Origin of the sequence: Caballeronia jiangsuensis, assembly GCF_046030135.1 — a bacterium.
Classification (GTDB): domain Bacteria; phylum Pseudomonadota; class Gammaproteobacteria; order Burkholderiales; family Burkholderiaceae; genus Caballeronia; species Caballeronia jiangsuensis.
In genome coordinates, this window is sequence record NZ_JAQQDB010000052.1 from 1 (window position 1) to 52,958 (window position 52,958).

The following is a 52,958-nucleotide window of genomic DNA, read 5'->3' on the forward strand; positions in this document are numbered from 1 at the left end:
CTGGGGGGGCGGCCCCCCCCACCCCCCCCCCCCCCCCCCCCACGGCGGCAAGCTCATCGCGATGCACGGCCTCGCCGACGAAGTCATCAGCCCGAACCAGACGATCGCGTTCTATCGCGGGCTCATCGATCGATATGGAAAGGACACCGTCGAATCGTTCATGCGGCTCTACATGGTGCCGGGTTTTCAGCATGGCAACGGCGTGTTCATTCCCGCGTGGGACGAACTCGGCGCGCTCGACGAATGGGTAAGCCGCGGCGTCGCGCCGGAAACGCTCGTCGGCAGCGATATCGCGCCCGCCACCAACGGACGCACGCGACCCATCTGCCGTTATCCGGACTACCCGCGTTATCTCGGCAAGGGCAGCATCAACGTCGCCGCGAACTTTCGCTGCGTCGAGCCTTGAGCGGTCGCATCATCAAAGCGCGTTCACGTGCCGATCCGCGATGCGCGGCCAGCGCTTCGCAAGCCAGCGCGACAGGAACCCGCGCGCAGCCACGCGATACGACGTGAGCGATACCTCGAAAGCCTGATCGCTCTCCGACATGAGCCATACGCGCTCGCCGCGCGACAGGCGCACGACATCGCCGGGCTTCATCCAGTAGTCGTACGGATCGCGATGACGCGTGAGCCAGAGCGAACACGCGGATGCGCCGCTGATGCGCAACTCGGCATCGCGCGTGAGCCGCCACGACACCACCTGATGCGGATGCACTTCGACATGGACCACGACGCGCGCGCCCGATGCAGCGAGGCGACCCGACGCCACGCCGTGACCGACGCCATGACACGCGAAAACCTGCGATACCTCTTCCATCTCTGCTCTCCATGATGTGAGCCGAAGACGGAACCTTGCACGCAAAAACAAGAAGGCCCCGTCTTGCGGCGGGGCCTTCGGAATCTGTTTGCTTGCTGTCTCGCTAGCGCACACGCTGTCCCGATGACCCGCCACGGATGGCGTTCACTCGGTTTTTAATCGCGGCGATGGAGAGAATGAGGGCTGCGTGCATGTGTCGCAGTATCGTGTGGCGCAATGGGGCTTGTCAATATCGAGATAAGCACGCGATGCGAAGACGCTGTCCGACAGACCCTTGCCGACGCGCGCGTGACGGTTTAACTTGAACGCCATCAAAACCTTTCGGAGACTCGTCGTGGCTTATCTGCTACTCGTGATGGAACCCGTCGAACAGCGCGGTCAGCGCACGGAGGAAGAGGGGCGTGAGGCGTACCGGCAGATGGCTGAGTTCGCCGATACGCTGAAGACGCGCGGCGTGCTGCGCGCGGTGGAATCGCTGACATCGATGAAGGATGCGGCGCGCGTGACGAGCGCTCAAGGCGATACCCGCGTGATCGACGGACCGTTCGCCGAAGCCAAGGAAATGATCGGCGGCTTTTTCCTGATCGATTGCGAAACACACGCGCAAGCCGTGGCGATTGCTGCCGAATGCCCCGCGGCGAAGTGGTGCACCATCGAAGTCCGCAAGGTCGGACCTTGCTATGCGTGAGGTTCGTGTCGATTTTCACGCGCGCGGATCGTCGTGCATGTATCACGCGTAACGATTCACCCTGGAGACCTCCGCCATGCACAAGCAGATCTTCGTGAACCTTCCGGTTCGCGATCTCAAGCGCTCGATGACCTTCTTCAAGGAGTTGGGCCTGAATTTCGACCCGGCATTCACGAACGACGACGCCGCGTGCCTCGTCATCGGCGAAAACATCTACGCGATGCTGCTCGTCGAAAAATTCTTTCAGACCTTCACGGAGAAGCCGATCGCCGACGCCCACGCGAGCACCGAGACGCTCGTGTGCCTGTCTTGCGAGAGCAGGGCGGAAGTCGACGAACTGGTCGCGAAGGCCGTCGCGGCGGGCGGGCGCGCGCCGCGCGAGCCGCAGGATCACGGCTTCATGTACGGCCACGGCTTCGAGGATCTCGACGGCCATATCTGGGAACTCGTGCACATGAATCCGGAAGCGGCGTGAGCGGGCGCGGGAACGCGCAGGGCGCGGCGGACGATGCGGCCCGGCGCGCCATCGACGCGGTGTGGCGCATCGAGTCCGCGAAGGTGATTGCGAGCGTGGCGCGCGTGGTGCGCGATGTCGCGCTCGCCGAGGAACTGGCGCAGGACGCGTTCGTCGCCGCGCTGGAGCACTGGAGCCAACCGGGCGTGGGCGTGCCCGAAAAGCCGGGAGCGTGGCTCATGACGACAGCGAAGAACAAGGCGCTCGACCGTCTGCGGCAGCACGCGCTGCACGCGCGCAAGCACGAGGAGTACGGACGTGATCTCGACGCGCAGGAAGCGCACATCACGCCCGATTTCGTCGATGCGCTCGACGCCGCGCGTGAAGACGACATCGGCGACGATTTGCTGCGGCTCATTTTCACGGCCTGTCATCCGGTGCTGTCCGTCGATGCGCGCGCCGCGCTGACGCTGCGCCTGATCGGCGGACTCACGACCGACGAGATCGCGCGCGCGTTTCTCGTGCCGGAGCCGACGATCGCGCAGCGCATCGTGCGGGCGAAGCGCACGTTGTCGGCGGCCCGCGTGCCCTTCGAGGTGCCCAAGGCCGACGCGCGCGTTGCGCGGCTCGGCTCTGTGCTCCAGGTCATCTATCTGATTTTCAACGAAGGCTATTCGGCGACCGCCGGCGACGACTGGATGCGTCCGGGACTGTGCGAAGACGCGCTCAGGCTCGGGCGCATCCTCGCCGAACTGACGCCGGACGAGAGCGAGGTGCACGGGCTCGTCGCGCTGATGGAGATTCAGGCGTCGAGAACGAAGGCGCGTGTCGATCGCGAAGGCCGGCCGGTGCTCTTGCCGGATCAGGACCGCAGCCGCTGGGATCCGCTTCTGATCCGGCGCGGGCTCACGGCGCTGAAACGCTCGGAAGCGCTCGGCGGTGCGCGCGGCGTCTACGCGCTGCAGGCGGCGCTCGCGGCATGCCACGCGCGCGCGCCGACCGCCGCGGATACCGACTGGCCGATGATCGTCGCGCTCTACGATGCGCTGATGCAGACCGCGCCGACGCCGGTGGTCGAACTGAATCGCGCGGTCGCGGTGAGCATGGCGTATGGGCCGGACGCGGCGCTGCCGATCGTCGATGCGCTTTCCGGAACGCCCGCGCTCAAGAACTATCACTGGCTGCCGAGTGTGCGCGCCGATTTGCTGGCGAAGCTCGGGCGCAAGGACGAGGCACGCGCGGAGTTCGAGCGCGCCGCGGCGCTGACGAAGAATGCTCGGGAGCGGGAGTTTTTGTTGGAGCGGGCTGGGGAGATGGGGTGATGGGTGGGTCGGTTGGAGGATCGGTTTGGGTGCATTGCTGATTTAACATAAGATAAATTATCAACTTTTTTCGTGTTACGGCTAAGTTGTAATGTCGGGTTTGAGCTCATTAGAAATGTCCGGTTTTGCCCCTTGAAGGCGCACGCTGAGCGCAAGCGTCTTCAAGGGGCTCCACCATGAACGAGCGTGGTTTTATCACGGCGACTATGCACGGACTCGAACGCATCAAGGTGATCAAGGCTCCGGTCGATCGGCAGAGGTCCAGCTGACTGATTCAGCCCCTAGAAATTGCAACCTTTCGCGGAGCGCTGGATGCTGTTTTCCGTGACACAAGAGAACCATACCGCCGAGCTTCCTCGCGTCTTCATCTGTAAGTGGCTCACGACTATCATCGGGCGCGCTGGGTGGAATGTTCATCACGAGCGCGTTGTCGATCGCAGCCTGTACGCGCGAACGCGGAACAATGCAGAACCTCACTTGGCCCGTGTCGCTGTCGTAAAAGCTCACGAATGCCACTTCACCTTTAACCATCAAAATCCCCTGCAAATCTGGTATCTGGATACTGCTGGCCCGGATCGCCTGTGTTGGGCCTCTTCGAAGCTCGCGATGCAAGATCGAAAGCGCCGCCAACTCGAGCAATCTCGACATACTCGAGCGGCGCGCCATCGCCAAGCGGTTCGCCGCGTCGAACCTCTCGCAACAAAAAAAAGGAGGTCATTCTCGCTGTACCAACCCGTCGGGTTCGACAGTAAGCGTGTCGAATTCCACTGCGATCGCGAAACCAGCTGTCGGATAAAGGATGACCGTATTGTCGGCAACCCGTGAGCCCTTCAGCGAGTTCTTGAACAGCTTCGCGGCCAGGCGTTCTGTCTCGGTATCAGGTTGCACAGGTTCAAGCGACAGCACGATGTTGACGGTGCCACCCCCATCGATGCCCAAGCGCGTCATGCCGTGGAACGTGACGACCACACGGCGATTGACAAGCCTCAAGGTCAGAACAAGCGTGTCAGGACAGTCCGCATCTTCATCGCTGTGCAGCGCGATGGCGTCTACGTGCCAATCATGAAAGAAATCGAACGATTCAAGCGATTTTCGAATGTTGGTCAAAGGATGCCTCACCGGGGAAAGATGGATACGGGCCAGCCTTGATCGCGCTTGAGGCCATCCCAGTTATGCGCATGCGGATTAGGTTGCCCGTGATGCGAGTCGAAGTCGATGTCTACGGCCGCCGATCCATCACCTCCGAACATTCGCCACTGCTTCTTTTCATTTGGGCCGCTGTCGATCCATGAGAAGGGGTCGCCGTTCATTTGGCTCATGCCCGCGAGATCGAAGCACTCGTCCCCGATCTTCGACTCGTATTCGAACGGCGACGCATCGCCGAGCGGCGTGCCGACATCACCGAACCTCATTGCCAATGGATTGGCGCTAACAGAACCGCATTTCAGCGCGGTGGCGATCCTGCCGTCCGGCAGCACATCGCCGGGATTTGCCCTGAAAATCGCCGGCCCATCGTCAGCCGAGAGTTTCGCCCACGATGGAGCAGCCCGCTCGAAATAGCTCCTCGCTGCTGCCTGACGAACCCTGCCGAAAAGCTGCGATGGAGTCACCGTCGCATAGCGGGGCCGGACACTCTGCGCCGAACTGCCTCCGCCGCCTGATTGCTGTCGTGAAGTCGACACGACCACAATGTCGCCGCGGGCCACCGCGTCCTTCAGTTGACTCAGGACCGCTGAAGGAGCCGCTGCCGCCTACCCGGTTTAAGAGCTGACGCACATCATCGGCGTCCCGACTGGAAAGGTCATTCGATGATGCATCTTCAATCGCGCGACGCCCTTCGATATCGCTGACAGTCCGAGCCCCGTTACGGGAATACAATGTGCACTCAGTGATTCCGATCGATATTCGACATACCATTACGTGTCTCGCCCGCTCGCCAGGATACTTAGGAGAAGAGAATATCGGAGGTCAGCGCTCTCCCGAACGAATTAGCGCTTCTTTCACACTTCCTTTTGATAAATGCCCTCCTTTCCGACGCCTATAATCGAATCAAACTCGCCGCGATAATTTCGAATATTGTCGATTTATTAAAACATTGATCAATATTCTGAAATTTTTGTGAGAACAGCACGATCCCCACGCGACCACACATTCGAGCGCGCAATAATCCGGCACCTTTGAATCGACGCTTCTCCCATGATCGACCAATACGACGCGCAGCTTTCCGCCAGACTCTACGCGGGCGAGATCGACGAATGCTTTCGCTTCCTCGACGAACGCGCCACGGAGGATCAACACCTTGCGGAATACTGGCATTGGCGAGCGGTCACGCATTTGCGGGGCGGCGAGTTCAAAGAGGCGCTCGAGATCTGCTGCCGGCTCACGCGCGAATCGGACCGCTTCGCATATCAGATGCATTGTCTGAGCGACGTATGCGCTCATCTCGGCCTCAAGGAAGTCGCGCTCGCCATGATCGAGTACTACGCGCACAAGGCTTCCACAGTGCCGATCGGCGCGTTCTTGTGGCGCGTCTACGGCTGGCACTATCTCGGCGAAGACGAGCGCGTCCTCCAGTTGAGCGCGGAAGGCGTCGCCGAGCATTCGGCATACGTGCTCGGCCATCATCAGGGGCGCAGCGCGATGCGTCTGAACGGCATCGCCAGCGGCGTCGAATTGATGCACCGATACTGGTCGTCGCGGGAGTCGCGGCGCGTGCTGTTTCCGCATGTCGATGTCGAGCACTATTGGTGCGGGGAGCGCGTGTTGCCCGCGCATATGACGCTGACATCGATCGCGTCGGGCCACGGAGACCAGGTCAACTGGGTGCGCTACGCCGCGGCGCTTCAGGCGCTGGGCGTGCAGATCGCGTACGCCGACGGCTCCGATCTCAACTATCGCCTCGCGATGCCCGCGGACGAACAGCAAAGAGACGCCGAGGCCATGCGCGCCGCGGGCTTCGTCGTGGCGCCCGATGGCGCGCTGTGGACCGATCCCTTCGCCCTCTTCACTTCGCTCTTTCCGGTGCTCGGCTACGCGCCCTCGACGCGCTACATCGAGCCGGCCGATGCCGATCTCGCCGATGCCTTCGTCGATGAAATTCGCCGGCGCGCGGGCGGACGACGCTGCGTCGGCATCTTCTGGTCGTCGTGCGAATCGTCGAACAATTTCGCCAATCGCAGTCTCACCCTGCCCCATCTCGCGCCGCTCTTCGACGGCACGAACGACATTCACTGGGTCATCATGCAGCGCGGCTTCGAGCGCAAGCGCTGGCTGAACGACCCGCGCGCGAACGATCCCGAACGCTTCACGACGCTGCCCGACATGACGCTCGCGCAGAGCGTCGCCATCATCGACAGACTCGACGCGTTCGTCGGCAACGACGGCGGCTTGTCTCACATCGCGGGTGCGCTCGGCAAGCGCTGCTATCTGTTCCTCAATCAGGTGGCCGAATGGCGCTACGAGCGCGATCCGCATCGCACGCCGTGGTATCCGACGATGCAACTCGTACGCGCCCGCCGACTCGGCGATTGGGCCGATGTCGTGCGCAAGCTGCAACAGCACCTCGCCTCGGACATGCGCTGAAGATCCGACACACAGAGGCGCTATGCAAAGCGCGCCGCGAGCGTCTGCGGAATCGCGCTGCGCCGCGTGAGCGCGCAAGTCGGCATGTCGTGGCCCGGGCCGCGCACGTAACTTTCCAGTTGATCGATGGCGAACTGCTGTTCTTCGATCAGATGTCGCACCATATCGCCGATCGAAATCATGCCGACGAGCCTTCCGCCCTCGATCACCGGCAGATGACGGATGCGTTGCTGCGTCATCAGGGTCATGCATTCGTCGGCGCTCGTTCTGAGGCTTACGGCCATCACGGGCGCGGTCATGATTTCGCATACCGTCGTCGTCCGTGAGGCCTTGTCCTGCATGATCACCTTGCGCGCATAGTCGCGCTCGGTGACGATGCCGCACACCGCGTCTCCCACCATGACGACGAGCGCGCCCACTTCCGCCTTCGACATCAGCGCGACCGCTTCGTACACGCTCGCTTCCGCGTCGATGGTATGAATCGTCGTGTCGCTTTTCGCCTTCAGCACTTGCTTGACCGTTGCCATTTGCCGTTCTCCGTTGCTGTTGTCCGTCGCTTTTGAAAAGCCTGCCGATGCGCCCGCCCCTTTCACCTTCAATCGAAATCGAAGAGATCGCCGAGAAACGATTTCTTGCGACGCGCGTGCTCGCGTTTGCCGCGCTGATCGCCGTAGTGGTAACCGTCGTGGCGAGGCGTGCGGTGCTCGCGATCGTGGCCGCGCTCGTGCCATTCGTCGCGTCCGCCCGCCTGTGCTTCGGCAAGCGACACCTGCGACGCGCGCCGGATGATCTGATCGAGCTCGCCGCGATCGAGCCACACGCCGCGGCATTGCGGGCAATAGTCGATCTCGATGCCCTCGCGCACGGTCATCAGCAGTTCTGTGTCGGGACACACGGGGCATTTCATGTCGATTCCTTTCTGATTGCTTTCAATGAGAGACAATCTAACGGAAGGATCGCGATGGAAAAATGCGAGATTTTGAGCGCTTCGGTTCGGGAAAACCGAAGTAAGCGGCGGCATCAGTGCGTAAAAACGAACGAGCGTTTGCGCGGCAGCGAGGCAAACGCTCAGGCGGCATCCGGCGACACACACTTGCGATCCATCTCAAAACCCCGCAAGCTCTCGGTTTGAGGCGGCGCGCGTGGCGTGCGCCGCAACCGCACACCAAAGGCCCCACGATGCCCGATAAATCGATGAGCGAAGAACGCGGCGGCGCCGAAACGCCCGATCTCCTGTACCTGCTTCAAGGCGCCGACGATTTCAACCGTCACGTGTTTCCCGACAGCGAAGCGCTGTTCAAGAGCCTCGCGCGCCAGCAGGCGCCGCACACACTATTCATCACTTGCGCCGATTCCCGCGTTTCGCCGGAAATGATCACGCAGACGCGCCCCGGCGAGCTCTTCGTGTGCCGCAACATCGGCAATATCGTGCCGGCTTACGGCGAGATGCTCGGCGGCGTGTCGGCGGTCGTCGAATATGCGGTGCTCGCGCTCAACGTGCGACAGATCGTGATTTGCGGGCATTCGGACTGCGGCGCGATGAAGGGTCTCGCGTCGGGCGCGACCATCGCCGATGAAATGCCTACCGTGCATGCATGGCTGCGCAATGCCGAAGCGGCGCGCAGCGTGGTGATGGCGCGAAAGCTGGAAGAAGAGCGCATCGTCCAGGCGATGGTCGAGGAAAACATCCGCCTGCAACTGACGCATCTGCGCACGCATCCGGCGGTCGCCGGGAGGCTCGCGCTCAACAAGCTGCAGGTGCAGGGCTGGGTGTACGACATCGGACGCGGCAAGGTGTCGATCTACGACGAAGCCGACAGCAAGTTCGAGTCTCTCGAAGAAGCGCGCCTGCGCATGCTGCGCAAGGCGCGCTGATTTCACGACGCCGCGCGCATGACACGCGCGGCACGTCGTCGTCTTACTGCACGCCCTTCTTCGCGGCGAGTTCCTGCGCCATCTTCAGGTGCTGCTGAATCGTCGGCAGCGCCTTTTGCGCGGCCTGCTTGAGCTTGGCGTTCTGGCCTTCCGTCGCTTCCTTCTGGAATACCTGCACGGCCTCTTCATGCCCCTGCACGCCCAGCTTCTGGATGTACGCGGTATCGAAGTCCTTGCCGTGCAGCGCCTTGAGCGAATCGAGCGCCGACGTGTCCGAGTTGCTCATCGGCACCGTGACGCCGTGCGGCGCGGCCATCTTCAATTGCATCGCGAGTTTGGTGTGATCGACCATCATGTGATGCGCGAAGCTTTTCACATCCTTGTCCTGCGATTGCTTCGTGGCGAGCTTGGCGGCGTCGATTTCGGTCGATCCCGCCGACGATGCCGCCTGCACGAAAGCCTTGTCGACGGGCGGCAGATCGTTGGCCATGGTCGAGCTGGCCGCTTCGGTTTGTGCGAGCGCGCCGAGCGGCAGCGTCGCGATGAGCGCCGCGGCGAGCGCCGTGCGCAGCTTTGCATTGCGATTCATGAGAATGACCTCCTGAGCGATGGATCCCGCTTCCATTGCAGCAATGGCGGTGCCACGGCGCATCGCGGCGCGAACCGAAACCCTTGCTAAACTGAGCGCATCAGCGATCTTTCTTCGAGTGGAAACGTCATGCCTGTCTACGATTACGATTGCGCGGATTGCGGCGCATTCGAAGCCGTCCGCCGCATCGCCGAACGTGACGAACCCGCGGCGTGTCCGCAATGCGGCGCGACGGCCGCGCGCGTGACGATCGGCGCACCGAGCGTGGGCGGCGCGAGCGCATCCGGCGACGGCGCGGCCGAAGCCGGCAGCTACGGCATGTCTCATCGGGGCGGTTGCCTCTGCTGCCGCTAGGCTCCTTTACGCCGCACGCCCGGGCACGGCCATTGCAAAGTCACCGTCTCGAACGTCTCGCGCATCGCGGGCGTATCATGCAAGACGACGGTGTGCGGCGCGCAAGGCCGCGCGCAGTCGAGGGCATCGCCATCGCGGGCCGCGCAGTTTCGCTTCCCGCGATGATCGCGCTTAACGTGTTCCGATCGGATAACAGGAGGTGATAAGGATGACGATAGAGTTCAGCGGGCGGCGTCATGTCGTGGCGGCAGCGCGTGTCGCTTTCGAGGCCAGGGTGGACGGCCGCGAAGTGTGGTGCAGCGTCTCCCTCGATGCGCTCAACGATCACTTCGGCAACAGCGGGACGTCGTCGCACGATCTCCTCTCCGCGTTCGAAGGAGGACGCGTGCAAATAGAAGACGCGGCCCGGCGTACGCTGGAGCGCAACCACGGCCAGTCGGTCGAGCTGGAAACCAGCGATTTCAAGGCTTCCCGGGCGGTCTGAGACAGCGCGGCGGGCGGCGGCTCATCGGCTGGCCGCCTGCGTCACTGTGCATAGAAACATTTCAATACATCGAACATCCACCACACCGGACACGGCGTTCTGCAAAAGCCGTCATAGCCGGCTGCGTGGAGCGTGTCGCGCGGGTCGCGTCCGGCATCGGCGGCAAGCGCGATGAACATCTCCACTTCGCCTTCCAGCCGATCCAGCATCAGCGTATCGCGCAGCGTGCGCGCGAGCGCATGATCGTGAAGTTCGCCGATGAGCGTATCGACGAACAGCACTTGCGGCCGCCATTTGCGCAGAAACTGCAGGACACCGAGCGCGTCGCCGATCTGCACGGCCTCGAAGCCGCGCATCGCGAGCAGAAGCGCGAAAGAATCGCCGACGTTCGATTCCGAATGCACGATCAACACACGTCGTGGACCCGCGAGCGCCATGGTCAGCGGATTGAATATTTCGCACCGCTCGTTGCAAAGATCGTACGATCGTTCTTCCATGTCGGCCCGGCACGGCGAGGAGCCGTGTCGGTACCTTTGATACAGCAAGGTTGAGGCCCGCCTGACGTCTGCTTACACGCGGTTACGTCGGCCGCCGGTTCTTCAGCGCGCGGCCAGCAGTCCAACGATCAGGCCGCCGACCGCCGCCAGCGCGATCGACTTCCAGGGGTTGTCGTGCACGTAGTCATCGGTGCCTTCCCTCGCCTGCCGATATCGCGTCGCGACGACATCCTGCGCCCCCGTCAGCATGTCGCGCGCGCGCCGCGGCGCCGGCCGCGACGGATGGTACTGGCTGCCCTGCCCTACGGACGTCGTGGCGGCCGGTTGCGCGAGCACCGACGGACTGTCGCCGCCTTCAAGCACGCTGCCGTGCACGTGATACGGCGCATACATCGCCGGCCTGTGCGCCGCGCCCGGCGTGAGCGGCGTCACGCTCGCGGCCTGCCCGTGCGCCATGCCCGGCGCGAGGGCCGCTTCCATCGCGCTCGTCACCGTGCGGCGCGCGAGCGGCGGATCGTCCGTTTGCATCGATTGAATCGTGGATGCGCTGCCGTTTGCATTGTCCATGGCTTTTCTCCAGTTGACCGCGTCCATCGCGCTGCAAAACCTTCATCCATCTTCCAATGATGCAAGAGTCGCACCGAATCCACGCGCCGGCAACCCGCGCGCCGGCGGCCCGGCACGCCCCGCCGCCCATGACAATTTTTCTCACAAAGCGGTGAGAATTGCTCGTTTGTCCGCGCGTGCGCACACGCTTACGATCCTTGGCGTAGAGCGAAGCCGGGCGAGCGTCCCGAAAGAAGCGGCGAGCACGAGCCGCGCCGATAACGCTGCATCTTTCGTTTCACGCCGGGCCGAAACGTCGGCCTGCCGCACGCCGATACGATGGCTTCGCCCTCCTACTCCTTCTGCGAAGCCCGCCATGAATCCCGTCAATCTCGCTCAACTGTTCATCCTCGCCGCGTTGTGGGGCGGCTCGTTCCTGTTCATCCGCGTCGGCGTGACCGATCTCGGCGTCGCGCCGCTGATGGCGTTGCGCGTGGGCATCGGCGCGCTGTTCCTGCTTCTGATGCTCGCATTGCGCGGCAAGGCGCGACAGGCGTTCTCGACGATGCGCGAGCGCGCGTGGCCGCTCATCGTCGTGGGCGTGCTCAACTCCGCCGCGCCGTTCTGTCTTTTCGCGTATGCGGAGCTGACGTTGTCGGCGGGCGTGACGTCCGTCATCAACGCGACGACGCCGCTCTGGGGCGCGCTCGTTGCGTACCTGTGGCTCAGCGACCGGTTGACCGGCATGCGCGTTGCCGGACTCGCGATCGGTTTCGCCGGGGTGCTCGCGCTCGTCTGGAACCAGATGTTCATGCACGATGCGAGCGCCGTTCCCGTCTCGCCGATGACCACTGCCCTCGCAGCGCTGGCCGCGCTCGCCGCATCCGCCAGTTACGGCGTCGCCGCGAGCTATACGAAGAAGCATCTGATGGGCGTCGATTCGCTGACGGTCGCCGCCGGCACGATGAGCGCCGCGACGCTCGTGCTCCTGCCGTTCGCGCTCTTCTTCTGGCCCTCGGGCGTAGTATCGCCGCACGCATGGGGCGCGGTGCTCGGACTGGGCGTCGCGTGCACCGGCGTGGCCTACATGATGTTCTTCCATCTCATCGCGGTGGTCGGCCCTGCCCGCGCGATCACGGTGACCTTTCTGATTCCGATCTTCGGGATTCTGTGGGGTGCGCTGTTTCTCGCGGAACGTGTATCGGTGGGGATGGCGGTGGCTTGCGCGATCGTGCTCGTCGGCACCGCGCTCGCGACAGGCGTCGTCAAGCGCGTGCCGTTGTTCAGCGCGCGCCGGACGCAGTGCGCGAAGGAAAGCAAAGCCTGAGCGGTTCAGCGCCAGTGACGCGCGAGCGGGCCGTCTTCTCCGGCGACCGGATCGCTTTTCGGGAACGGAAGCGCTTCCATCGCGATACGCTCTGCTTCGCTGATCGCGTCGCGGCGGATATCCCATTGCTGACCGGGCGGATACGCGCCGATGACCTGGAAGCGGCGGCCTGCCGTCAGCAGGCAATGGCCGGTGCCGGCGGGCAGAATGAGGACATCGCCCGCGCTGACTGCGATCACACGGCCGTGCGGGCCGCCGAGGATCAGCTCGGCATCGCCGGAAGCGATGCCGAGCGCCTCATGCGCGGTCGAGTGGAAATGGTGATAGTCGAAGACGCCGTCGCGCCATTGCGGCGGCCAGCCGTTTTGCGCGAACAGCACTTCGAAACGCGCGGCGCAGTCGGAGGCTTTGGGATCGATCGCGCCGCGCCACACGAGCACCGGCAAGCGTGAATTGTTCGGCACCCAGCCATTCGGCGGCAGCATGAAGTGCTCGCAGCGCGCGCTATGCGCCTGAAGCGTTACGGTTTGCTCAGCCATGTTGCGCTTATCTCCTGAAGAGTCGGAGAAAGCGCAGCAACGGCCGTTCCACTTCGTTTCAAGCTGGCCTCAACGTCCGTGCCAGTGCCCGCCGCCTCCGGAAAAGCCGATACCGAGCGACACCGACGGCGCCGCGTAATACCCCGGCCCATACGCATACCCATAGGCAGGTGCGTAGCCGTATGCAGGCGCGGGCGCGTAGCCATAAGGCGGCGCATACACGCAGCCGCCGAGACCGGCCGCCAGCACCAGCGCGACGGGCACGATCAGCGCCCTGATTCGAGTTCGAGATGAAGTTTTCATGATGATGCCCCGCTCCCGTTCGTTCTCCGCTTACCAGTGGCGATAGCCGTAGGCGCCGTGATGCGCGTACCAGTCGCGGCGTCCCCAGTAGCGGTAACCGTCCCAGTACCTGTCGCCATGCCAGCCGACGACGATGGCGGGCGCGGGCGCGACGACGACCGGCGCCGGCTGATACACGACCGGCGGAGGTGGCGGAGGCGCTTCATAGACGGGCGCAGGCGCGACATAAACCGGCGCGGCATAAACCGGCGCCACCGGCACGCCGAGATTGACGCCGACGCTCACGCCCGCCATCGCGGCTTCGCAAGCGAGGCCCGCCGACAACGCAATTCCAATCCCGACCAAGCCCTTGATGTTCATTTCGTCCTCTTCAGATAAAGCCATCGCCAAGACTGCGATGCGCTCCTGAACTCGCATGCAGCCATGAATCCATCGTAGCCGCGCCGCTTGCCCGCTGAGTTACAAGCGCTGTAACAGATGTGAATCCTGAAACGGATGTGCTTATATCGAGCCGGCACCCATCGTCCGCGCCGGTTGCGCGCTCTTGCGCCGCCGTGGGATAGTTCCGGCTTCGTCAAACGGATGCCGGGCCGATGGACTTACTGCGGAGCATGAGAATTTTTGCGCGCGTGGCGGAGGCGGCGAGCTTCACTGTCGCGGCGCAGCAAATGGACATTACGACCGCGCAGGCATCGCGCGCGGTCACCGAACTCGAAACGCACTTGCGCACGCGTCTTCTGAACCGCACGACGCGGCGCGTGGCGCTCACCGATGCCGGCAACCGCTATCTCACCCGCTGCAAGGAAGTGCTCGAACTCGTCGATCTCTCCGAGGCCGAAGCGGGTGACGCGCAGGTTTCGCCGAGCGGCGTGCTGCGCATGCACGCGCCGATCACCTTCGGCCAGCACTACGTCGTGCCCGCGCTCACGCGTTATCTGGAGGAACATCCACAGGTGCGCGTCGAGCTGACGCTCTCGCAACATGTGCCCGACATGCTCGACGAAGGCTTCGATGTCTTTCTGCAAGTCACCACGTCCACCCTGCCCGACTCCGCGCTCGTTTCCACGAAAATCTGCTCGATGCCGAGCGTGCTATGCGCATCGCCCGGCTATCTGAAGCGCGCGGGCGCGCCGCAGCGCATCGAAGACCTGACGAATCACGCGTGCCTGCAACTCGTGACGACCTTCTTCCCGGTCGACCGATGGGTCTTCGAAGGCCCGCGCGGCAAGCACGAAGTGGAACTGGAACCCGGTCGCCTGCGCGTCAATTCCGCCGATGCGCTCGCCGTCGCCTTGTCGAACGGACTCGGCATCGCTCCATTGCCGATGCTCGCGGCGCTCCCGTGGCTGCAAAACGGCGCGCTCGTGCGCGTGTTGCCCGACTGGGAACTACAGAGCATGACGATCTACGCGATGTATGCATCCCGTCAGTATCTCGATGCGAAGATCCGTACCTGGGTCGCGTTTCTGCGTGAATTCGTCGAAGGCACGCTCGCGAACGAGCCGGTCTGAACGTCATATAAATACATCGTATTCCTAAGACAAATGAAGTGATCAGGTACGTAATCGAACGCACACAGCCAACGCCCGCGCACATTCTCTAAACGCGTAGTTGCATGCATGATTCGGAACACTAAACTGCTTGATGGTGCGCCTGCATTTCGTGACGACGATGCAGCGCAACAGAAAGGAGTCTGCCGACATGATCAAGGCTCTGCGCGCAAGCACCGCGTCCCCCGCGCTGCGTTTTTGCTCCGCCACGCTACTGAGCGCGGCCTTCGCGTATGCGCACGCGGAGCTGACCGGCGCGCGCGTCGTCGGGGGTTCGGGCTCCGTGACGAGCGCGGGTCCGAATACGACCATTCAGCAGAACAGCGGCCGCCTCGCGATCGACTGGAATTCGTTCAGCACGCGCCCCGGCGAATCGGTCACGTTCAATCAGCCGGGCGCGAATGCGATCGCGCTCAACCGCGTCGTCGGGCCGCGCCCTTCGGCGCTGTTCGGCAGGCTCGACGCTAACGGGCAGGTGTTCATCGTCAATCCGAACGGCGTGATCTTCGGGCCGGGCGCACAGGTGAACGTCGGAGGATTGCTCGCTTCGTCGCTCGATCTGTCGACGAATGACTTCATGAGCGGCCATTACACGTTCGCCGGCGGCGAGCGTCATCATCACCATCGCGGCGGCGGCGCGGTCGTCAATCTCGGCACGATCGAAAGCGCGCCCGGCGGCTATGTCGCGTTGATCGGCACGCGCGCGATCAACGCCGGCACGATCGATTCGCCCGGCGGCTTCGCGGCGCTCGCGGCGGGCGAACGCATCGCCGTCACGCTCGGCGACCACAGCATGATCGGCTTGTCGGTGGAGCGCGGCGCGCTCAATGCGCTCGCGGCCAATCACGGGCTGATTCAGGCCGATGGCGGTCAGGCGTGGCTCGCCGCGAGCGCCGAGGACGCGCTTTTCAACAACGTCGTGAACAACACGGGCATCATCCGCGCGCGCAGCGCCGTGAACCAGAACGGCGTGATCCGGCTCGTCGCGGATACGGGCGTCGTGCAGGTCGGCGGCACGCTCGACGCATCGGCGCCCAATGGCGGCAACGGCGGCATCATCGAGACGGCGGGCACGCAGGTGCGCGTCGCGCCCGACGCGCAGGTCACGACGGCGGCGGCATCGGGGCAGACCGGGACGTGGCGCATCGCGAGCGATTTCGCGGCGCTCGTCGGCGCGGACGATGACATCGGACGGCGCTTCGGCACGATCCAGAGCGCGACGCTTTCGCGCGTGCTCGAATCGACGAATGTGTCGATCAGCGCCGCGTCGCCGCCCGGCTTCGCGCCGTTCGGCTTCGTGCTGATCGACGGCCCCGTCGCGTGGCGCGGGGCGAACATGCTTTCGCTCGCGGCGCAAAGCGGCATCCGGCTCGATGCGTCCATCAGCGCGCCGCGCGGTACGCTCTCGATGACGACGGCCGGCACCGCCACGCAGCGCGCGTCGATCGAAGCCGCCAACGTCGCGCTGCAAGGCGGTGCGGGCGTCTATCAACTGACGAACGTGGGCAATCGCATCGGCACGTTCGCCGCCAATGCCGGTTCGATCGCCCTCGCCGATAGCGCGCCGCTCACCATCGGCAACGTCGCGGGTTTGACGGGCGTCTCGGCGAGCGGCGCTGTGACGCTCACGGCGCCGTCGCTCACGCTCGCCGCACCGGTCGCGAGCCGCGCGAGCGGTACGGCCATCACGCTCGCGGCCGCGACCTTCGTGAATCGCGCGGGCGCGCGGGCGCTCGCCGCGCCCAACGGACGCTGGCTCGTGTACTCGGACGCGCCCGATTCGGACGCATTCGGCGGCCTGCAAAGCGCCAATCTCGCGCTCTGGGGCGACGCATACACAGGCGGCGCCGATGCGCGCGCCGCATCGGCGTCGGGCAACCGCTTCGCGTTCAATGCGCTGCAACAGGTCACGCTGACGGCGATCAATCTCGACGTGCCGTTCGATACCCCGCGCACGCTCGGACCGAACGACGTCACGATCGCGCTGCGCTACAACGGCGCGAACTACGGCGGCGCGTTTGCCGACAGCCCGGCGATCCACGAGCCTTTCGTGTTCACGGTGACGAGCACGGGCGCGGCGCCGGGAGCCACGATCGGCACCTACGCGATCACCATCACCGCGACGGGCGGCCCCACGGGTTACAAGATCACGACGCAAGGCGGCACGTTGCGGATCGCGGGCGCGCCCTCTCAGCCCGTAACACCGCCCTCGCCACCCGTGCAGCCGGTGACGCCCGTGCAGCCGGTGACGCCGGAAACGCCCGGGACCGTCGTCACGACGGCGGCGACGGTGCCCGGCATTCTCGATTCCGTGCGCACCGACGCCGCCAATCCCGCGCCGCTTTACAATGCGACGCCCGGGCTTCAGCCGGAGTCGGCGCCGCTCGTGCAGCAGCGCACCGATTCGACGAGCGACGGCAGCCGCCTGCCGGACGACGCATGGCCCGGTCACGTATGCCGCATGTGAAGCCCGGGCGCGTGCAACGCTTCGGGCCCCGCGAACGACGCCGCAGCGGCGCTTCCCGCCGGCTCGCCGTGCTGTTCGCGACGCTCGTCGCGGCGAGCGCGCGCGACATGCGCGATGCGCACGCCCAGGCGCTGCCGAATGCGGGCAGCATCCTGCGCGAACAGCAGCAGCAATCGCCCGCGCCGTTACCGCCCTCAGACCTGCGTCTGAACGTGACGCCCACGCCCGGGCCGCCGCCCGCATCGGGTGCGCCCGGCGGCATCCGCTTCGAGGTGAAGGGCTTCGAGTTCACCGGCAACACGCTCTTTCCCGCTGAGGCGTTGCTCGACGCCGTGCGTCCGCTCATCGGCCCGGACCGTTCGCTCGACGATCTCGAAAGCGCCGCGGATCGCGTGAGCGCGTTCTATCGCCGGCACGGCTATCTGGTGGCGCGGGCCTATGTGCCGCCGCAGCAGATCGACAACGGCATCGTGCGCATCGCGGTGAGCGAGGGGCATTACGGGCGCATCGACATCGATAACCAGTCGCGCACGCGCGATGCGGTCATCGCGCGCTTCTTCGGCGGCCTCAAACCGGGCGACGTGATCGACGAGCACGCGCTGACCCGCGCCACGCTGCTCGCGCAGGACGCGGCCGGCACGACAGGCGCGAACGCGACGATCTCGCCGGGGCTTTTGCCCGGCACGTCGAACATGACGCTGCAGGTGCCGAAGGCGCGGCCCCTGTTGGGCAGCGTGCAGGCCGACAACTACGGCCAGGCGACGACCGGCACCGCGCGTCTCATCGGCGCGCTGCAATGGAACAATCCGCTCGGCATCGGCGATCAGCTCGGCGCGCGGCTGCTCGGCTCGATCACCGGGCAGTTCTACGGCAACATCGGCTATACGGTGCCGGTCGGCGGCAGCGGCCTCGCGTGGGGCATCGGCTATACGCGCTCGACGTATTCCGTCGGCGGCCAGTTCGACGATCTCGACGCCTACGGCAGCGCAAACGTCTTCTCGACGTTCGTAAGCTATCCGCTGCTGCGCTCGCCGGCGGCCAACGTGTACACGACGCTCGGCTTCGACCACAAGCTGCTGTCGGATCATCTGGGCGCATTCGATTCCGTCAGCGACAAGAACAGCGACGTCGGAAGGCTCGGCGTATCGGGCAATCTCACGCTCGAAAAGAGCATCACGACCTTCGACACGGGCATCCAGCAGGGCAACCTGCGCTTCAAGTCGCCGCAGCCGGCGCAGGTCGCGTCGCAGATCGCGGGCTCGTTCACGAAGTTCGTCTTCGCCGCGACGCACACGCAGGTGATCGGCAATCAGGCCAACGGCACGCAGCTCTATTTCTCGCTCAATGGCCAGACGACTTCGCGCAATCTCGACTCGTCCGAACAGATTTCGCTCGGCGGGCCCTATGCGGTGCGCGCCTATGCAACCGGCGATGCGCCAGTCGACGAAGCGTATATCGCGACCTTCGAAGTGCGGCAGACAATCCGGCAATCGCTCGTGCCGGTGCTCGTCACGCTGGCGGGTTTCGTCGATACCGCCGACGGCAGGATCGTCGCGCATCCGGTCGTGCCCGGCAGCAATCACGTGAGGCTTTCGGGACTGGGCGTCGGTGCGACTTTCACTGCGCCGCACGAGTTTCTGCTGTCGATGTCGTACGCGCACACCCTCGGCTACGTCCCGCCGACGCTCGGCACGGGCCACGCGAACCGCTTCTGGGTCGCGCTCACGAAGTCCTTTTGAGACCGACCATGATGCGCGCCCGACACCTCCTCCTCTTTCTCCTTCTGGCGATGACCGCGCGCGCGGCGTCGGCCGAGCCGGTCGCGACGATCACCGCGCTCGTCGGCAATGTCGCGATTCAGGGTGCGAATGGCGCGCAGCGCGTCGCGGCGATGGGCGGCAACATCGAAAACGGCGACACCGTGCAGACCGGCGTCTCGTCCGAGATCGTGATGATCTTCACCGACAAGCAGCGCGTGTATCTGAAACCCGGCTCGGTCTTCCGCGTCGACGATTTCCGCTACGCGGCGAACGCGCCGCAGGAAGACCGCAGTTTCCTGTCGCTCGTGAAAGGCGGATTGCGCGCCGTCGATGGACTCGTTGCAAAAGAAGGCAAGCCGGAAAACTATCGCGTGAAGACGCCGACTTCGACCATCGGCATACGCGGCACCGAGTATTCCGTCACCGATTGCGCGAACCTCGAACCCGGCGCCAATGCGGATTGCAAGGGCGATCAGATCGTCGTCTACGACGGGCAGATCGTCGTGATCAATCAGGTCGACAGGCAGATCGTGCGCGCGGGCGAAGGCACGATCGTCATCAATGCGCGCTCGCCGTTCGGCGTGCTCCCGGCGTCGCGCGTCACGCCGGTGGTGCCGTCGGCGGCGTGCCGCTAGCGGGACCGGCGATGAGCGAGAACACGAGCCGCGACGCGAAACTCATGCGCGCATCGCCGGGCGCGGGCGCATCGAGCGTTCACGCGGCCATCGCGGCGTTCGGCGTCGATGCTCTCGCGGGCGTGCTGACCGCGCTGCTCGCGCTCGCCTACGCCGCCGGTTACGGCGCGACGATCTTCTCGGCCGGCCTCACACCGTGGCTTTCCGCCGGCATGCCGACCGCGCTTTTGAGCTGCGTGATCGTCGCGTTCGTGGTCGCGCTGACGAGCTCGGTGCCCTTCATGATCGCGGGCCCCGATTCGAACGCGACCGCGCTGCTCGCGGGCATGGCATCGTCCGTCGCGCTGTCGGTGCATGCCGCGGGCGGCGACGATGACGCCGTGCTCGCCACCGTGCTGCTGCTGATCGCGGTGTCGTCGCTGACGACGGGCGCGCTGCTCTTCGCGCTCGCGCACTGGAAACGCGGCAACGCGATCCAGTACATCCCGTTTCCAGTGATCGGCGGCTTTCTCGCGGGCACCGGCCTCCTGCTGCTCGAAGGCGCGTTGCGCGTGCTCACCGACACGCCCGTCGGCGCCGCGACGCCGCGGCTCGTCATGGCGCTGCCGTGGCTCGCGAGCGTGCCCGCGCTCGTCGTGGGCGTCGGGCTGCTCGTGCTCACGCGCATCACGCCGCTGTCGCGCTACGTGATCGTGTTGCCGTCGATGATCGCGCTCGGCATCGCCATCTTCTACGGCGGGCTGCACGGCTCCGGCAAGACGCTGGAAGACGCGCGCCGCATGGGCCTGCTGTTTCACTACGAGTCGATCACCGGCATGCGCCTGCCGTTCGCGCTGCTGCACGACGCCTGGCTGCCGACGCTCGTCTCGCGCGCGCCCGAGATTCTCGCCGTCGCCGCGGTCTCGTCGATGACGGTGTTGCTCAACACGACGAGCATCGGCGTGACGGCCTCGCGCGATGTCGACTTCAATCGCGAGATGCGCGTGGCCGGCATCGCGAACGTGCTGACCGGGCTCGCGGGCGGACTCGTCGGCGCGCAGTCGATGACGCGCACGGTCACCAACTGGCGTCTGGGCGTCCGAGGCCGGCGCGCGGGCGTGCTCGCGGCGTTGTTCTGCCTCGTCGTGGTCGCGCGCTTTCCGAGCCTGATGGCGCTGTTGCCGAAGCCCGTGCTCGTCGGGCTGCAGATTTTCATCGGCGCGGCGATGCTCAACGAATGGCTCATCAACTCGTTTCGGCGCCTGCCGTGGCACGACTATCTGCTGATTCCCGCGATCATGGTGATCATCGAGGCGTACGGGATCGTCGCGGGCGTGCTGCTCGGCGTGATCGCCGCGTGTCTGCTGTTCGTCGTGCGCTATGGCCGCGTGAACTGCTTTCGCCTGGAGTTCGACGGACGCGGGCGGCGCTCGAACGTCGAGCGCACCGTCGATGAAAGCCGCGCGCTCGATGGCGAGGCCCGCGCGCTCTACGGCGTCGCGTTGCAGGGCTTTCTGTTCTTCGGCACCGCGTATTCGATACTCACGCATATCCGCGCGCGCCTCGAAGCGAGCGCCGATGCCCCCGACGCGCGCCCCGGCGTACGCTTCGTGCTCGTCGATTTTGCCCGCGTGCATGGCGTCGATGCGTCGAGCACGGCGAGCTTCGTCCGGCTGCGCCAGGCGTGCGCGCGCGCCAACGCTCAACTCGTGCTGACCGGCCTTTCGCCGGCGTTGAAGGCGTGGTTCGCCAAAGGCATCACCGATACGAAAGGCGCGAGCGGCCCGCATGAATTCGCCGACCTCGACAACGGTCTCGAATGGATCGAAACGCAGATGCTGCGCGCGCTGAAGCCGTCGCAGGCGACGCGCGCGGGCGGGTTCGCATCGACCTTGCCCGACACGCTCGACGCGCTGCGCCCGCATCTCGACACGCTCGCGCTCGCGCCCGGCGAGTACGTGTTCCGGCAGGCCGATCCGGGCGATTCGATCTACTTTGTCGAAACCGGACGCGTGACGGTGGCGCTCTCGGTCGGCGAAGGACGCACGTTGCGGCTGCGCAGCTTCGGCGCGGGCACGATCGTCGGCGAGATGGCCGTGTACACCGGCGCGCGGCGCAGCGCGGATGTCGTCGCCGATGAGCCGACCGTCGTGCTGCGCCTCGCGCTCTCAACGCTGAAGCGGCTGGAAAGCGACGATCCCGCGCTCGCCGCGCGCATGCACAAGTTCGTCGCGCGCGTGCTGGCCGCGCGGCTCGTCGCCGCGAACGAGCAGATCCGGGCCGCGCAATGAGCGCGCGCGAGCCGCTCGCGTTCGTGCTGCGACGCTCGGGCGCGCGCTGGGCGCTGGGGCTCGCCGTCGTCGTCGTGCTCGCGGGGCATGCGCTCGCGCGCTACGACATCCGCTTCATCGATTCCCTGTCCGCGATGATCTACGACGCCAAGGTGCGCCTCTTCATGCCGCGCACGACCGACGCGCGCATCGCGATCCTCGACATCGACGAGAAAAGTCTCGCGAAACTCGGCCGCTGGCCGTGGGATCGCGCGCGCATGGCGTCGCTCGTCGATACGCTGTTTTCGCGCGAGCGCATCGCCGTGCTCGGCTTCGACATGGTGTTCGCGGAACCCGACGCGAGCTCGGGCCTCGCCGTGCTCGACCAACTCGCGCACGGCCCGCTTGCCGATAACGCCGCTTACCGGCAGGCGCTCGACCAGCTCGCGCCGCGCCTGAACTACGACCAGCGCTTCGCCGATGCCCTTGCGGGCCATCCCGTCGTGCTCGGGTATTACTTCTCGAATCAGGATGCGTCGAGCGGCGCGATTCCGGCGCCGCTGATGAGCGAGCGCGCGTTCGGCACGCATCCGCTCACGCTGTTCGACTGGACGAGCTATGGCGGCAATCTCCCCGCGCTGCAAAATTCGGCGCGGCGCGCGGGTTATTTCAATCCGGTGATCGACTTCGATGGCTCCGTGCGCCGCGTGCCGCTCATCACCGCGTTTCGCGACGGCGTGTACGGCGCGCTCTCGCTCGAAGTGTTCCGCGCGCTGTTCGGCGACGCGTCGGTCACACCCGTTTTCGACGATCCGACCGATCCTGCCGCGCCGCTTTCGGGCCTTGCGCTCGCGACGCCGCGCGGCACGCGCGTCATTCCCGTCGATGAGAACGGCGCGGCGCTCGTCCCCTATCGCGGCACGACCGGCAGCTTCCCGTACTACTCCATCGCCGACGTGCTGGCGCAGCGCATTCCGGCGGGCGCGCTCGCGGGCAAGATCGCGCTCATCGGCACCACGGCGCCGGGCCTGATGGATCAGCGCACGACGCCCGTCGGCGAGGTGTACCCGGGCGTCGAGGTGAACGCGAACCTGATCGGCGGCATGCTCGACGGCACGATCCGCTTCGAGCCGCCGTTCGCGGCCGCGTTGCAGGCGTCGCTGCTCGTGCTCGCCGGTCTCGCGATGATCTTTCTGTGGCCGTGGCACATCCCCGCGCGCGCGACGCTCTTCAGCGCGATGCTGTTCGCGGCGATCGTCGCGGCGGATCTCGTTGCATTCGCGCGGCTCGGCTGGTCGATTCCGGTGGCGTCGCTGCTGCTCACGGTGCTCGCGCTCTACGTGCTCAACATGTCCTACGGCTATTTCGTCGAGGCGCGCGCGAAGCGTTATTTCGCCGCGCTCTTCGGGCAATACGTGCCGCCGGAACTCGTCGAGGAGATGAGCCGTCATCCCGAGGACTACAGCATGGCGGGCCGTCGCGCGGAACTGACCGTGCTCTTCTGCGACGTGCTCGGCTTCACCGCGATCGCCGAGACGCTGGAGCCGGAAGCGCTCGCGCAACTGATGAACGAGTATCTCGGCACGATGACCGAGGTGATCCGCGCGCATCGCGGCACGCTCGACAAGTACATGGGCGATGCGATCATGGGCTTCTGGGGCGCGCCCGTCGACGATCCGGATCATGCGCGCAATGCGGTCGCCGCGGCGCTCGGCATGCGCGAGGCGCTCATCGAACTGAACCGCACGCTCACCACGCGCGGCTGGCCGACATTGTGGATCGGCATCGGCATCAATACGGGGCCGATGACGGTCGGCGACATGGGCTCGTCCGTGCGCAAGGCGTACACGGTGATGGGCGATGCGGTGAACGTCGCGGCGCGGCTCGAAGGACTCACGCGGCGCTTCGACATCGACATCATCGTCGGCGAGGCGACGCGCGAACGCGTGCCGGATGTCGTGTTCCGCGAGATCGACCGCGTGCGCGTGAAGGGACGTGTCGCGCCGATCGCGGTGTTCGAGCCGCGGCCGCCGCACGAACACGCCGATGCGCTCGCGCGCTGGCACGCGGCGCTCGGCCACTATCGCGCGCGCGAGTGGGATGAGGCGGAAACCCTACTCGCGACGCTCGCGGCGCAGTATCCTGAGCGGCAGGTGTATGCGATCTATCGCAAGCGCATCGATGCGCTGCGCGGCGTCGCGTTGCCCGAGGACTGGGATTGCGTAAGCGCATTCGATACGAAATGAACCATCAGGCGGGGCGCATCATGAATGTTCGGGTACTCGGCTGTAGCGGCGCGATCAGCACTGGCCCGGACGCGGCGGACGATCCCGGCGGCACGACCGCGCTGCTCGTCGATGACGACATTCTGATCGACGCCGGCACGGGTGTCGCCGTCCTGACCGACGATGAACTCGCGCGCATCGATCATGTGTTTCTCACGCATTCGCATCTGGATCACATCGCGTATCTGCCGCTCATGATCGACGCCGTGGGCGACGCGCGGCGCTGGCCGCTGACCGTTCACGCGAGCCGCGCGACGCTCGACATCCTGCAGGCGCATATCTTCAACAATCTGATCTGGCCGGACTTCACGCGCATTCCTTCGCCGGATGCGCCAGGGGTGCGCTTCGAAGCGCTGGAGACTGGCGAGCGCGTGATGTTGAACGGGCGCACCGTGATGGCATTGCCTGCGCGGCATACGGTGCCGGCAGTGGGTTTTGCCGTGTGCGGGGAGACAGCGTGCCTCGCCTTCAGCGGGGATACGACGACCAATCCCGAGTTCTGGGCGGCGGTCTGCGCGTTGCCCGGATTGCGTCATGTGATCGTCGAGACCGCGTTTCCCGATGCGCAGATCGCGCTGGCGCATGCGGCGCATCATTATTGTCCGAGGCTTATCGCGGATGATGTGCGCGGCGTCGAACTGAAGGCGGAGTTGCTGATTTCGCATCTGAAACCGCCGCACGGCGCGCAGATTCTGGAAGAACTGCGCGCCGCGTTGCCGGGGGTTTCGCTGCGTGCGTTGCGTTCGGGCGAGGTGTTGAGCTTGTGAAGTCCCGCCGATGGCTCATGACTTCAGCGTGAGCCCGCTGCCGCACGGCGTTCGATGGAGAGCACGTTGTCCTTCGGCGCTGTCACGTTCACGGCCGGCAGCAGCTTGCCTTGCACGATCGCCCTCACCGTTCCCGCGACCATCAAACCGATCACCACGTTCGCCAGGACGAACGCCACCGGCGCGATCCACGCCATCGGTCCGGTGGCGCCGCGTTCGACCATGCGGATCGCCATCGTCGGCAACGCTGCCGCGCCGAAGCTGAATGCCCAGTACGAAGGCGTGAAGGTGCTTTGACGAATCCACGGGATGAGACGCGCCAGCATCAGCGCCTGATAGAGGCCATAGCCGAGCATCATGTAGGCGAACGTGTCCGGCACGCCGTGCGTGATCGCGAGATACGACACACCTCCGACGACCGGCGGCGCGAGCTGAATGCCGAGGCTCGGGCGCAACGCTTCGGGCAGCGGCTCATGCACGGCCGCGCGATGCAGCACGATCGATTCGATAGCGAGCCACGAGAACACCCCCGCGCCGAAGAACAACATGCCGAGTTGCGTGAAGCCGAGACCGGCCGCCGCCGTTGCCGCGACGAAGCTCGGCGCGACCGTCGGCAGGTAGATTGCGGGCGTGGTGAGTTCGGGTTTGCGTCCGCCTTGCCAGAATCGCCCTTGCAGATACACGCCGAGCGCGAGCGAACTCACTACGCCGATCACGAAGAGCGCGATGGCAAGCTCGCGCGAATAGGCCTGCACGGCTTGCGCGGCGAGCATCATCGATACCGGGACGAGCGCCGCAAACGAAGACTGCACCGGATGACGCATCTCGGCGACAGCCGCATCGCGTTCGACGAGCCACTTGCGTCCATAGGCGACGAGAACCGCGAGCCACACGACGAGCGCACTCGCCGTCAACAGCACGGGGATCGCTTCGGGAATCGTCCATACGCGGGCCGCCGCGCGCCATGCGCCCGCGAGCGCGAGTGCACCGACGCCGATGCCGAAGAACGCCACCGGCATCGGTGCATATTTGTTCGTACCATTACCGTTATCCATTGCCCTTCTCCGTTAATTCCGTCGAAAGCGCGGCTGCGCTCTCGTTGTGTCGTTGGAGAAAGGTTAATGGCGACGGCCTTCCGCGCGAATGTCGCAGCGTCTCGTTGCGCTGCTCGCGCGTCTCAAATCATTCGCCGCCGCGCAGCTTCACCGCGATGTCGTGCCAGTCCTGCACCGCGTGTTTCAACTCGCGGCACAGTCTCGGGTCGAGCGCATCGAGACGTGACCACAGGTTATCGAGCGACTTTTCGCGGGCCTCGAAGACGGCCGCCGCCGCGAGCTTGCTCGCACCGGACAGACGCGCTTCGGCATCGACACATTCCATGTACAGATGCGCGAGATGCGGATCGGCGAGTTCGACAGAACGCAGATGAACAGCGGTAAAGCGTGACTTCATGATGTATCCCCGGCTCTCTTCTAGTTATCGACGCGAGTGCTTGCGCCTCACGACTGCGGGAAGTATGAAGGTCCGTCGAATCTCCTGACAAGCCAATTCATCGCCGCTTCGTGCGGTATGAATCGGCAAACGTTTTCGAGTCGGCAGCGCGGTAATATTGCCGTCATGAACCGCTCGACAAGTTCCTCATCCACATCCGCGCAAGGTCCGCACGTCAAGCGTCGCGGCCTCATGCGCGCCGTGTTCGCGCTGCGGCATTCATGGGCGGGCATCGTCGCGACATGGCGCGGGGAAAGCGCGTTTCGCCAGGAAGTGTGCCTTGCTGTCCTGCTGCTGCCGATCGCCGCGGTGGTCGTTGTGAGCGCCGCCGAGCGCGTGTTGCTCGCGGGATCGGTGCTGCTCGTGTTGCTCGTCGAACTGCTCAATTCGAGCATCGAAGCGGCGATCGATCGCATATCGCTCGAACGTCATGAACTTTCCGGACGGGCAAAGGATTGCGGCAGCGCGGCCGTCATGATCGCGCTCGTGATCGCCGCGATGACCTGGGGCGTGATCTGCGGCCCGCTCGCGTGGCACTGGATGCGCGGATGGATTTGATGCGGGCGCGGCTTCGCACGGTGCGCCCGCGCGCTGCGCAAACGGGTCAGGCCGCCTCTGCCAGTTCCCGCTCGCGCAACGCGATGTCGTAGCGCATCAGCAAGACGCGCATGCCTTCGGACATGCCGTGGTAATGCACGAGAAAACTCGACGGCATGCGAAAGCCCCACGGCGTGTTGATCTCGACGAAGCTATAGACGTCGTCGTTGGTCATGCCGGAATGTTCGAGGACCGCGCGGTTGAAGTGATATTGATCCCCGGGGGCCGTCACGACATTCTCTTTATCTTCGATGTTCTCGATACCTTCGACGATGCTCGCGAGCAGCGTGCTGTTGGTGTGCGTGCGGCGAAAGCCCATCACGCCCGAATTGAAGAACCAGTTGCCGATATCGCGCGCCAGCACGATATCGCGTCCGTCGCACAGGGGTTCGAGCGGCGTGCTGACATCGTTGACGAGGATATCGGCGTCGAGCCAGAAGACCCACTGGTGATGCGGCAGAGTGTCCAGCAGCAGATACGGCTTGACCCAGTTGCCACGAATTGGCAGACGCGCGCCGAGGTGCGCCGGAACATCACGATGCACGTAAAGGGTATAGCCGTGACGATCGCAATAGGCGCGCATGCGCTCTTCCGCGATGCAGCCATATTGCGCAACGTTCGGCGTATAGAGCGTGCAAATCGCGATGCGCCGGCCCGGATTGAAGACGTCGAGCGCCTGCGTCCGCGGGGGCGGCGCGCCGTGGAACGGCACGAGCGAGCGCGCCTGCGGGTCCTCGCGCGTTGCGTTCAGATGGCTGAGCAAAGCCTCGCGCAGCCTGGGATGCGCGGTCTTGCGCGACAGATCGTTGTGACCCTCGGCGATGCTGAGCGCAAACACCCGCCGGCTTTGCCATACGGGATAGTGTGCTCCCGATGCCGGAAGGACGGCGTGGAACTCGCCCGCTTCGTCTCGGGAGGTCTCGGTCCAGTGGACCCAGTCGAATTCCCGCAGCAGTTCGGTTTCGACGGCGGGCAGCTCGGTCCCGAAGCGGCAACGATGCACGACGTTCAGCAACATCGAGCGAACGCGCGCCGTGTTGCGCCAGATTTGCACGTCGGACTGCGGATATTCGCTGTTCTCCAGCCTTGTGAGCCGCCAGTCGGACGCCCCGAGCGCGGGCTCCAGGCTAATCGGCTCGACGATCGCGGCGTTTTCGCTGAGCAGCAGCACGATCTCGTCGTCTTGCGCGCGGCACGCTTCGCCAAGCAACGTCTCGTATCTGAAAAGCCACTGCGCGGACGGCGACTCATAGATGTCCGCCGCTTCGACGTAGACGTGGCGATAACCGTGCAGCGCTGCGTAATGCCGATGATTGTCCAGCGCCGCGGGGGAACGACGAAAAAAGAGGCTGATGATGAGCATGAGTCAGAATTTCGAGATGGACTGCATATCGCTGCGAGTCCAAATACTGGGACTCGCAACTATGACGCAAATCTCAAAATAAAAAACTCAGAAATTTCAGAATTAAGCGCCTACCTAATATATCTGACAAATGCCTGAATATGTCCTGCCAGTTCGATCGGGTACTGGAACATCAGCGCATGCCCCGCGTCCGCGACCACATCGAGCGTCGCGCGCGGAATCATCTGTTCGAGATGGCGCGCGTTGGCATCGGCGAGAACATCGTCGTTCGCGCCCGCGATGATCAACGTGCGCACCGGCGAGCGGCGCAGCCGATCGGCGGCGGCGGAATCCGCGAACCACTGCGACATCGCCCGATTCTGCTGATCCGCGACCGCATCGGGCACGGGCCGGCCCTTGTAGCCGCGCGGCGCGAACATGTCGCCGACGAAACACTTCGACGCATCCGCGACGGCATCGGCGGGAAAGAGCACGGCCATGATTTTGGGAAACGCGTCCGCGCCGGAACTCGACAGCACCTGCTGCACCTCGGGCGTCAAGGGCACCGCTTCCGGACCCGGCGGCGCGGTCGCGATCAGCGTGAGCGATTCGACCTTCTCGCGCGCATCGAGCGCGAGCTGCTGCGCGATCATGCCGCCCATCGACCAGCCGACCACGTCCACGCGCGCGAGCTTCAGACCTGCAATGACATCGGCGGCATCGGCGGCCATGTCGCGGATGCCGTAGCCGGGGCCGTAATGCCCCGCCATCGGCGTCGAGCGCCCGACGCCGCGATTGTCGAACACGATGACCTCATGATGCTTCGCGAGCGCGCCGAGAAAATACGCGTTCCATTCGCCGAGCGTCGCGCGATAGCCCGTGATGAGCAGAAGCGGCGTGCCCTGGCCGAAGCGCGCATAGCCGATCGGCCCGTTCCTGCCCTGCACGGTTTTCACCTGCACGGCGGCGTTCCGGTCGGGGCGCGCGCTCTGCAAGCCGCAAAGCTGGCTCGCGCCGAACGAGACATCGTCGGCAAATGCCGGCGAAGCGATCGACAACCATGCGAAGGCGAAGCACGACGACACGACGCGGGCGAGCGGCATGGGTTTCATCGGGGCTCCAGGCGGAATAAAAAAACGCGACGCGCGTCACGACAGCGGGGAATAATAGGCGGCGGATCGTGCGCCTTCAACAAGAGCTTAAGAAAAAGGAGTTCAAGCAGATGAATCGACTTTTCCGCTCGTGCTTTCTTCCCGCCGCCGCACTGATGCTCGCCGCGTGCAGCACGCCCGTCGAATTCTCGGCGAGCGCGAATCCGCCCTCATGGAACGATGCCGGTCCCGATGCCGATTTCAGCGGCATGGACAATTCGATGTCCGCATGCAAGGCCGCCGCGAAGAAAGCGGGCGCGGGCCGCTGCACGCAGGTGCGCGCCTACGAGGCGTGCATGAAGGACAAGGGCTACATCACCGTGCTCGGCCCGGAGAATCCGCCGAACTGCGGCCAGCCCGAATGGGAGCAGGACGTGCGCAAGTGGCTCAAATAAAGCCGCGTTATTTTCGATTCGCCATGCGCATCAGCACGACATAGAGCAGCGCGCCGGCGGCCGCGCCGATCAGCCAGCCGAGATTGTTCGGCGGCAGGAGCTTGAGCATTTGCGTCGACAGCTCCCAGCCGACCGAGATCGCGCCCGACACGAGGAGCGCCGCGAGCCCGACCTTGTTCCAGCCGCCATCGTAGTAGAAGCGTCCGCCGGGCTGCATCGTGTAGAGGTCGGCGGTCTTCACCTGCTGACGCTTCACGAGGTAGTAATCGGCCATCATCACGCCGTACATCGGCGCGAGCACGGCGCCGAACACGGACACGAAAATCGTGATCGCCTTCGGGCTGTCGACGAAGATCCACGGGCACACGAGCACCGCGAGAATCGAAGCGATCAGGCCGCCCTTCTTGAAGTCCACATGCTTCGGAAAAAGATTGGCGATGTCATACGCGGGCGACACGAAGTTCGCGACGATATTGATGCCCATCGTCGCGATGACGAACGTGATGCTGCCGATCGCCACCCACACCTTGTTCTCGATACGCGAGACGATCTCGACCGGGTCCATGATCATCGTGCCGAACACCTTCTCGCTGCCCGCCGTGACGATCACCGTGATGATCGCAAACGCGACGAAGTTGAACGGCAAGCCGAGAAAATTGCCGATCTTCATTTGCCGCTCGCTCTTCGCGAAGCGCGAGAAGTCGCCGAAGTTCAGGAGCAGCGCGGCGAAGTAGCTCACGACGAGCAGGGTCGCGTTGATCATCGCGTGCAGTTGCTCGTCGCCCGACAGCACCTTGCCCGAAAGCGTGAGATTCAAGCTGCCGAGACCCGCGCGATACAGGATCCAGCCCATCAGCACGAACATCACGACATACACCGCCGGCCCGCAGAAATCGATGAACTTGCGGATGATCTCCATGCCGCGCTGAAAGATGATGAGCTGCAGCAGCCACATGAAAAGAAAGCTCACCCAGCCGAGCATGTCGAGCCGCAGGAAGCTCGTATCGCGCCACGCCACGACCGACGGCACGAACAGAAGCAGCAGCGTCGCGACGGCCTTCGACGCGAAATACGTCTGCACCCCGTACCACACGATGCCGACCACGCCGCGGATCAGCGCGGCGAGATTCGCGCCCATCACGCCCATCGAGACGCGCGCCATCACGGGAAACGGAATGCCGTGCCTGAGACTCGGCTTGCCGACCCAGTTCATCAGCACGTACACGATGAGAATGCCGATGGTCAGCGCGAGCAGCACCTGCCAGCCGGAGATGCCGAGCAGAAAGAGGCTCGCCGCGAAGGTATAGCCGCCGACGCTGTGCACATCGGACATCCACATCGCGAAGATGCTGTAGCCGTTCCAGGTCCGCTTTGCGCGCGGCACGGGCGCGAGATCGTGGTTGTAGAGGCGTTCGTCGGCGTCGACGATTTCGGCGTCGGCGCCGAGCGCGTCGGCGGCGGAGGTTGCGTGGGATGCGGCCATGGTGTCCTCCTGTGCCTTCGACGGGCGCGTGTTATGAACCTAGGTTAATCCATCCAGAAGCGGAAGGTGAAAGTGCAATGCGCGCTGCGCCGCCGCACATTAAAGTCCGGCCGTGCGGCTGCCGTTATGTGAACCATGAGAAAACGACGCCTTAATTCCCGCGATATGAACGACGCCTTCGCCGCCGCAGCCGAGGCGCTCGCGCTTTTCTGCCGACTGCGCAACGTCGACGCGACCGAGTTGCCCGCGTGCGAAGTGGATATCCTGCTCGATCTCGCGTTCGAGGAAGCCGCGCAGCAGGCCGCTGCGCGCAGCGAGGCGCGTCGCCCGGGCTGACCTTCCGCTTCGGACTTCCGACAGGCGCTTGCGCGCACGGGAGCGATCCTTGCTCGTCGGAACAGGATGGGCAGCATCGCGCCGCGGAGGTTTCATGTCGAAGATTCTCGGTCCTGTGCTGGGCCCTCAGGTGAGAAGCGTCGCGCGCCATCCGTTCGGCTTCGCGATGCGGACCATGCGGGCTTTCCGCGCGAACCAGGGCCTGCTGCTCGCGGGCGCGGTGGCGTATTACGCGCTCCTGTCGATCGTTCCGTTGCTGATCTTGATCGTGATCGTGCTGTCGAAATTCATCGGTCAGCAGGAACTGCTCGAAACCCTCGCGCATCTGCTCGAATGGCTTGTGCCCGGCCAGGCGCGCGCCGTCGTGCGCGAACTCGCCAACTTCCTCGCGCATCGCGCGGTGCTCGGCTGGCTGCTGCTCGTCACGATGATCTTCTTCAGCTCGCTCGCGTTCACCGTGCTGGAGAACGCGATGTCGGTGATCTTCGTGCATCGCGTCGCGATCCGGCGGCGGCACTTTCTGCTCTCGGCGCTCCTGCCTTACTGCTACATCCTGTTTCTCGGCGTCGGCATGCTGATCGTGACGCTCGTGTCGAACGGCCTTCAGGCGATGGGCAGCAACAGCGTCGATCTGCTCGGCGTCGAGGTGTCGCTCAAGGGCGTGTCGCGGCTCCTGCTCTATCTGCTCGGTGTGGCGGGCGAGATATTCGTGCTGACGTCGATCTATCTCGTGATGCCGGTCGGCAGGCCGTCGCTGCGGCTCGCGCTGCTCGGCAGCGTGACGGCGGCCGTGCTCTGGGAAATCACGCGCCATGTGCTCGTGTGGTACTTCGCGACGCTCTCGCAGGTGAGCGTCGTGTACGGCTCGCTGACGACGTCGATCGTCGTGCTGTTCAGCCTGGAGGCGCTCGCCACGCTGCTGCTTTTCGGCGCGCAGGTGATCTCCGAATTCGAGCGCTTCGGCACCGAAGGCGATGCGCCGCCGCAGCCTTTCACCACGGGCTGACGCGACTGCGCTAGAGTGAGGCGCCCTCGTCCATCGCGCTGCCGATGTCCAAGTCCGATTTCGATGCTTCATCCGCGAGCCCGTCGCATGGCGCGCGCATCGCGATGCTCACCGTCGTCGCGATGCTCGCCTTCGCCGGCAACTCGCTGTTGTGCCGTCTCGCGCTCAAAGGCACGCAGATCGACGCGGCGAGCTTCACGCTCGTGCGCATCGCGTCGGCGGCGCTCGTGCTGTGGGTCATGCTGCGCGCGCGCATCAGCCATGCTCGCGCCGATACGCGCCGCGCCGGGAACTGGGTATCGGCGCTCGCGCTGACCGTCTACGCGGCGCCGTTCTCCTATGCCTACGTGCGGCTCGCGGCGGGCACCGGCGCGCTGCTCCTCTTCGGCGCGGTGCAGGCGACGATGATCGGCTACGGCATCGCGATCGGCGAACGTCTCGCCGCGATGCAATGGCTCGGCTTGCTGCTCGCGCTCGGCGGACTCGTGTGGCTCGTGCTGCCGGGCCTCGCCGCGCCCGATCCGTTTTCGTCGGCGCTGATGATCGCGGCGGGCATCGGCTGGGGCGTCTACTCGCTGCGCGGACGCGGCAGGTCCGACCCCGTCGCCGAAACGACCGGCAACTTCATGCGCGCGCTGCCCTTCGCGCTCGCCGTGTCGGCGCTCGCGTGGCCGTTCGCGAGCTTCGACGCCCCGGGCCTCGCCTACGCCGCCGCATCGGGGGCGCTGACCTCGGCGCTCGGCTACGTCATCTGGTACGCGGCGTTGAAAGGGCTGAAGCCCGCGACGGCCGCCACGGTGCAACTGAGCGTGCCCGTGATCGCGGCGGCGGGCGGCGTGCTTTTGCTGGGGGAGCCGCTGACCGCACGGCTCGCCGCGAGCGCGGTGGCGATACTCGGCGGCATCGCGCTCGTCGTGTCGGCGAAACGGCGCTGACGGAGTGTGGCGCGCGCTCCACATTCGAAATCTCGCCGCGCGCGTATGTGCGCGACCTCACATACGCGCGGGAACTTCCTCTGAAGAATGATGCATGCACCGTTCATCAAATCGGGGCTGGAATGAAGAATGCTGTATTAGAGGCCGAACTTGCTTCGCCGTCGCGTCGTGCGATGCGGTGAAATCACCGCGCACTGGTCCGTCCGGCCCCGCCAGCGCCCATTTCGCCGAGCATCGAACGCGCTAATCCGCGTCTTCGTTCCCGCGCCTCATCGCCGTCCCTAATTGTGGCGGTATGTGGCGCGAGTTACATTGTTTGGCAAAAATTGGCCCGGCAGTGCAGGCTGAACCGGCATTCGGCTGTCACGTTCGACGTCGCCGCGGCGCGTTCATCGTCCAAATGACGGGACGCGCGGGGCAAGTGCCGGACTGAGCGCGCGCCCTGCGTCCGCGCCGGTCCGCTGTCTGACGAATACGTTCTGGAGAGCGCTGTCATGCCTCAGCACGCAAAGCTACCCGAAGAGAGCATCGCGGATCGTGCAAGTCCCGCGAATGATCCCACTGTCATTCAACCGCCCGAGCCTGCAATCGATTACGACGACGATCCCGGCCCCTTGCGCACACCGCTGCGTTTCGGGCGACTCGCGCTGTGGATGGCATCGGCGACCGCGCTCGGCATCGGCGTGCTCGGCACCGTCGCGTACGGCATGTGGTTCAACCACGACCAGCGCGTGTACGCCGAAGCGATGGCGAGCGCGCGCCGGACGCTCGGCATCGACCAACCCGCCATTGCCGCGCAGACGCAGTCGGCGGGCGCCGTCGAGACGCCTCTGACCGGCGCGCTTCCCTATGCGTCGAACGAAGCGCCTGCGCCCATCGATACGGCATCGCTCGCGGACAACGCGCCGGCCGCCGACGCCTCCGACGAAACCACAGTCGCCGATACCGGCGCGGACACGGCCCTCGCGACGGCCGCCGTGTCCGCGCAGGCACAACAAACCGACGCATCCGCCGCCGCGCCCGTACAGAGCGCCGCCGTGCAACGCCGCGGCACGCCATCGGCGACGCAGCGGGCCGCCGTCAATCGCGGCAACGCCGATCCGTACGCACAGGCGCGCAAACACCAGCAGCCGCGCGCGAAGCCCGAGGGCGGGTTGTTCGCGCGCATGGGCGCGTTTTTCCATCGAGTGAGCTATCGACACAATGTCCCGAACCGTCAGCGAGAGGAGTATTCACGCCCCTGAGGACACGCTGGCGGGCCGTGTGCGGCATGCGCTCGTGCGCATGCGCGTGCCCGGCCCCGCGCCGCTCGCGGGCGCCGCATTGCTGTGCCTGCTGATCGGCCTGCTGTTCCTCGCGATGCAGATCCGCGCGATCTTTTCCGCGCAACTGCAGCAGGAGTACGTCGGGCTCGTGCTCGAAGCGGTCGAGCGCGCCGATACCGCGCGTGCCGCCGCGCTGTCCCTGCAGAACGCCCCCGCCGGCGATGCCCAGCGTCAGGCCGCCTATCGCGAGTCGCGCATCGAACTGGCGGCACGGCTCGCGTCGCTGCACGCGCTGGTGTCGGCGAGCCCGATGTCGGCGCCTTCCGTGCCGCTGGCCGTGCTCTCGCCCGCCATCGCGCTCGGCGAAGCGAGTTCCGCGCTCGATTCGACTTACGCCTGGTGGCGCACCGAGCGCGATCGCGCGAGCGCGGACGTGCGCGAGCGCATTCTGAGCGTGTCGCACACGTTGATCGCGCTATCGGCGATCGTTTTCGGCGTGCTCATCACCGCGCTCGGCATGTATGCGAAGCGCAACCGGCAACTGCTCGGCCTGTCGAACGAGTTCGAGCAGGCGTCGCTGCACGATCCGATGACGGGCCTGCCCAATCGCCGCAAGCTCTTCGCGGCGCTGGAGGAAGCGGCGAACGCGCTGGCGAGCGGCGCGCGCGGCTCGGCGCGCATCGCGGTGCTGTATATCGATCTCGATGGCTTCAAGCGCGTCAACGATACGCATGGACACCGCATCGGCGATGAATTCCTGATCGCGGTATCACGTCGATTTCGTCAGGCGGTGCGCGGCGGCGATCTGGTCGCGCGTATCGGCGGCGATGAATTCGCGCTGCTCGTGAGCGAGTTTTCGAACGACGGCGAGCTGGCCGTGATCGCGCAACGAATCATCGCGTGCGTCGGCGAGACCGATGCGCAGATGGGGCTGTCAATCGTGCGCGCGAGCATCGGGATCGCGAGCTTCCCGGACCGCGTCAACGATTACTGGCGGCTCGTCGCCGCCGCCGACGAAACGATGTACACCGTCAAGCGCAACGGCAAGAACGGCTACGCGTTCTCACCGTCGCCGTCCGCCTGATCCGGGCTCCTACGCGGCCGCGCGCAGGTCTTCTTCGCCGCCCAGCGCGTCAGTCAGCGCCGACAGCATGCGCGCGAGCTCGCCCGTCATCAGGATGAAGTCGGATTCGAAGCGTTCGTCGTCGTTCGCCGCGGTGGGATCGGCGGCTTCCTTGATGACATCGAGCGCGCTTACACGTTTCAACGTGAGCGATGGCGTCAGCACGAAGGAAACGCGGTCGTCCCATGTCATCGCGAGACGCATGCACTGCTTGCCCGCTTCGATATGGCGGCGCATGTCTTCGGTTTCGAGCGCGTGGCCGACGTAGCGGACGGTCGCGTTGCCTTCGCCGGTCGAGCGCAGTTCGGTGTCGCGATCAAGCGTAAAGCCCGCGGGACCTTCGCCCGACAGCAGCCAATCGGTCATCGCGGAAACGGGCGAGCGCGCGGTGCGCACGCTGGCGAGCGGCAGATCGGTGACGGACTTCACCAGCAAGCCGATGATGTCGTCGCACACCGTCGCCGACGACGAATCGATCGCGAGCCAGCCGTTCACCGGATCGATCCAGACGCGCGTGTCGCGGCGAATGCTGAATGCACGCGGCAGGAGTTCGTCGGTGATCTGCTCTTTCAGCTCGCGCAACTGCTTTCTGCCCGGTTTGAAGCCCTGCTGCTCTTCAATCTCGGCCGCGCGTTCCTTCACGAACTGCGTGACGACCGACGCGGGCAAGAGCTTCTTCTCCGCGCGATAGACGATGAGCATCTGACGATTCGCCGTGTAGACGAGTTCATCGTCGCCGCGCGGCGAGACCCAGCCGCGCCGCTCGTTCTCGATACTCGACGCCGCGCTGAACGCGAGCGGCGCGAGCCATTGCTGCATGTGCTGCGGCGTGACGGACCAGTGTGCGGGGAGACGGTGAAGCTGAAGGTTCTTGAACCACATGGCGCGAATTTCGATGTAGTCGGAAAGGGGCGCCATTCTATACGACATGGCATTTCACGTTGAACCGACTCGCGTCGCGTTCACTCGTCTCTATACGGCAATGCCGTATAATGCCGCGATGTACTCGATCATCGAAACAGCAGTTTTTCAGCGCTATGCCGCCGAGATCTGGCAAGACGCTGAACGTGAGGCGTTCATCGTATGGCTTGCGAACAACCCGCTCGCGGGCGCGGTGATTCCAGGTTCGGGAGGATTACGCAAAGTCCGCTGGACCACGCCGGGCAAAGGAAAACGCGGTGGCGCGCGCGTCATCTACTACAACATCCTTGAAGACGGCGAAATTTGGCTGCTGATCGCGTACTCGAAAGCCAAATTCGACAATCTGCCAACGGCTTTCCTCAACCAGCTTCGAGAGGCGATTCAACATGGATAAGGAACTCGAGAAATTTCAGGCCGACCTTCTTCAATCGGTGCGGGACATGAAGAAGGGCCGCGCGGCACAAACCACCCGCATCGAGCCGACCTTCGCGGCGTTGGCGCGTGCGAAGGTCGGCGTGTCTCAGTCGGAATTCGCTGCCCTGCTGGGCGTCTCCGTGCGCACGATTCAGGACTGGGAACAAGGCCGCCGCAATGCAACGGGCGCAGCTCAAACGCTCCTGCGCGTGGCCGTCGCGCATCCCGAGGCGCTGCGCGATCTGCCGCGCGCGGCGTAGTCGTCGTGCGGCTTACGGGTTCGGTCTGCGCGGCACGATCCGCCACTGCAGATTCACCCCCGCCGCCGCGAGCAGAATGAGCACCGCGCCGGCCACTTGCAGCCACGCGAGCCTTTGCCCGAACGCGAGCCAGTCGACGACGATCGCCACCACCGGATAGATGAACGACAGCGCGCCCGTGGTCGCGGTCGGCAGCTTCTGGATCGCGCCGTAGAGCAGCACGTACATGAGCCCCGTGTTGACGACGCCGAGCACGACGAGATCGGACCAGCCGCCGATCGACGCGGGCGTCTCTGCGAAGCGCGCGAACGGCGCGAGCATGACGATGCCGAACAGCACATGCAGCATCGCGATCAGATGCGGCGGCGTGCCCTTCAGGCGCTTCGTGACGATCGACGATATCGCGTACAGAAAGGCCGCTCCGAGCGCATACGCGATGCCTTCCAAGTATTGCCCCGGCATCGCCAGCACGGCGGGCTCGACGCGCACCACCATCACGAGGCCGATGAATGCAACGCCGAGCCACGCGATCGTCGATGCCGACACGCGCTCGCGCAGCACGATAACGCCCAGCGCGACGAGCATGAACGGCTGCGTGTTGTAGACGGTCGTCGCCATCGAGATCGACGCGCGCGAATACGCGGCGAACAGCAAGAGCCAGTTGCCGACGATCGCAACGCTGCCTAGCGCGGCAAGCCCGATCATGCGCCACGAGAAATAGCGCTTCTTCAGAAAGCCGAGCGCCGCGCACACCGCGACGAGCGTCGCCGCGCCGAACACGCAGCGGAAAAACACCACGTTCCAGGGCGTCTGCCCCGACGACACGACGAGCCAGCCGATCGTGCCCGACATCAGCATCGCGAGCGACATCTCGATTGCGCCGCGACGCAGTTCATGCGCGTTCGATGCGCCGGCGAAGCGCGCGTTGATTCTTTCCGTGTTCATCTCGTTCCCGTCATGCAATTCCGATGGTTTCAAGTCTATCGATGCGCTCTGCCCAAAACCATGCCTAAAATTAGGCATCGACATCTTTCGACCTTTGAATCGAAGGCCATCATGGGAAAAAACCTGGGCAGCATGCCGCAGACGGGGATCGACGCCATCGATCGCGAACTCATCGCCGTGCTCGCGAGCGACGGGCGCATCGCGGTGAGCGAACTGGCGAAACGCGTCGGGCTATCGGCGCCGAGCACGGCCGAGCGCATGCGCCGGCTCGAAACGCAAGGCGTGATTCGCGGCTTCACCGTCGATATCGATCCGCGCGCGCTCGGCTACACGCTGCAGGCGATCGTGCGCGTGCAGCCGCTGCCCGGGCAGTTGCATCTCGTCGAGGAAGCAATCCGGCGCATTCCCGAGTTCGTCGAGTGCGACAAGGTGACGGGCGACGACTGCTTCGTGTGCCGCCTCTATCTGCGCTCGATCGAGCATCTCGACGACATCCTCGGGAAAGTGACCGAGCGCGCCGCGACGAGCACGGCCATCGTGAAAGCGACGCCGATCGAAAGACGCCTGCCGCCGCTCGGCTGAATATCGCCCGTTTTTACCTGCGCACGAACGGCGTTACACTTGAGGCGCTTGCCAACGCATCACAGGTTATGCGCGAGAGGAACGAACATGAGTGACTTAGACGCCAACCGCACCTTCCGCGGGCTTCCGCTGACATCCGAGCAGGATGCCGAAATCCGGCACTACATCAAGAAGAAAAAGCAGCGCGGCGAGCCGTGGGATACGCCCGAACTGGAGGCAATGCTGCAGGACATGCTGGAGCCGCCCGCCGACGAAGACAGCGTCATCGACGACGAAACCGACGAGGAAACACGCTCGGTGGCGGAGCGCGCGTCCGCGTTCATCGATGAAGGCATGGACCCGATCGAGAACAGCGAGGAATGGCACGCCGCGATGGAAGCCGAGGCGATGAAAGGGCCGCGTCGCTGATGCGTTTTGCACTGCGCAAAAAATAGCGCCGGTCGATGCCGGCGCCCTAACCGTTTAATTCACGTCCCGCTGCAGGTCAATGCCTGTGCCGCCAGTCGCGCGGCGGATGCGTATCCAGCCAGCGCGCCTTCGGAACGGGAATATGCGGGTGCCGGTGATGCATCACGAGAACCACCGCGACGCATAGCACCAGAACGACTCCCGCCATCAGGCTGATCATCGGCTCGGCCATCGTTACCTCCTCTTTCGGTCCAGGGGCGATGCCTATAGTTTAGGCGCTGTTTTCCCCGGCGAATCACGCGTCGTGCGAAAGCAAAGCAGAAAAGCAGCTTTGCGCCGTGAGTGCATCGGAAGCGTGTCGCGTGCTTGTGTCCTATAGTGCTTTTGCAAGCGAATCGACGACCACACAAATCGGGAGACGCAGCATGGCGACATGGAAACCGGATCCGAGCTTCTACCCTTCCCCGCGGCTCGCGGCGAAAGCGCCGCGCGAAACGCTGGCCTACGTCGCGACGTTCGATCCCGAGCGCCAGACGCCCGACAAGATCGCCGTCGTCGATGTCGATCCGGATTCGCCGGACTACACGAAAATCGTCGGCGAAATCGCGATGCCCGATACCGGCGACGAACTGCATCACTTCGGCTGGAACGCGTGCTCGTCGTGCCTGTGCCCGAACGCGCCGCATCCGCATATGGAGCGGCGCTATCTCGTCGTGCCGGGGCTGCGCTCGTCGCGCATTCATATCATCGATACGAAGCCCGATCCGAAGAAGCCCGTCATCGTGAAAACGATCGAGCCCGAAGAGCTCGCGGAAAAGACCGGCTATACGCGGCCGCACACGGTGCACTGCGGGCCGGGCGGCATCTATATCACCGCGCTCGGCAATGCCGAAGGCAAGGCGCCCGGCGGCGTGCTGATGCTCGATCAGCAAAGCTTCGATCCGCTCGGCCGCTGGGAAGTCGATCGCGGCCCGCAGCAACTCGCGTATGACGGCTGGTGGCATCTCGGCTACGACACGATGGTCACGAGCGAATGGGGCACGCCCGATACCTTCGAGAACGGCCTCGTGCCCGACCTGCTGCTCGGCGCGAAGTACGGGCGCAAGCTGCATTTCTGGGACTTCACGAAGCGCAGGCACATTCAGGAGATCGACTTCGGCGACGAATATCAGCTCGTGTTCGAACTGCGCCCCGCGCACGATCCGACCAAGGCATACGGCTTCGTCAATTGCGTGATCAGCCTGAAGGATCTGTCGTCGTCGATCTGGACCTGGTATCGCGACGGGGACAAATGGGCGGTGAAGAAGATCATCGATATTCCCGCCGAACCCGCCGATGCCGACGCGCTGCCGCCGCTGCTCAAGGGCTTCGGCGCGGTGCCGCCGCTCGTCTCGGACATCGATCTGTCGATGGACGACCGCTTTCTCTACGTGTCGTGCTGGGGCACGGGCGACATGCTGCAATACGACGTCTCCGATCCCTTCGCGCCGAAGCTGACGGGCAAGGTGCGCATCGGCGGCGTGGTCGCGCGGGCGACGCATCCGGGCGCCGCGAACGGCGCGTTGAACGGTGGACCGCAGATGGTCGAAGTGAGCCGCGATGGCCGACGCGTCTACTTCACCAACTCGCTCTACGGCGCGGTGGATGCGCAGTTCTATCCCGAAGGCATCGACGGATGGATGGTGAAGCTCGACGCCGATCCCAACGGCGGCCTCACCGTCGACGAGAAATTCTTCATCGACTGGCCGAAGGGACATCGGCCGCATCAGATTCGGCTGCAGGGCGGCGATTGCTCGTCGGATTCGTACTGCTATCCCTGAGACGCGACGAGCCGCTTCGCATGGACGCCGCGTCGCCCGCGCTCATCGTCACGGCCGCGGGCCTCGGCGCGTTTCACGGTCTGAATCCCGCGATGGGATGGCTTTTCGCGGTCGCGCTCGGTCTTTATGCGCGAAGCCGCCGCGTCGCGCTCGTGTCGCTTGTGCCGATCGCGCTGGGTCACGCGGCATCGGTCGCGCTCGTGCTCGCGGGCGCGCTCACGCTCGGCATGGCGATCGGCCACGACATGCTCGCGCGTGCGTGCGGGGCGCTGCTGATCGGCTGGGGCGTGTGGAGCGCCTGGCGCGGACATCGCGGACGTCCGACCGTCGGCATGCGTACCGGGCTTGCGGGCCTCGCGTTGTGGTCCTTCGTGATGTCGAGTGCGCACGGTGCGGGACTGATGCTCGTGCCGGCGCTTTTGCCGTTATGTACTGGTCAGGTCGCGAATACGGCGCTCGAAGCCACCGCGCTCGCGCTGACCGTCCATACGGGCGCGATGCTCGCCGTGATCGCCGCGATTTCCATGTTCGCGATGTCCGTGCAGGAACGCGGCGGACTCGGCTTTCTGCGAAGCGGCTGGATCAATGTCGATTGGGTCTGGAGTGCGGCGTTGATTGCGTGCGGTGTGTTTTTGCTCGTCTAGCTTCGACGTTGCTTTCCGGCATGTCTCGCGCGCCGGGAAAAGCGCATTTTGCATGCGCAATGCTCAATGGCATTTTGCACGCATCGCGCAAAATTCAATCACGCCGCGAAACCGCCTCCGCGCTCGGCAACTCAACCGTGGTCCACCCCCCGCCCAGCGCTTTCACGAGCGCGACGCTTGCCGCCATACGCCGCCGTTCGATACCCACCGCCGTGCGCTGATCCGACAGCACGATCGCCTGCGTCACCACAACGCTCAAATACGTGATCGCGCCGTTCTCATAGCGGTTGCTCACCTTGCCGAGCGCGCGCTGGGCGGCATCGACCGCATCGCGCTGTGCTTCGCTTTCGCGGCGCAGCACTTCCAGCGCGTTCAGGTTGTCTTCCACTTGCCTGAACGCAATCAGCACCGTCTGCCGGTAATCAGCGACGTTCTCGTCATAGGCAGCGCGCGCCGCATCGCGGGCCGCCGCCCGTCCGCCGAAATCGAGCACCGTGAACGCAAGCTGGGGACCGAGCGACCAGAAGCGGCTCGGCGCTTCGAGCCACGACGAAAAGCGCGTCGCTTCGAGACCGCCTGTCGCGGCGAGCAGCAGGTTCGGAAAGAACGCCGCCGTCGCCACGCCAACGCGCGCATTCGCTTCGGCAACGCGCCGTTCCGCCGCTGCGATATCCGGCCGCCGTTCGAGCAGCGCGGACGGCACGCTGAGCGGCAACACCGCGAGCGCCGCCGACGGATGCGGCGAATGCGCTTCGTTGAGCGGCGCGACATCGAGGGTAAAGTTCGACGGATTCTCGCCGACAAGAATCGCGATCGCGTTGACGAGGCTCGTGCGTGTAGTCTCCAAATCGATGCGTTGCGCCTGCGTCGCGCGCAACTGCTCCTCCGCCTGCGCCACGTCCGATTCCGCCGCGACACCGCCCGCGAACCGATCGCGCGTGAGTGCGAGCGCTCTCTCATAGGCTTGCAGCGTGGCATCCAGCAGCCGCTCTTCTTCGACGGTGCCGCGCAAATCGAAGTAGTTGGTCGCAAGCTCGGCCTGCATCGACAGAATCGCGCTTTGCAGGTCCGCGGCGCTCGCCTGCGCTTCCGCCCGGCCGCCTTCGACCGCACGCGAGATGCGCCCCCACAGATCCGGCTCCCAGGAGATTTGCGCGTCGATCAGATAGTCGGGCACGGTCACGCCCGCACTCGATTTGTACAGCACGTTCGACGACACGCGCGACTGGTTGAATGCCGCGTTCGCGGTGATCGTCGGGAAGTAAGCCGAACGCGCCTGCGCGGCCGCGGCGCGTGCCCCGCGATAACGAGCAGCAGCCGCGGCAACGGTCTGGTTCGCAGTCACGACGCGTTCTTCGAGCGCGTTCAATTGCGGATCGCCATAAACCTGCCACCAGGGCGCGCGCGGCGTCGCGTCGGCGGGCTGCGCGGGCCTCCAGTCCTGCGATGCCGCAGCGGATGCGGCCTCGGGCAGATCGAGCGGCGTCTGCGACTTGTACGCGACGGGCACCGGCACGTCGGGCCGAACATAATCCGGGCCCACAGCGCAGCCGGCCGATACGGCAATAGTTAGCCATCCTACGATTCTGACCGATGCGCGCATCATCACGATTCGTTTCCTTCCGCCTTCGCCGCTCCGCCGCGCGCAGCCCCGCTAGCACCCGCGCCCGTGTCCGAGCGGCCGATACGAACCGCCGCACCGTCGATGATCGAATCGGGCGGATTCACGATCACGCGCTCATCGCCATTCAGACCGGAAACGATGGACACGCGCGTGCCGTAGTCCGTGCCGAGCGTGATCGGCAGAAGCTTCACGCGATTGTTCGCATCGACGCTCGCGGCATGCACGCCATTGGGCCGAAACAGTAGCGCATTGCCCGGCAGCGTGAAAGAAGGATTCGCGCTCGTGAGACGAAAGCGCACCTGCGCATAGGCGCCCGCGAGCAACTCGCCGGTCGGGTTCTTCACATCGACTTCGACACGCATCGTGCGCGCGACGGGATCGACCGCGCCCGACGTGCGCACCGTGATGCCCTCGAACTTGCGATTGCGTTCCTCGTTGAGCAGCAGATCCGCGGGCAAGCCGACGGTGATCATGCGCGCATACGCCTGCGGCACATCGACGAACACGCGCAACGTCGACGCATCCTGAATATGAAAAAGCTCGCGGCCCGCTACGCCGCTGCCGGCATCGATCAACTGGCCGACATCGGTATTGCGCGCCGTGACGACGCCATCGAATGGCGCATAGATCTTCTGGAACGACACGAGCTGTTCGAGCCGCGACACGTTCGCCTGCGCCGCATTCAGCGCGGCTTCCTTCGCGAGCATGTCGCCATTCTTCTCATCGGTTTCCTGACGCGACACCGAGTTGTTCTTCAGCATCTGCGCCCAGCGTTCCGAAGTCGTCTTCGCCAGCAGATAGTTCGCGCGCGCCGTTTGCGCATCGGCGCGGGCCTGACGAAGCTGATCGTTGATCTCGGGCGCATCGATCTCCGCGAGCAACTGGCCCTTCTTCACCTTCGTGCCGATATCGACGGTCCAGCGCTTCAGATAGCCGTTCGTGCGCGCGAAGATCGGCGCATCGGAGAACGCGCGGATATCGCCCGCGAGCACGAGATCCTGCGATGCCTTCATGCGAGCCGGCTTGATGACCTCGACCGTCTGCACGCCATGCTCGTTCGCATCGCGCTCGAGTTCCGCATGCGCCGCGCGCCGCGACCATATGCCTTGCGCGACGAGCACGACGACCACCACGAGCGCGATCACGAGCCATAAGCGCCCGCGTCGCTGATTGCCCGATCTTTGCGAGCCCTGCTCTTTCATCCTTGCTCCACCCACGTATCGATTGCTTATTGATTCGTTCTATTGCGCCGCTTCTCTGGCCGCCGCGTCCGGTCCCTTGCCGCGCGCTTCCATGCGCCGGTAGATCATCGAGAACACGACCGGCACGAAGAACAGTGTCGCGATCGTGCCGACCATCAGTCCGCCGATCACCGCGCGCCCGAGCGGCGCATTCTGCTCGCCGCCTTCGCCGAGGCCGATCGCCATCGGCACCATGCCGATCATCATTGCAAGCGCCGTCATCAGCACGGGCCTGAAGCGCGAATAGCCCGCTTCGAGCGCGGAACGCACTGCATCGCCATGCTCGGCGAGCGCCGATCGCGCGAAGCTCACCACGAGAATGCTGTTCGCGGTCGCGATGCCTATACACATGATCGCGCCCGTCAGCGCGGGAATCGACAGCGTCGTGTGCGTGAGGAACAACATCCACACGATGCCCGCGAGCGCGCCCGGCAATGCGGTGATGATGATGAACGGATCGAGCCACGACTGGAAGTTCACGACGATCAGCAGATACACGAGCACGACCGCGAGAATGAGGCCGAACGCGAGACCGGAAAACGATCCGTTCATCGTCTCGACCTGGCCGCGCATGTCGATCGACGAGCCCTTGGGCAACTCGCCGCGCGCTTCGTCGATGATGCGCTGCACGTCGTCGGACACCGCGCCGAGGTCGCGCCGCTCGGTCGTCGCATAGAGATTGATCGTGGTCTGCGCGTTGTAGTGATAGACGACCGCATCGCGCGCGCTGCGCGACAGCGATGCGAGCGCGCCGAGAATATTCGTCTTGCCGCTCGCGGACGTGACGGGAATGTTCGCCACCGATTGCAGCGAGTCCATGTCGTATTGCGGCGCCGTGGTGATGACGTTGTAGCTCACGCCGTTCACGGGATTGAGCCAGAAGGTAGGCGTCGTCTGCTGACTGCCCGAAAGCGTGATGAGCAAATTGTTCGCGACATCGCGCTGCGTGAAGCCCGCTTGCAGCGCCTTGGTGCGATCAACTTCGACATTGATCGACGGCAGATCGGACGGCTGCTGGATGCGCGCATCGACGAGTCCCGGCACGCGGCGAATCTTTTCCAGCAAGCGGTTCGCGAGCGCGCGATTGGCCTGCGCATCGCGTCCGGTGATGGCTATGTCGATGGGCGCGGGCACGCCGAAGTTGAGAATCTGGCTGACGATATCCGCGGGCAGAAACGAGAACGTCACGCCGGGGAACTCTTGCGGCAGGCGCTTTCGCAATTCATGGATATAGCCTTCGGTCGGCGCGTGATTTTCGTTCAGGCTGATGAGCACGTCGGCGTCGGCGGAACTGACCGTGCCCGTGTTGCTGTACGAGAGGTTGATGCCCGACACCGGCAAGCCCATGTTGTCGATGATCGAGCGAATCTCGCCGCGTGGAATCAGTTGCCTGATGCGTGCATCGACTCGATCGGTGAGCGCCGCCGTTTCCTCGATACGCGTGCCGGTCTTCGCGCGCAAATGCAGGGCGATCACGCCCGAATCGATCGACGGAAAGAAGTCGCGTCCGAGGAACGGTGCAAGCCCGAGCGAGAGCAGACAGCACAACAGGAAGAGCGCCGCGAAGCGTCCCGGATGCGTGAGGCGCGCTTCGAGAAAACGTCGATAGCGATTGCGCACGGATTCGAAATGGCGCTCGAACGCGAGATGGATGCGCACGAACGGATTGCGCGAGCCCTTCATCGATTCGACATCGCCGCCCATGTGCTCGTGATGGCGCAACAGGTATTTCGCGAGCGTCGGGATCAGCGTGCGCGAGAAGAAGTACGACGCGAGCATCGCGAACACGACGGCCTCGGCCATCGGCACGAAGAGGTAATGCGCTACGCCGGTCAGGAGGAACATCGGGATGAACACGATGCAGATCGAGAGCGTCGATACGAGCGTCGGCACGGCGATCTGCTGTGCGCCATCGAGAATCGCCTGCTCCAGTTCCTTGCCCTCTTCCAGGTTCTGGCTGATGTTTTCGATTGCAACTGTCGCGTCGTCGACGAGAATGCCGACCGCGAGCGCGAGACCGCCGAGCGTCATGATGTTGATGGTCTGCCCGATCACGGACAGCGCGACGATGGACGTCAACATGGACAGCGGTATCGAGATCGCGATGATGAGCGTCGCGCGCCAGCTTCCAAGGAAGAGCAGGACCATCAACGCAGTCAGCCCCGCCGCGATCACCGCTTCACGCAAAACGCCCGACACCGATGCGCGAACGAAGAGCGACTGATCCGCTACCGGTTCGATCCTGAGCGACTCGGGCACCATGCCGCGTAACGTCGGCAACAGGTTCTTCACGCGCGCGACGATATCGAGCGTCGATGCATTGCCGCTCTTATTGATCGTGAGTAAGGATGCGCGCGTGCCGTCCACGCGCACGATATTGGTCTGCGGCTGAAAACCATCGCGCACATGCGCGACGTCCTTGATATAGATCGTGCCGCCCGGACCCGTGCGGATCGGTATGTCGTTGAGCCCTTCGATCGAACCGGGACTCGCGTTCAGGCCGACCGAGTATTCCGTCGAGCCGATCTTCGTCGTGCCCGTGGGCAGAATGAGATTCTGCGCGCTGATCGCGTTGACGACATCGGTGGGTGCGAGGTTCTTCGCCTGCAGCTTGCGCGAGTCGATATCGACCATGATCTGCCGCTGCTTGCCGCCATAAGGCAGCGGCACCGATGCGCCCTGCACGGTCGCGAGTTGCGTCTTCAGGAAGCTGTTGCCGAAGTCGTAAAGCTGCTGCTCGGTGAGTTCCGCCGACGACAACGCGAGCCGCAAAATGGGCACCGTCGATGCGTTGAAGCGCAGGATGTTAGGCGGCGTGATGCCCGGCGGCAGCGAGCGCAATTGCGTCTGCGAGAGCGCGGTGATCTCGGCGATCGCTTCATCGACGTTCGCGTTCGGCTGGAAGTAGATGCGAATCACCGCGATGCCCGGCAGCGATTCCGACTCTATATGCTCGATGTCGTTCACCGCCACCGACAAGCCGCGCTCGTAGTTCAGCGTGATGCGCCGCTCCATCTGATCGGGCGGCAAGCCCGTGTACGACCAGATGACGCTGACGACAGGAATATCGATGTTCGGAAAGATATCGGTCGGTGTGCGCAGGATGACGAGCGGACCGATGATCAGCAAAAGCAGCGACAGGACGATGAACGTGTACGGGCGCTTGAGCGCGAGTCTGACGATCCACATCTAAATTCTGCCTGCCCCGTTTGGTGTTCGTTATTCGAATACTCTTCGACTACTGCGCGAATGCACCCGCTACGATGACACAACAGAAGCTTACAAAACAATTCGCGCAAACGGTTGCGAGGGTTTATGCGGAAGGATTTCTGCAGAAGAATGCGAGGCCGCACCGAAATTGGAGCGCGAGCGCCAATTGGTGGGAAGCGGATTGCGCCTCGCGGAACGCGAGGCGCTTAAAGAAACAGGGCTTTTAGACGGTCGCGGGACGCAGGTCGAGCACGCGTTTCGCTTTGCCCGTGGCGGTCGTCGGCAGCTCGCCGGAATCGAGCACGCGCACTTGCGTCGACACACCGACCATCGTCTTGACGCGGCTTTGAAGCTCGCGCGAGAGACCGGCACGCTCGCTGTCGTTCAACGTCGCGCAGACTTCGGCGCGAGCTTCCACGGAAACGGACAGCGAATCCATGTGACCCTCGCGCGATACGCACAGTTGATACTGGCCGCTCAGGCGCGGAATCGCGAGAATCAATTCTTCGATCTGGCTCGGGAACACATTCACGCCGCGAATGATCAGCATGTCGTCCGAGCGGCCCGTGATCTTCGCGAGACGGCGCATCGAACGCGCGCTCGGCGGCAGCAACGACGTGAGATCGCGCGTGCGATAGCGGATCATCGGCATCGCTTCCTTCGTGAGCGACGTGAAAACGAGTTCGCCCGTGCTGCCTTCAGGAAGCACTTCTCCCGTTACCGGATCGATGATCTCGGGATAGAAATGATCTTCCCAGATGGTCGGACCATCCTTCGTTTCGATGCATTCGCACGCGACGCCCGGCCCCATGATCTCCGACAGCCCGTAGATATCGAGCGCCTGAATGCCCGCGCGCGTTTCGATCTCGCTGCGCAAGCCCTGGCTCCACGGCTCTGCGCCGAAGATGCCGATCTTGAGCGACGTATTCGCCGGGTCCATGCCCTGGCGCGCCATCTCGTCGAGCAGATTCAACATATACGACGGCGTGACGAGAATGATCTTCGGCTCGAAGTCGCGGATCAGTTGCACCTGCTTCTCGGTCTGCCCGCCAGACATGGGCACGACCATGCAGCCCAGACGTTCCGCGCCATAATGAATGCCGAGACCGCCCGTGAAGAGGCCATAGCCGAATGCATTGTGCAGCGTATCGCCCTTGCGCCCGCCCGCGGCGCGAATCGAACGCGCGGTGACATTGGCCCATGTGTCGATGTCCTTCGCCGTGTAGCCGACCACTGTCGGCTTGCCCGTCGTGCCGCTCGATGCATGCACACGCACGACCTGATCGCGCGGCACCGCGAAGAGCCCGAACGGATAGTTGTCGCGCAAATCGGTTTTCGTCGTGGTCGGAAACCGCGCGAGATCGGACAGCTCGCGCAGGTCATCCGGATGCACGCCTGCCGCATCGAATGCGCGGCGATAGTGCGCCACGTTCTCATAGGCGTGTCGCAACGACCACTTCAGGCGTTCGAGTTGCAGCGCCTGTAGTTCGTCACGGCTCGCGCGCTCGATCGGTTCCAGTTCGCCTTGCTGTGCAATGGATTGGACCACGGTTGTCTCCTGCATGATTGAATGAATGATCGATGAATGACGCGAATTCGCTTTAGTGGAAGCGCTGGCCCGAATAGCGCAGAGCCGAAATCAGCGGCGATGCGCGATAGCGGTCTTCGCCGTAATGCGTTGCGAGATGGCGCAACACATCGTGAATGCGTGCAATGCCGATGCGCTCGCCCCACGCGAGCGGCCCGAGCGGATAGTTCACGCCCTTCTCCATCGCGAGATCGAGATCAGCGCTCGTGCAGACGCCCTGATTCACCGCGTCTGCCGCTTCGTTGACGAGCATCGCGACGGTGCGCATCACGGCCATGCCGGCGATATCGTTCATCGGCACCACGGCATAGCCAGCCTTTGACAGTGCGCCGGCTGCGGCGGCGTAAGCATCGTCGTCGCATTGACGCGCACGCGTGATCGCGATGCTCGGCGCGTGCGCATAGTCGAGCGCGAGATCGATCAGCACGATGTTGTCGATGCCGAGCGCGTGCGCGCGTTCGGTGGCGGTGCGGCCATCGGTGAGAAAGAGATACGCGTCGTCGATTTGAGCGACGAGGCCGGGCATATCGTTGCGCTTCGCGCTCGCATCAGCGAGGCAGGCTTGCAGATGCTCATACAGCGGCGCGCTTTCACCGAGCACGATGTTCGAAGGCGTGCGCGTATGCGTCTCGATGCGCGCAGCAGGCTTCGCGGCATCCGCAGCATAGTCGTAGAAGCCACGGCCCGTCTTGCGGCCGAGAAAGCCCGCGTTCACCAGTTCCTGCTGAATCAGCGAAGGCGTGAAGCGCGGATCGTTGAAATACGCGTTGAACACCGATTGCGTCACGGCGAAGTTCACGTCGTGACCGATCAGATCCATCAGTTCGAACGGGCCCATTCTGAAGCCGCCCGAATCGCGCATGACGGCATCGATGGAAGCCGCGTCCGCGCCCTGCTCGTTGAGGACACGAAGCGCTTCGGCATAGAACGGCCGCGCCACGCGATTGACGATGAAGCCCGGCGTCGATTTTGCATGAACCGGCTGCTTGCCCCATGCGGCCGACGTGGCGTACACCGTTCGCGCGACATCATCCGATGTAGCGAGTCCGCGCACGACTTCGACGAGCGCCATCAGCGGCGCGGGATTGAAGAAGTGCATGCCGACCACGCGCGATGGATGCTTCAGGGCCGCAGCAATCGCCGTGATCGAAATGGACGATGTGTTGGTCGCGAGGATGCACTCGGGCGTCACGATGTTTTCGAGCTCGCCGAAGAGCGCGCGCTTGACGTCGAGCCTTTCGGCGACGGCTTCGATGACGAGGGACGCCGTGCGCAAGTCCGCGAGATTTGTAACGATACGCACGCGGTCGACAGCTTTATCTCCTTTTGCCTGATCGAGCTTCTTCTTGTCGATCAGGCGCTGCACGTTCGTCGCGATGCCGATGTGCGCCTTATCGAGCGCTTTCGCGTCGAGGTCGTAAAGCAGCACGGTGTGCCCCGCGAGCGCCGCGACTTGCGCGATGCCCGCGCCCATCGCCCCCGCGCCGATCACGCCCACGATCGCCGATGTCTGGATAGCCTGTGTCATGTATCGCGGCCCTCAAACCCGCTCGATCGCGATCGCGATGCCCTGGCCCACGCCGATGCACATCGTGCACAGCGCATAGCGACCGTTGCGGCGCTCGAGTTCATACATCGCGGTCGTGACGAGACGCGCGCCGGATGCGCCGAGCGGATGACCGAGCGCGATGGCGCCGCCGTTCGGGTTCACGCGCGGATCGTCTTCCGCGAGGCCGAGTTGACGCAGCACCGCGATGCCTTGCGATGCGAAGGCTTCATTGAGTTCGATGACGTCGAACTGTTCCAGCGTGAGACCCGTGCGTGCGAGGAGCTTCTTCGTCGCGGGCGCGGGACCGATGCCCATGATGCGCGGCTCGACGCCCGCCGTCGCCATGCCGATGATGCGCGCGCGCGGCGTGAGGCCATTGCGCTTTGCCGCCTCCTCGTTCGCGATGATGAGGGCGCATGCGCCATCGTTCACGCCCGATGCATTGCCCGCCGTCACGCTGCCATCAGGACGCACGACGCCCTTCAGCTTCGCGAGCGTGTCGAGCGTGGTTTCGCGCGGATGCTCGTCGCGATCGACCGCGATCGTTTCGCCCTTCTTTTGCGGCACATTCACTGCAACGATCTCCTGCGCGAGCGTGCCATCGGCCTGTGCGCGCGCGGCGCGCTGCTGGCTGCGCAGTGCGAAGCGATCCTGCGCATCGCGAGAGATACCGAAATCGACGGCGACGTTCTCCGCGGTCTCTGGCATCGAATCGACGCCGTAGCGCTCGCGCATCGCACGATTGATGAAACGCCAGCCGATGGTCGTATCGAAGATATCGGCCGAACGCGAGAAAGCACTCGACGCCTTGCCCATCACGAATGGCGCACGCGTCATGCTCTCGACGCCGCCAGCGACATAGAGCGAGCCGTCGCCGGCCTTTATGGCGCGTGCAACGCTGCCGACCGCATCCATGCCCGAACCGCACAGGCGGTTGATCGTCGAGCCGGGCACGTCGATAGGCAAGCCCGCCAGCAAGCCCGACATGCGCGCGACGTTGCGGTTGTCCTCGCCTGCCTGATTGGCGCAGCCGTAGATCACGTCGTCCACCTGCGTCCAGTCCACCGATGCGTTGCGCTTCATGAGCGCGGTGATGGGCACGGCGCCGAGATCGTCGGCGCGGACGTCCTTGAAAACACCGCCATAGCGGCCGATGGGCGTACGAATCGCATCGCAGATGAAGGCTTCAGTCATGACAAGTCTCGATGTGGAGGATGATCGATCGCCACGAAGCCGCGCAATGGTTACATTGCTAAGGGCTTCGGGCTTGAATTGATTGTTCTGGAAATGCTTCGGCTTCAGGCGCATCGTTGCGATGCGCGTCTTTCATAGGAATCGGGGCGGCGTCTCTTTAGCGCTCGTCGAAACTCACCACCACGCGCTCGCTCACCGGATGACATTGGCAAGTCAGCACGAAGCCATCATCGATTTCGTGCTGTTCGAGCGTGTAGTTCTTCTCCATCTTCACTTCGCCTTCGAGCACTCTTGCGCGACATGTACAGCACACACCGCCCTTGCATGCATACGGTAGCGCGAGG

55 protein-coding genes are annotated in these 52,958 nt (G+C 64.5%); 29 read left to right on the plus strand and 26 right to left on the minus strand.

All coding sequences use genetic code 11. The annotated features are described in order from the left end of the window. Positions 1-406: tannase/feruloyl esterase family alpha/beta hydrolase (locus PQR08_RS34045; protein ID WP_408163810.1), on the plus strand; the 406-nt coding region annotated here is incomplete at its 5' end. A gap of 12 nt (positions 407-418) precedes the next feature. On the opposite strand, the gene PQR08_RS34050 is transcribed toward PQR08_RS34045, so the two are convergent. Then, entirely contained in the window at positions 419-817 is a 399-nt protein-coding gene (locus PQR08_RS34050; protein ID WP_250483603.1) for a DUF2917 domain-containing protein, read from the minus strand. Between the two features lie 334 nt (positions 818-1,151). Here PQR08_RS34050 and PQR08_RS34055 point away from each other — a divergent pair, with 334 nt between their 5' ends. From PQR08_RS34055 to PQR08_RS34065, 3 genes are all read left to right on the plus strand, one after another. After that, positions 1,152-1,505 (plus strand): YciI family protein, encoded by a 354-nt coding sequence (locus tag PQR08_RS34055; protein WP_035498620.1) that lies wholly within the window; start codon positions 1,152-1,154, stop codon positions 1,503-1,505. A gap of 76 nt (positions 1,506-1,581) precedes the next feature. Then, positions 1,582-1,980 (plus strand): VOC family protein, encoded by a 399-nt coding sequence (locus PQR08_RS34060; RefSeq protein ID WP_187604737.1) that lies wholly within the window; start codon positions 1,582-1,584, stop codon positions 1,978-1,980. Further along, entirely contained in the window at positions 1,977-3,281 is a 1,305-nt protein-coding gene (locus tag PQR08_RS34065) for an RNA polymerase sigma factor (protein WP_250483604.1), read from the plus strand. Before PQR08_RS34060 ends, PQR08_RS34065 begins: the two co-directional genes overlap by 4 nt. A gap of 714 nt (positions 3,282-3,995) precedes the next feature. Here PQR08_RS34065 and PQR08_RS34070 read toward each other — a convergent pair. Next, positions 3,996-4,388 (minus strand): hypothetical protein, encoded by a 393-nt coding sequence (locus PQR08_RS34070; RefSeq protein WP_250483606.1) that lies wholly within the window; start codon positions 4,386-4,388, stop codon positions 3,996-3,998. 8 nt (positions 4,389-4,396) lie between these two features. Then, a complete protein-coding gene (locus PQR08_RS34075) occupies positions 4,397-4,987 on the minus strand; it encodes a M14 family metallopeptidase (protein ID WP_250483607.1) in 591 nt (196 codons plus the stop codon). Between the two features lie 490 nt (positions 4,988-5,477). Here PQR08_RS34075 and PQR08_RS34080 point away from each other — a divergent pair, with 490 nt between their 5' ends. Next, complete coding sequence (locus PQR08_RS34080; RefSeq protein ID WP_250483608.1) at positions 5,478-6,863, plus strand: glycosyltransferase family 9 protein; 1,386 nt, start codon at positions 5,478-5,480, stop codon at positions 6,861-6,863. A gap of 20 nt (positions 6,864-6,883) precedes the next feature. On the opposite strand, the gene PQR08_RS34085 is transcribed toward PQR08_RS34080, so the two are convergent. Next, the gene (locus PQR08_RS34085) at positions 6,884-7,390 is read right to left on the minus strand and encodes a CBS domain-containing protein (RefSeq protein ID WP_238295269.1); all 507 of its coding nucleotides are present in this window, start codon (positions 7,388-7,390) and stop codon (positions 6,884-6,886) included. 68 nt (positions 7,391-7,458) lie between these two features. Next, positions 7,459-7,770: a TFIIB-type zinc ribbon-containing protein gene (locus PQR08_RS34090; protein ID WP_250483609.1), complete on the minus strand. Its 312-nt coding sequence runs from the start codon at positions 7,768-7,770 to the stop codon at positions 7,459-7,461. A 287-nt stretch (positions 7,771-8,057) separates the two neighbouring features. Between PQR08_RS34090 and PQR08_RS34095 the strand changes: the two genes are divergently transcribed. Then, positions 8,058-8,738 (plus strand): carbonic anhydrase, encoded by a 681-nt coding sequence (locus PQR08_RS34095; RefSeq protein WP_238217790.1) that lies wholly within the window; start codon positions 8,058-8,060, stop codon positions 8,736-8,738. A gap of 43 nt (positions 8,739-8,781) precedes the next feature. On the opposite strand, the gene PQR08_RS34100 is transcribed toward PQR08_RS34095, so the two are convergent. Continuing rightward, on the minus strand, positions 8,782-9,327 hold the full coding sequence (locus PQR08_RS34100; RefSeq protein ID WP_035498932.1) for a DUF4142 domain-containing protein: 546 nt from the start codon (positions 9,325-9,327) through the stop codon (positions 8,782-8,784). Between the two features lie 129 nt (positions 9,328-9,456). On the opposite strand from PQR08_RS34100, the gene PQR08_RS34105 reads away from it, so the two are divergent. Next, positions 9,457-9,681, plus strand: coding sequence for an FmdB family zinc ribbon protein (locus PQR08_RS34105; protein WP_187604730.1), 225 nt, complete (start codon positions 9,457-9,459; stop codon positions 9,679-9,681). A gap of 208 nt (positions 9,682-9,889) precedes the next feature. After that, positions 9,890-10,165, plus strand: a complete 276-nt coding sequence (locus tag PQR08_RS34110; RefSeq protein ID WP_029672455.1) for a DUF1488 family protein — start codon at positions 9,890-9,892, stop codon at positions 10,163-10,165. Between the two features lie 41 nt (positions 10,166-10,206). On the opposite strand, the gene PQR08_RS34115 is transcribed toward PQR08_RS34110, so the two are convergent. Beyond that, complete coding sequence (locus PQR08_RS34115) at positions 10,207-10,662, minus strand: response regulator (protein WP_187604729.1); 456 nt, start codon at positions 10,660-10,662, stop codon at positions 10,207-10,209. Between the two features lie 102 nt (positions 10,663-10,764). Next, positions 10,765-11,229 (minus strand): ElaB/YgaM/YqjD family protein, encoded by a 465-nt coding sequence (locus tag PQR08_RS34120; RefSeq protein ID WP_250483610.1) that lies wholly within the window; start codon positions 11,227-11,229, stop codon positions 10,765-10,767. 355 nt (positions 11,230-11,584) lie between these two features. Between PQR08_RS34120 and PQR08_RS34125 the strand changes: the two genes are divergently transcribed. Continuing rightward, positions 11,585-12,535, plus strand: coding sequence for a DMT family transporter (locus PQR08_RS34125; protein WP_250483611.1), 951 nt, complete (start codon positions 11,585-11,587; stop codon positions 12,533-12,535). 5 nt (positions 12,536-12,540) lie between these two features. Here the strand turns inward: PQR08_RS34125 and PQR08_RS34130 are convergent, their stop codons facing one another. The 3 genes from PQR08_RS34130 to PQR08_RS34140 all read right to left on the minus strand — a co-directional run bounded on the left by PQR08_RS34130 (position 12,541) and on the right by PQR08_RS34140 (position 13,737). Continuing rightward, a complete protein-coding gene (locus PQR08_RS34130) occupies positions 12,541-13,074 on the minus strand; it encodes a cupin (protein WP_250483612.1) in 534 nt (177 codons plus the stop codon). Between the two features lie 69 nt (positions 13,075-13,143). Then, positions 13,144-13,377, minus strand: coding sequence for a hypothetical protein (locus PQR08_RS34135; protein WP_250483613.1), 234 nt, complete (start codon positions 13,375-13,377; stop codon positions 13,144-13,146). 30 nt (positions 13,378-13,407) lie between these two features. Next, the gene (locus tag PQR08_RS34140; RefSeq protein ID WP_250483632.1) at positions 13,408-13,737 is read right to left on the minus strand and encodes a hypothetical protein; all 330 of its coding nucleotides are present in this window, start codon (positions 13,735-13,737) and stop codon (positions 13,408-13,410) included. Positions 13,738-13,970: 233 nt separating this feature from the next. On the opposite strand from PQR08_RS34140, the gene PQR08_RS34145 reads away from it, so the two are divergent. The 7 genes from PQR08_RS34145 to PQR08_RS34175 all read left to right on the plus strand — a co-directional run bounded on the left by PQR08_RS34145 (position 13,971) and on the right by PQR08_RS34175 (position 25,090). Then, positions 13,971-14,888, plus strand: a complete 918-nt coding sequence (locus PQR08_RS34145; RefSeq protein ID WP_238217781.1) for a LysR family transcriptional regulator — start codon at positions 13,971-13,973, stop codon at positions 14,886-14,888. 190 nt (positions 14,889-15,078) lie between these two features. Next, the gene (locus PQR08_RS34150; protein WP_250483614.1) at positions 15,079-17,394 is read left to right on the plus strand and encodes a two-partner secretion domain-containing protein; all 2,316 of its coding nucleotides are present in this window, start codon (positions 15,079-15,081) and stop codon (positions 17,392-17,394) included. After that, positions 17,367-19,133 (plus strand): ShlB/FhaC/HecB family hemolysin secretion/activation protein, encoded by a 1,767-nt coding sequence (locus PQR08_RS34155; RefSeq protein WP_238217778.1) that lies wholly within the window; start codon positions 17,367-17,369, stop codon positions 19,131-19,133. Before PQR08_RS34150 ends, PQR08_RS34155 begins: the two co-directional genes overlap by 28 nt. Positions 19,134-19,141: 8 nt before the next feature. Beyond that, entirely contained in the window at positions 19,142-19,789 is a 648-nt protein-coding gene (locus PQR08_RS34160) for a FecR family protein (RefSeq protein ID WP_250483615.1), read from the plus strand. Positions 19,790-19,800: 11 nt separating this feature from the next. Continuing rightward, positions 19,801-22,059 carry an SLC26A/SulP transporter family protein gene (locus PQR08_RS34165; protein WP_250483616.1) on the plus strand — a complete coding sequence of 753 codons (2,259 nt, stop codon included), beginning with the start codon at positions 19,801-19,803 and terminating at the stop codon, positions 22,057-22,059. Next, a complete protein-coding gene (locus PQR08_RS34170) occupies positions 22,056-24,284 on the plus strand; it encodes a CHASE2 domain-containing protein (RefSeq protein ID WP_250483617.1) in 2,229 nt (742 codons plus the stop codon). The genes PQR08_RS34165 and PQR08_RS34170 overlap by 4 nt, the downstream gene beginning before the upstream one ends. Before the next feature lie 20 nt (positions 24,285-24,304). Next, positions 24,305-25,090 (plus strand): 3',5'-cyclic-nucleotide phosphodiesterase, encoded by a 786-nt coding sequence (locus tag PQR08_RS34175; RefSeq protein ID WP_250483618.1) that lies wholly within the window; start codon positions 24,305-24,307, stop codon positions 25,088-25,090. A gap of 23 nt (positions 25,091-25,113) precedes the next feature. On the opposite strand, the gene tehA is transcribed toward PQR08_RS34175, so the two are convergent. Further along, positions 25,114-26,145 (minus strand): dicarboxylate transporter/tellurite-resistance protein TehA, encoded by a 1,032-nt coding sequence (gene tehA / locus PQR08_RS34180; protein ID WP_250483619.1) that lies wholly within the window; start codon positions 26,143-26,145, stop codon positions 25,114-25,116. Between the two features lie 127 nt (positions 26,146-26,272). After that, positions 26,273-26,542 carry a hypothetical protein gene (locus PQR08_RS34185; protein ID WP_187604718.1) on the minus strand — a complete coding sequence of 90 codons (270 nt, stop codon included), beginning with the start codon at positions 26,540-26,542 and terminating at the stop codon, positions 26,273-26,275. Positions 26,543-26,707: 165 nt separating this feature from the next. Here PQR08_RS34185 and PQR08_RS34190 point away from each other — a divergent pair, with 165 nt between their 5' ends. Next, the gene (locus PQR08_RS34190) at positions 26,708-27,139 is read left to right on the plus strand and encodes a diacylglycerol kinase (RefSeq protein WP_284508946.1); all 432 of its coding nucleotides are present in this window, start codon (positions 26,708-26,710) and stop codon (positions 27,137-27,139) included. Between the two features lie 46 nt (positions 27,140-27,185). Here PQR08_RS34190 and PQR08_RS34195 read toward each other — a convergent pair whose 3' ends face one another. Beyond that, positions 27,186-28,541: a glycosyltransferase family protein gene (locus tag PQR08_RS34195; protein ID WP_250483620.1), complete on the minus strand. Its 1,356-nt coding sequence runs from the start codon at positions 28,539-28,541 to the stop codon at positions 27,186-27,188. A 110-nt stretch (positions 28,542-28,651) separates the two neighbouring features. Next, positions 28,652-29,632 (minus strand): alpha/beta fold hydrolase, encoded by a 981-nt coding sequence (locus PQR08_RS34200; protein ID WP_250483621.1) that lies wholly within the window; start codon positions 29,630-29,632, stop codon positions 28,652-28,654. Positions 29,633-29,742: 110 nt separating this feature from the next. Here PQR08_RS34200 and PQR08_RS34205 point away from each other — a divergent pair, with 110 nt between their 5' ends. Next, positions 29,743-30,066 carry a hypothetical protein gene (locus PQR08_RS34205; protein WP_187604714.1) on the plus strand — a complete coding sequence of 108 codons (324 nt, stop codon included), beginning with the start codon at positions 29,743-29,745 and terminating at the stop codon, positions 30,064-30,066. Between the two features lie 7 nt (positions 30,067-30,073). Here the strand turns inward: PQR08_RS34205 and PQR08_RS34210 are convergent, their stop codons facing one another. Continuing rightward, positions 30,074-31,549, minus strand: coding sequence for an NCS1 family nucleobase:cation symporter-1 (locus PQR08_RS34210; RefSeq protein WP_238217762.1), 1,476 nt, complete (start codon positions 31,547-31,549; stop codon positions 30,074-30,076). 165 nt (positions 31,550-31,714) lie between these two features. Between PQR08_RS34210 and PQR08_RS34215 the strand changes: the two genes are divergently transcribed. The 5 genes from PQR08_RS34215 to PQR08_RS34235 all read left to right on the plus strand — a co-directional run bounded on the left by PQR08_RS34215 (position 31,715) and on the right by PQR08_RS34235 (position 36,175). Then, positions 31,715-31,885: a hypothetical protein gene (locus tag PQR08_RS34215; protein ID WP_187604713.1), complete on the plus strand. Its 171-nt coding sequence runs from the start codon at positions 31,715-31,717 to the stop codon at positions 31,883-31,885. A 94-nt stretch (positions 31,886-31,979) separates the two neighbouring features. Then, on the plus strand, positions 31,980-32,891 hold the full coding sequence (locus PQR08_RS34220) for a YihY/virulence factor BrkB family protein (protein WP_187604712.1): 912 nt from the start codon (positions 31,980-31,982) through the stop codon (positions 32,889-32,891). 44 nt (positions 32,892-32,935) lie between these two features. Next, positions 32,936-33,826, plus strand: a complete 891-nt coding sequence (locus PQR08_RS34225) for a DMT family transporter (protein WP_250483622.1) — start codon at positions 32,936-32,938, stop codon at positions 33,824-33,826. Positions 33,827-34,320: 494 nt separating this feature from the next. After that, on the plus strand, positions 34,321-35,070 hold the full coding sequence (locus tag PQR08_RS34230) for a RodZ family helix-turn-helix domain-containing protein (RefSeq protein WP_250483623.1): 750 nt from the start codon (positions 34,321-34,323) through the stop codon (positions 35,068-35,070). Between the two features lie 40 nt (positions 35,071-35,110). Beyond that, a complete protein-coding gene (locus tag PQR08_RS34235; protein WP_035498912.1) occupies positions 35,111-36,175 on the plus strand; it encodes a GGDEF domain-containing protein in 1,065 nt (354 codons plus the stop codon). A gap of 9 nt (positions 36,176-36,184) precedes the next feature. Here the strand turns inward: PQR08_RS34235 and PQR08_RS34240 are convergent, their stop codons facing one another. Continuing rightward, complete coding sequence (locus PQR08_RS34240; RefSeq protein ID WP_250483634.1) at positions 36,185-37,096, minus strand: recombination-associated protein RdgC; 912 nt, start codon at positions 37,094-37,096, stop codon at positions 36,185-36,187. 118 nt (positions 37,097-37,214) lie between these two features. Here PQR08_RS34240 and PQR08_RS34245 point away from each other — a divergent pair, with 118 nt between their 5' ends. Both PQR08_RS34245 and PQR08_RS34250 read left to right on the plus strand, forming a co-directional pair. Next, positions 37,215-37,529 carry a transcriptional regulator gene (locus tag PQR08_RS34245; protein WP_238295286.1) on the plus strand — a complete coding sequence of 105 codons (315 nt, stop codon included), beginning with the start codon at positions 37,215-37,217 and terminating at the stop codon, positions 37,527-37,529. Continuing rightward, a complete protein-coding gene (locus PQR08_RS34250) occupies positions 37,522-37,809 on the plus strand; it encodes a helix-turn-helix domain-containing protein (protein WP_238295287.1) in 288 nt (95 codons plus the stop codon). Before PQR08_RS34245 ends, PQR08_RS34250 begins: the two co-directional genes overlap by 8 nt. Before the next feature lie 12 nt (positions 37,810-37,821). Here the strand turns inward: PQR08_RS34250 and PQR08_RS34255 are convergent, their stop codons facing one another. Then, positions 37,822-38,754, minus strand: a complete 933-nt coding sequence (locus tag PQR08_RS34255) for a DMT family transporter (protein WP_250483624.1) — start codon at positions 38,752-38,754, stop codon at positions 37,822-37,824. Between the two features lie 111 nt (positions 38,755-38,865). Here PQR08_RS34255 and PQR08_RS34260 point away from each other — a divergent pair, with 111 nt between their 5' ends. Together PQR08_RS34260 and PQR08_RS34265 are read left to right on the plus strand one after the other, a co-directional pair. Further along, positions 38,866-39,336: an Lrp/AsnC family transcriptional regulator gene (locus PQR08_RS34260; RefSeq protein WP_035498592.1), complete on the plus strand. Its 471-nt coding sequence runs from the start codon at positions 38,866-38,868 to the stop codon at positions 39,334-39,336. 87 nt (positions 39,337-39,423) lie between these two features. Then, positions 39,424-39,744, plus strand: a complete 321-nt coding sequence (locus tag PQR08_RS34265; RefSeq protein ID WP_187604708.1) for a hypothetical protein — start codon at positions 39,424-39,426, stop codon at positions 39,742-39,744. A gap of 76 nt (positions 39,745-39,820) precedes the next feature. On the opposite strand, the gene PQR08_RS34270 is transcribed toward PQR08_RS34265, so the two are convergent. Next, complete coding sequence (locus PQR08_RS34270; RefSeq protein ID WP_187604707.1) at positions 39,821-39,976, minus strand: hypothetical protein; 156 nt, start codon at positions 39,974-39,976, stop codon at positions 39,821-39,823. A 193-nt stretch (positions 39,977-40,169) separates the two neighbouring features. Here PQR08_RS34270 and PQR08_RS34275 point away from each other — a divergent pair, with 193 nt between their 5' ends. Beyond that, a complete protein-coding gene (locus tag PQR08_RS34275) occupies positions 40,170-41,564 on the plus strand; it encodes a selenium-binding family protein (protein WP_250483625.1) in 1,395 nt (464 codons plus the stop codon). Positions 41,565-41,584: 20 nt separating this feature from the next. After that, complete coding sequence (locus PQR08_RS34280; RefSeq protein WP_187604705.1) at positions 41,585-42,208, plus strand: hypothetical protein; 624 nt, start codon at positions 41,585-41,587, stop codon at positions 42,206-42,208. 94 nt (positions 42,209-42,302) lie between these two features. Here PQR08_RS34280 and PQR08_RS34285 read toward each other — a convergent pair whose 3' ends face one another. From PQR08_RS34285 to PQR08_RS34315, 7 genes are all read right to left on the minus strand, one after another. Further along, positions 42,303-43,814 (minus strand): efflux transporter outer membrane subunit, encoded by a 1,512-nt coding sequence (locus PQR08_RS34285; RefSeq protein ID WP_250483635.1) that lies wholly within the window; start codon positions 43,812-43,814, stop codon positions 42,303-42,305. Next, positions 43,814-45,034 carry an efflux RND transporter periplasmic adaptor subunit gene (locus tag PQR08_RS34290; RefSeq protein ID WP_250483626.1) on the minus strand — a complete coding sequence of 407 codons (1,221 nt, stop codon included), beginning with the start codon at positions 45,032-45,034 and terminating at the stop codon, positions 43,814-43,816. The genes PQR08_RS34285 and PQR08_RS34290 overlap by 1 nt, the downstream gene beginning before the upstream one ends. A gap of 39 nt (positions 45,035-45,073) precedes the next feature. Beyond that, positions 45,074-48,262 carry an efflux RND transporter permease subunit gene (locus PQR08_RS34295; RefSeq protein WP_187604699.1) on the minus strand — a complete coding sequence of 1,063 codons (3,189 nt, stop codon included), beginning with the start codon at positions 48,260-48,262 and terminating at the stop codon, positions 45,074-45,076. 244 nt (positions 48,263-48,506) lie between these two features. Further along, on the minus strand, positions 48,507-49,847 hold the full coding sequence (gene paaK, locus PQR08_RS34300; protein ID WP_250483627.1) for a phenylacetate--CoA ligase PaaK: 1,341 nt from the start codon (positions 49,845-49,847) through the stop codon (positions 48,507-48,509). Between the two features lie 37 nt (positions 49,848-49,884). Further along, positions 49,885-51,399, minus strand: a complete 1,515-nt coding sequence (gene paaH / locus PQR08_RS34305) for a 3-hydroxyacyl-CoA dehydrogenase PaaH (RefSeq protein ID WP_250483628.1) — start codon at positions 51,397-51,399, stop codon at positions 49,885-49,887. A 12-nt stretch (positions 51,400-51,411) separates the two neighbouring features. After that, a complete protein-coding gene (gene pcaF, locus PQR08_RS34310) occupies positions 51,412-52,614 on the minus strand; it encodes a 3-oxoadipyl-CoA thiolase (protein WP_250483629.1) in 1,203 nt (400 codons plus the stop codon). Between the two features lie 157 nt (positions 52,615-52,771). Beyond that, positions 52,772-52,958: 2Fe-2S iron-sulfur cluster-binding protein (locus PQR08_RS34315; protein WP_408163823.1), on the minus strand; the 187-nt coding region annotated here is incomplete at its 5' end.

Coding starts and splice junctions, on each gene's coding strand:
- PQR08_RS34050 (WP_250483603.1), bottom strand. CDS start 817: ATGGAAGAGGTATCGCAGGTTTTCGCGTGTCATGGCGTCGGTCACGGC.
- PQR08_RS34060 (WP_187604737.1), top strand. CDS start 1,582: ATGCACAAGCAGATCTTCGTGAACCTTCCGGTTCGCGATCTCAAGCGC.
- PQR08_RS34080 (WP_250483608.1), top strand. CDS start 5,478: ATGATCGACCAATACGACGCGCAGCTTTCCGCCAGACTCTACGCGGGC.
- PQR08_RS34085 (WP_238295269.1), bottom strand. CDS start 7,390: ATGGCAACGGTCAAGCAAGTGCTGAAGGCGAAAAGCGACACGACGATT.
- PQR08_RS34090 (WP_250483609.1), bottom strand. CDS start 7,770: ATGAAATGCCCCGTGTGTCCCGACACAGAACTGCTGATGACCGTGCGC.
- PQR08_RS34095 (WP_238217790.1), top strand. CDS start 8,058: ATGAGCGAAGAACGCGGCGGCGCCGAAACGCCCGATCTCCTGTACCTG.
- PQR08_RS34100 (WP_035498932.1), bottom strand. CDS start 9,327: ATGAATCGCAATGCAAAGCTGCGCACGGCGCTCGCCGCGGCGCTCATC.
- PQR08_RS34105 (WP_187604730.1), top strand. CDS start 9,457: ATGCCTGTCTACGATTACGATTGCGCGGATTGCGGCGCATTCGAAGCC.
- PQR08_RS34110 (WP_029672455.1), top strand. CDS start 9,890: ATGACGATAGAGTTCAGCGGGCGGCGTCATGTCGTGGCGGCAGCGCGT.
- PQR08_RS34115 (WP_187604729.1), bottom strand. CDS start 10,662: ATGGAAGAACGATCGTACGATCTTTGCAACGAGCGGTGCGAAATATTC.
- PQR08_RS34120 (WP_250483610.1), bottom strand. CDS start 11,229: ATGGACAATGCAAACGGCAGCGCATCCACGATTCAATCGATGCAAACG.
- PQR08_RS34125 (WP_250483611.1), top strand. CDS start 11,585: ATGAATCCCGTCAATCTCGCTCAACTGTTCATCCTCGCCGCGTTGTGG.
- PQR08_RS34130 (WP_250483612.1), bottom strand. CDS start 13,074: ATGGCTGAGCAAACCGTAACGCTTCAGGCGCATAGCGCGCGCTGCGAG.
- PQR08_RS34135 (WP_250483613.1), bottom strand. CDS start 13,377: ATGAAAACTTCATCTCGAACTCGAATCAGGGCGCTGATCGTGCCCGTC.
- PQR08_RS34140 (WP_250483632.1), bottom strand. CDS start 13,737: ATGAACATCAAGGGCTTGGTCGGGATTGGAATTGCGTTGTCGGCGGGC.
- PQR08_RS34145 (WP_238217781.1), top strand. CDS start 13,971: ATGGACTTACTGCGGAGCATGAGAATTTTTGCGCGCGTGGCGGAGGCG.
- PQR08_RS34150 (WP_250483614.1), top strand. CDS start 15,079: ATGATCAAGGCTCTGCGCGCAAGCACCGCGTCCCCCGCGCTGCGTTTT.
- PQR08_RS34155 (WP_238217778.1), top strand. CDS start 17,367: ATGGCCCGGTCACGTATGCCGCATGTGAAGCCCGGGCGCGTGCAACGC.
- PQR08_RS34160 (WP_250483615.1), top strand. CDS start 19,142: ATGATGCGCGCCCGACACCTCCTCCTCTTTCTCCTTCTGGCGATGACC.
- PQR08_RS34165 (WP_250483616.1), top strand. CDS start 19,801: ATGAGCGAGAACACGAGCCGCGACGCGAAACTCATGCGCGCATCGCCG.
- PQR08_RS34170 (WP_250483617.1), top strand. CDS start 22,056: ATGAGCGCGCGCGAGCCGCTCGCGTTCGTGCTGCGACGCTCGGGCGCG.
- PQR08_RS34175 (WP_250483618.1), top strand. CDS start 24,305: ATGAATGTTCGGGTACTCGGCTGTAGCGGCGCGATCAGCACTGGCCCG.
- tehA (WP_250483619.1), bottom strand. CDS start 26,145: ATGGATAACGGTAATGGTACGAACAAATATGCACCGATGCCGGTGGCG.
- PQR08_RS34185 (WP_187604718.1), bottom strand. CDS start 26,542: ATGAAGTCACGCTTTACCGCTGTTCATCTGCGTTCTGTCGAACTCGCC.
- PQR08_RS34190 (WP_284508946.1), top strand. CDS start 26,708: ATGAACCGCTCGACAAGTTCCTCATCCACATCCGCGCAAGGTCCGCAC.
- PQR08_RS34195 (WP_250483620.1), bottom strand. CDS start 28,541: ATGCTCATCATCAGCCTCTTTTTTCGTCGTTCCCCCGCGGCGCTGGAC.
- PQR08_RS34200 (WP_250483621.1), bottom strand. CDS start 29,632: ATGAAACCCATGCCGCTCGCCCGCGTCGTGTCGTCGTGCTTCGCCTTC.
- PQR08_RS34205 (WP_187604714.1), top strand. CDS start 29,743: ATGAATCGACTTTTCCGCTCGTGCTTTCTTCCCGCCGCCGCACTGATG.
- PQR08_RS34210 (WP_238217762.1), bottom strand. CDS start 31,549: ATGGCCGCATCCCACGCAACCTCCGCCGCCGACGCGCTCGGCGCCGAC.
- PQR08_RS34215 (WP_187604713.1), top strand. CDS start 31,715: ATGAACGACGCCTTCGCCGCCGCAGCCGAGGCGCTCGCGCTTTTCTGC.
- PQR08_RS34220 (WP_187604712.1), top strand. CDS start 31,980: ATGTCGAAGATTCTCGGTCCTGTGCTGGGCCCTCAGGTGAGAAGCGTC.
- PQR08_RS34225 (WP_250483622.1), top strand. CDS start 32,936: ATGTCCAAGTCCGATTTCGATGCTTCATCCGCGAGCCCGTCGCATGGC.
- PQR08_RS34230 (WP_250483623.1), top strand. CDS start 34,321: ATGCCTCAGCACGCAAAGCTACCCGAAGAGAGCATCGCGGATCGTGCA.
- PQR08_RS34235 (WP_035498912.1), top strand. CDS start 35,111: ATGCGCGTGCCCGGCCCCGCGCCGCTCGCGGGCGCCGCATTGCTGTGC.
- PQR08_RS34240 (WP_250483634.1), bottom strand. CDS start 37,096: ATGTGGTTCAAGAACCTTCAGCTTCACCGTCTCCCCGCACACTGGTCC.
- PQR08_RS34245 (WP_238295286.1), top strand. CDS start 37,215: ATGTACTCGATCATCGAAACAGCAGTTTTTCAGCGCTATGCCGCCGAG.
- PQR08_RS34250 (WP_238295287.1), top strand. CDS start 37,522: ATGGATAAGGAACTCGAGAAATTTCAGGCCGACCTTCTTCAATCGGTG.
- PQR08_RS34255 (WP_250483624.1), bottom strand. CDS start 38,754: ATGAACACGGAAAGAATCAACGCGCGCTTCGCCGGCGCATCGAACGCG.
- PQR08_RS34260 (WP_035498592.1), top strand. CDS start 38,866: ATGGGAAAAAACCTGGGCAGCATGCCGCAGACGGGGATCGACGCCATC.
- PQR08_RS34265 (WP_187604708.1), top strand. CDS start 39,424: ATGAGTGACTTAGACGCCAACCGCACCTTCCGCGGGCTTCCGCTGACA.
- PQR08_RS34270 (WP_187604707.1), bottom strand. CDS start 39,976: ATGGCCGAGCCGATGATCAGCCTGATGGCGGGAGTCGTTCTGGTGCTA.
- PQR08_RS34275 (WP_250483625.1), top strand. CDS start 40,170: ATGGCGACATGGAAACCGGATCCGAGCTTCTACCCTTCCCCGCGGCTC.
- PQR08_RS34280 (WP_187604705.1), top strand. CDS start 41,585: ATGGACGCCGCGTCGCCCGCGCTCATCGTCACGGCCGCGGGCCTCGGC.
- PQR08_RS34285 (WP_250483635.1), bottom strand. CDS start 43,814: ATGATGCGCGCATCGGTCAGAATCGTAGGATGGCTAACTATTGCCGTA.
- PQR08_RS34290 (WP_250483626.1), bottom strand. CDS start 45,034: ATGAAAGAGCAGGGCTCGCAAAGATCGGGCAATCAGCGACGCGGGCGC.
- PQR08_RS34295 (WP_187604699.1), bottom strand. CDS start 48,262: ATGTGGATCGTCAGACTCGCGCTCAAGCGCCCGTACACGTTCATCGTC.
- paaK (WP_250483627.1), bottom strand. CDS start 49,847: ATGCAGGAGACAACCGTGGTCCAATCCATTGCACAGCAAGGCGAACTG.
- paaH (WP_250483628.1), bottom strand. CDS start 51,399: ATGACACAGGCTATCCAGACATCGGCGATCGTGGGCGTGATCGGCGCG.
- pcaF (WP_250483629.1), bottom strand. CDS start 52,614: ATGACTGAAGCCTTCATCTGCGATGCGATTCGTACGCCCATCGGCCGC.